Here is a 56,969-nt window from a genome sequence, read left to right as displayed (position 1 = left end):
TTGCCGCGCGTTTCCCAGCCTTCCGGAACATCCTTCGAGACGCCGCTGCGCGGCTCCTCAGGATGAGGGCTGAGCCGAGATCCAATCCCCTTCTTCCTGTTTGACTGGATACGCCCATGTTCACGACCCGCCCCGAAATCCTCGGCACCTTCGGTGTCGTGACCTCGACCCACTGGCTCGCCACCGCCTCGGGCATGGCGATGCTGGAAAAGGGCGGCAACGCCTTCGACGCCTGCGCCGCCGCCGCCTTCGTGCTGCAGGTGGTGGAGCCGCATCTCGTCGGCCCGGCCGGCGACATGCCAGCCGTGTTCTATTCGGCCGAGACCGGGAAGGTCGAGACGCTCTGCGCGCAGGGGCCCGCCCCGCAGGCCGCGACCATCGCCGCCTACAAGGCGCTCGGCCTCGACCTGATCCCCGGCTCCGGCCTGCTCGCGACCGTCATCCCCGGCGCCTTCGGCGGCTGGATGACGCTGCTGCGCGACCATGGCCGGCTCAAGCTGCGCGACGTTCTCGAACCCGCGATCGGCTATTTCGAGAACGGCCACCCGATGCTGCCGCGCGTCTCGGATTCGATCCGGGAGCTGACCGACCTCTTCAGCAACGAGTGGTCGACCTCCGGCGCCGTCTACCTGCCCGGCGGCAACGTGCCGGAGGCGCGCAAGCTCTTCGCCAACAAGGCCGCGGCCGAGACCTACAAGCGCATCCTCGCCGAGGCTGAAGCCAAGGGCAGCGACCGGCAGGAGCAGATCCAGGGCGCCTATGACGCCTGGTACAAGGGCTTCGTCGCCGAGGCGATGGACCGCTTCTGCCGCACGCAGGAGGTGATGGATTCCTCCGGCCGCCGCAACAAGGGCCTGCTGACCGCGCAGGACATGGCGAATTACAAGCCGACCTATGAGACGCCGACCTCCGTGACCTATCACGACTGGGAGGTCTTCAAGATCGGCCCGTGGGGCCAGGGTCCGGCCTTCCTGCAGACGCTTAAGATCCTCGAAGGCGTCGATCTCGCCGGGATGGGCCCGGCCAGTCCCGAATTCGTCCACCATGTCGTCGAGGCGATGAAGCTCGCCTTCGCCGATCGCGAGGCCTATTACGGCGACCCGGATTTCGTGAAGGTGCCGCTGGCGACGCTGCTCTCCGAGGATTATGCAGCCGGACGGCGCGGCCTGATCGGTGAGCGCGCCTCGCTGGAGCTGCGGCCGGGCGTCGTCTCGGGCTACGAGGCGCAGGTCGCGCATGCGATGAAGGCGCTCGGCGCCATCGCCCAGCCGACCCAGGGCGGCGCCAGCGTCGGCGAGCCGACCATGGCCTCGATGGTCGCGGCCGGCCGCAAGGGCGACACCGTCCATATCGACGTCATCGACAAATGGGGCAACATGATCGCGGCGACGCCCTCGGGCGGCTGGCTGCAATCCTCGCCGGTCATCCCGGAGCTCGGCTTCCCGCTGAATTCCCGCGCCCAGATGTTCTGGCTGGAAGAAGGCCTGCCCTCCTCGCTCGCGCCCGGCAAGCGCCCGCGCACGACGCTGACGCCCTCGATCGCCTTCGAGCACGGCAAGCCCCGCCTCGCCTTCGGCACGCCGGGCGGCGACCAGCAGGAGCAGTGGCAGCTCGGCCTGTTCCTGCGCCGCGTCCATCACGGCCTCAACCTGCAGGAGGCGATCGACCTGCCGCTGTTCCACACGCAGCACTTCCCGTCCTCGTTCTATCCGCGCTCGTCGCGGCCGGGCCACATGATGATCGAGGAGAGCATCGGCGCCGCCGCACTCGCCGAGCTGGAGCGCCGCGGGCATGCCGTCGAGAAGGCCCCGGCCTGGACGGTCGGGCGCCTGACTGCGGCAGAACGCGGCGATGACGGCCTCTTGCGCGCCGCCGCGACGCCGCGTCTGATGCAGGCCTATGCCGCCGGCCGTTGAGGAACTGACCGCATGACCTGGTCCATCGTCGCCCGCGACGCCGCGACCGGCGCCTATGGCGTCGCCGTCTCGACCTGCGCCTTCGCCGTCGGCGCCCGCGTGCCCTATGGCGGCGGGCGGATCGGCGCGATCGCGACGCAGGCCTTCGTCAATCCGCTCTACGGGATCGACGGCCTCAGGCTACTGCAGGAGGGCCGCTCGGCGGTTGAGATCATCGCGACGCTGACAGCAGCCGACGAGGGCCGCGCCCATCGCCAGCTCCATGTCATCGACCGCGACGGCAAGACCGCCTCGCATACGGGCGCGGCCTGCATCGACTGGTGTGGCGCCGTCGATGGGCCGCAAGTCTCGGTCGCCGGCAACATGCTCGCCGGGCCCGAGGTCGTGCAGCAGACCCTGAAGGCCTACATCGCCGCCTCGGCGCTGGATTTCGACGAGCGCCTGCTGGTCGCTCTGGAGGCCGGCGAGAAGGCCGGCGGCGACAAGCGCGGCAAGCAATCCGCTGCGATCCGCGTCTGGGCCGGCGAGCCGGTGCCCAGCCTCGACATCCGCGTCGACGACCACGCCGACCCGCTGGCGGAGCTGCGCCGGCTCTGGCGCGTCGCGCATCAGCGCTCGGTGCCGTTCCAGCAGGCCTCGCCCTCGCGCGGGCGCCCGGCCGGCGTCACCGACCGCGCCGAGCTCGACCGGCTCTGCACGGAATACGCCGCCGCCTGGAACGCCCGGCACCCGGAGAGCTGACCGGCCAAATGCATTCTCGCCACCTCAGGCGCATGATAGGCTGACGCTTCGTCACCCCATCATGCCGACGAGAAGGGGAATGCGATGGCCGACCCGAGCACCGAAGCCCTCCAGAAGCGTATCGCCACGCTGGAAGCGCAGGTCGCAGCCCTGCTTCAGGCGATCTCAGCGGATCGCGGCGGCAATGTCGTGATCAACGCGCCGGGCTCGCTGACGATCACTTGCGGGATGGGCATCGCGCTGACGGCCGGCAGCGCAATGACGCTAACCTCGGGCGGCAACCTCGCCGTGACCGCGGGCGCCAATGCAACGATGGTGATCGGCAACCGGCTGCGCGTCAGCAGCGGCCATGAAGCCTCGTTCGAAACGCGCAGCTTCAACGTCAGCGCAGCGGTGGGCTGCGATATCGACAGCGGGCAGAACTTCGCCATCACGGCCGGCAAGGAGATGGCGATGAGCGTCGGAGCGGGCATGGCCGTCAGCGTCGGCAAGACGCTTTCGATCGAAAGCGCCGACGCAGCCTCACTGAAGAGCGGCGATGCCAGGCTGAACATGAAGAAGGACGGCAGCGTCCAGCTGCAAGGGCGCGATATCACGCTCAGCGCCTCCGGACGCCTCGAAGCCAAGGCGTCCGGCAATGTCACGATCAAGGGATCGAAGATCCTGCAGAACTAGCTCAGGTCAGGCGGCCGCGCGCCGCGACCGGCAATTCCCCGATCAGCTTGTCGCCGCGCACGGTGATCAGGCGATCGACCATGTTGACGACGACGCAGACATGGTTCGGCACCACGCGTACGACCTCGCCGACGAGCGGGCGCTTGTTCGAGGCGGAGAGGTCGAGGAAGCCATGCTCCTCGGCGAATTGCGCGATCCGCGCTGCCGGATACTCGAGAATGTAGCCGTGGCCGTCGAGATTGCCCTTGTCGCTGGTCAGCGTCTTCGAGCCTGAATCGAGGATGCCGCGCTCCGGTCCGGCCCGGCTCACCACCGTCGCGTAGACGGTCAGCGCGCAATCCTCGAGCGTCGCGACGCCGGCCGCGATCTGCATGCGATCGTTGAAGATCGAGGTGCCCGAGCGATGCTCCGTCGCGCCCTTGAGCTTGCCCATGTTGGGGATGTTGGGCGAGCCGCCGGTCGAGATGATGTCGGCCTTGAGGCCGGCATCGCGCAGGCCGGCATTGGCCGTGTCGAGGAAGACCTGCGTGCGCTCCCAGCCATCCTCCGGCGGGTACATCAGGAAGCCGGCGAAGCGCAGCCCCGGCGATGCCGCGACCATCTTGGCCAGCTCGACCGCTTCACCGGGTGTCTCGACGCCGGCGCGCTTGCGGCCGGTATCGCATTCGATGACGACTTCGAGATCGCGGCCGGCGATCTCGCCCGCACGCGGCAGGCCGGAGATGGTGACCGGGTTGTCGGCGGCGACGATCATCCGGACGCGGCGCTGGAGGGCGCCGAGGCGGCCGAGCTTCTCCTCGCCGAGGATGTTGTAGCTGATCATGATGTCGTCGATGCCGCCATCCGCCATGACCTCGGCCTCGCCGAGCTTCTGGCAGGTGATGCCGCGCGCGCCGGCCTCGACCTGGAGCCGTGCCAGAACCGGCGATTTATGCGTCTTGATATGCGGGCGGTTGGCGACGCCGGCCGCATCGCAGACGGCCTGGAGGCGCGCGATATTGGCATCGACCTTGTCGAGATCGATCACCACGGCGGGCGTGCCGTAGACGCGGGCGATCTCGGCGGCGAGCGGGGTCGCGGCCGGCTGATCGACGGATTTGGAGGTGGTCGCGGTCACGCTCATGGATGCACCTTGATGATGACTTCGATCTCGACGGTCATGCGGTTGGGAAGCGAGCCCATGCCGACGGCCGAGCGGGCGTGGCGGCCACGGTCGCCGAGCACGGCGACGAACAGGTCCGAGCAGCCGTTGATGACCTTGGGATGATCGGAGAAATCGGGGGCGGCGTTGACCATGCCGAGCAGCTTGACGACCTCGACCTTGTCGAGCGAGCCGACCGCTTTCTTCATCGCGGCAAGCAAGCCGAGACCGGTCTGCCTGGCGTGCTCATAGGCCTGCTCGATCGTGACATCGGCGCCGACCTTGCCGGTCGGATAGGTGCCGTCGGCTCGCTTCGGGCCCTGGCCCGAGAGATAGACCATGTCGCCGACCTGCTTGAAGCTGACATAGGTCGCGACCGGCGTCGGCACGTCCGGCAGGGTCAGCCCCAGTTCCTTCAGCTTGTCTTCGGCGCTCATGGCGTTCCTCTCCTCAAATCCCGCCGGCATCTCTGGTGCCGGCCTATCCTGTCAGTCGTTCAGTTCGCGGCGCATATAACGGGCCGCATCGTCATAGCTCGCAAGCTTGCGATCAAGCGCAGGGTCATGCACCTCGCGAAAACCCTGCCGCCGCCAGAAGCCGGTCGAATCGTTGACCGCGACCAGCGCCAGGCTCGTATAGCCGCTTTCGGCGGCCTGACGGGCGATATCGGCGACGATCGCCCCGGCCGCACCGCTGCCACGGCCGGAGGGCAGCAGGGCGAGGTCGTGCAGATACCAGTTCGCGGAGCCGCTTGGGATATCGCCGAGCAGGGAGTTCAGGGCGGGGACCGTGCCCGCCGGCCAGGGATGGCTGACGAGATAGCCCTGGAGCGCCCCGTCTCCCGCCGCCAGCACATGGCAACCCTCGGGCGCCAGACGCAGACGCTCGGCGAAGACCGCCTCGTCCTCGGGGTAGTCCGGGTGCACGACGGCCGCGATTTCCATCGCGGCCGGCAGGTCGACCGGCGCCATGCGGCGCCAGAACGCGCTTCGCAACTGGCTCTTCCTTTGTCATTCCGGGGCGAGCCGAAGGCTCGAACCCGGAACCCACGACCGGGCACCACGCTTCGAGGCGCCCCAGTCCATCGGGCTCACCCAGTCGTGGGTTCCGGGTTCTTCGCTGCGCGAAGCCCCGGAATGACAGGGTTGAGCCCTCGATTCAGGCCGCGACCTTCGGGAACTTGCTGGTCCGCTTCGGGTGCCACCACTTGCCCTTGAGCACGACACCCTCGGAGACGATCTTGCGGTCGCCGGTCAGGATCTCGCCGACCACGTCCTCGTAGGCGAACTTGCCTTCCTTGACGGTGAGGATCGTCGCGTCGCCGAGCGAGCCGACCTTGAGCGAGCCGTATTCCGGGCGCTTCAGCGCCATGGCGGCGTTCACGGTCGAGGCGGCGATGACGTTGTTCAGGCTCATGCCCATGCAGAGGAACTTCGACATGGTTGTGACCTGGTCATAGGCCGGACCGTCGATGCAGAGCTTGTGCACGTCCGACGAGATCACGTCCGGCTCGAAGCCGTTGGCGAGCATGGCGCGCGTGGTCTTGAAGGAGAACGAGCCCTTGCCGTGGCCGATATCGAAGATGACGCCGCGCTTGCGGGCAGCGAGCACTTCCGGCTTCACCGTGCCCTGCGCGGTCGCCGGCGCATTCGGGAAGGGGCGGAAAGCGTGGGTCAGCACGTCGCCCGGCCGCAGCATGCCGATGACCTCTTCGTAGGACGGCGGCGGATGGTCGATATGGCACATCAGGGGCATGCCGACCTCGTTGGCGACCTGCAGCGCGATATTGAGCGGCGCGGTGCCCTGCTCGCCCGAGGCATGCAGGCCGACGCGGACCTTGATGCCGACGATGTAATCGCGGTTCTTGTCGGCAACCTCGGCGCAGTCGATCGGGTTCATCAGGCGCAGGTCGCCGCTCTCGCCGACCATGACGCGATGGTCGAAGCCGTAGATGCCGGCATGCGAGACGTGGAGATAGGCAAGGATGCGCGCCTGGCTCTGCTCGATGACGTGCTTGCGGAAGCCCGGCCAGTTGCCGGGGCCGGCCGAGCCGGTATCGACCGAGGTGGTGACGCCTGAGACGCGGCAGAATTCGTCGGCATCGATGCCGAGCGAGGTGCCGCCCCAGTAGACATGGGTGTGCAGGTCGATCAGGCCGGGCGAGACGATGTAGCCGGAAACGTCGCGGATCTCCTTGGCACCCTTCAGGTCCTTGCCGAAGCCGGAGACCTTGCCGTCCGTGAAGGCGACATCGAGGATGCCGTCATGCTTCTGGGAGGGGTCGATGACGCGGCCACCCTTCAGGATGAGATCGTGGGTCACTTTTTTGTCCTTTGGAGGCTGATCAAACCGGGGAGACGGCGCCCTTGCGCTCGACGATCAGGCCGTAGGCCTGAGGCTCGCGATGCCTGGCGAAGTTGAAGGTGGAGGCCTTATAGCTCTTTCCGAGGTCCATGTCGCAACGGGCGACGACGAGTTCGTCGCCCTCCGTCACGGCCTGCGCCACGACCTCGCCGGTGGGGGCGATGATGCAGGAGCCGCCGATCTGGTCGACACCGGCCTCGAGCCCCGCCTTGGCGACGCCGACGACCCAGGTGGCGTTCTGATAGGCACCGGCCTGCATCACGAGCTGGTTGTGGAAATTGCCGAGCCGGTCATGGTCCGGGGCCGGCGGGTTGTGCTTGGGCGTGTTGTAGCCGAGCACGATCAACTCGACATCCTGCAGGCCCATGGAGCGATAGCTCTCGGGCCAACGGCGGTCGTTGCAGATCATCATGCCGATATTGGCATCCATCGTCCGCCAGACCGGCCAGCCGAGCTCACCGGTCTCGAAATAGCGCTTCTCTAGGTTCTGGAAAGGCGCGGCCGGGCGATGCTCGGGATGGCCCGGAAGATGGATCTTGCGGTACTTGCCGACGATCGCGCCCGACTTGTCGACGAGGATCGCGGTGTTGAAGCGGCGCTTGCGGCCCTGTTCGAAGGCGAGCTCGCAATAACCGAGATGGAAGCCGACGCCGAGGCGCTTGCTCTCCTCGAAGAGCGGCGCGGTCTCGTTCGAGGGCATCGCCGCCTCGAACCAGCTATCGATCTCGGCTTCGTCGTCGATCCACCAATGCGGGAAGAAGGCGGTGAGCGCGGCTTCCGGATAGACGACGAGATCGGCGCCGTGGCTCTTGGCCTGTCGCATCAATTCGACCATGCGGGCGACGGCGGAGGCCCGGCTCTCATCGCGCTGGATGGGGCCGAGCTGGGCAGCGGCGACGGTCAGGATGCGGGTCACGTCATAGGCTCCGGATGAGGATCACCCTGCTGGCAAGGCTTTCAAGCACTGAGCCGGCGCGTCAAGCGCCGGCAATGCGGGGCGTGGGTTGTCCCAGCTGCGGGGCAGGCTCTCAGAGGGTCTTGGCAAGGCGCGGATCGAGCGAGTCGCGCAGGCCGTCGCCGAGCAGGTTCACCGCGAGCACCGTGATCGAGAGGAACACGGCCGGGAACAGGATGATGTGCGGCCGGACCTGCCAGAGTGCCCTGCCCTCGGCCATGATGTTACCCCATGACGGCGTCGCCGGCGGCACGCCCGCGCCGATGAAGGACAGGATCGCCTCGACGATCATGGCGCTGGCGCAGATATAGGTCGCCTGCACGCTCATCGGCGCGAAGGTGTTGGGCAGGATATGGCGCCAGATAATGCGCGGCACACGCGCGCCATTGGCCACCGCCGCCTCGACATAGGGCTGCTCGCGCAGGGAGAGCACGACGCCGCGCACGAGGCGCGCCACGCGCGGGATCTCCGCGATGGTGATGGCGATGATGACGTTCTGGATCGAGCCACGGGTCAGCGCCATCAGGGCGATGGCGAGCAGGATCGGCGGAATCGACATCATGCCGTCGATGATGCGCATGATGATGCCGTCGGCCCAGCGCACGAAACCGGCGAAGAGGCCGATGGTGAGCCCGATGATCGAGGACAGGACCGCGACGCTGAAGCCGACGAGCAGCGAGACGCGGGCGCCGTAGACCACGCGCGAATAGACGTCGCGGCCGAGCATGTCAGTGCCGAACCAGTAGAGTTCGGAGGGCACGCGGGTGCGGCGGGCCGGCGAGATCGCCGTCGGGTCGGTGGTCCAGAGCAGCGGCGCGAAGATGCCGATCAGCGCCATCAGGACGAGGAGCCCGCCGCCAATCGCCACCGAAGGATGGCGGCGCAGGTAGCGGCGGAAGCGGGCAGCACGGCTCAATTCAGCCTTCACCGGTTCAGCGGCTGGTGCCGCAAGGGTCGATTGCGCGGTCAATAGCGGATCCTCGGGTCGACGAGGGTATAGGTCAGGTCGATCAGCAGGTTCACGAGCACGTAGACCAGGCTGAACATCAGCACGACGCCCTGGATGACGGGATAGTCGCGACGCAGGATGGCATCGACGGTAAGCCGGCCGAGGCCGGGAATGGCGAAGACGCTCTCGGTGACGACGGCGCCGCCGATCAGGAGCGCGATGCCGATGCCGATGATGGTGACGATCGGCACGGCCGCGTTCTTGAGCGAATGCAGGAACAGCACGTCCTTCTGCGCCACGCCCTTGGCCTGGGCGGTGCGAACATAGTCCTGCTGCAGCACTTCGAGCATGGTGGCGCGGGTGATGCGGGCGATCAGCGCGATATAGACGAGGCCGAGCGTGACGGCCGGCAGGATGAGATTCCTGAGCCAGGGCCAGAAGCCCTGCGAGAACGGCGTGTAGCCCTGCACCGGCAGCCAATCGAGCTTGAGCGCGAAGAAATAGGCGAGCAGGTAGCCGACGACGAAGACCGGCACCGAGAAGCCGAGCACGGCGAAGCCCATCGCCGCCTTGTCGATCCAGCTGCCGGCCTTCCAGGCCGCGACAACGCCCATCGGCACGGCGACCACGACGGCGAAGATCAGCGTCAGCACCATCAGCGAGAGCGTGGGCTCGATGCGCTGCCCGATCAGCTGCGTCACCGGCAGGTTGGTGAAGATCGAGGTGCCGAGATCGCCCTGGATGACGCGGAAGGACCATTCGGCGAAGCGCACGAGATAGGGCCGGTCCAGGCCCAGGCTGGCGCGGATCCGCTCGACATCGGCCGGCGACGCCTGGTCACCGGCGATGATCGCGGCGGGATCGCCCGGCGCGATGTAGAGCAGCGAAAACACAAACAGCGCCACGAAGGCCATCACGGGGATGGTCGTAATGATGCGCCTGACGACGAAAGCGAGCATAAGGCAGTCGGACCTCGATCACGGCAAATCCGGGAGCCGCGGCCGGGAGTTCTTCCGGGTCGCAGCAAAGCGAGGCAGCAGAGCCGAGCGGGCTCCGCAAAGGCGGAGCGGCGTCGCCGCTCCGCGAGAGGGACTTCAGCCCTTCTTGACGTCCCAGAAGAACGGCAGCGGCCCGCTGACCACGCCGGTGACGTTCTTCCGCCAGGCCTGATAGCTGAGATAGAAGCCGGTCGGCGCGAAGACGACGTTCTCGACCGCCGCCTTGTTGAGCCGCCCCATCGCCGCCTTCTCCTCGGTCAGGTCCTTGGCGTTGAACCAGTTGGTGACCTCGGTCTCGACCGCGGGCACGTCGGGCCAGCCGAACCAGGCCTTCTCGCCATTGGCGCGGATCGCGGTATAGGCGGCCGGATTGATGCAGTCGGCGCCGGCATGCCAGGTGTGGAACATGCTCCAGCCGCCCTGGCCCGGAGGCGTCTTCTGGGCGCGGCGGGAGCCGACCGTGCCCCAGTCGGTGGCGACGAAGTCGACGTTCATGCCGATGCTCTTGAGCAGCGAGGCGGTGACGTCGCCCATCGACTTGGTCGCGGCCATGTCCTGCGCGACGACGCAGACCACCGGCTCGCCCTTGTAGCCGGCCTCGGCGAGGAGCTTCTTGGCCTCGGCGACATTGCGCTTCTTGAGGATGTCGCCGCCTTCCTCGGTGTAGAGCGGGGTACCCGGCGTGAAGAAGCCCGGCAGCGGCTTCCAGAGCTTCTCATCGTCGCCGACGACGGCGCGCATGTAGTCTTCCTGGTTCAGCGCCGTGAGCACGGCCTGGCGCACCTTCACGTTGTTGAAGGGCGGGAACAGGTGGTTCATGCGGAAGGCGCCGACATTGCCCAGGGGATCGCCGATATCGACGTTGATATCCTTGTGGCCCTTCAGCACCGGCACGAGATCGGCGAGCGGGGTTTCCCACCAGTCGACCTCACCGTTCTGGAGCGCGGCGGCGGCGGTCGCCGGATCGGGCATGATCACCCATTCGATCCGGTCGACGAGGATGTTCTTGCCGCCGGCGAGCCAGTCCGCCTTCTCGGAGCGGGGCTTGTAGTCGGCGAATTTCTCGAACACCGCCTTGGCGCCCGGCACCCAGTCGCTGCGCAGGAATTTCATCGGACCCGAGCCGACGAACTCGGTGATCTGCGTGAACGGGTCTGTCTTGGCGATGCGCTCCGGCATCACGAAGGAACAGGGCGCATTGTTCTTGGCGAGCGCCAGCAGCATCTTCGGGAAGGGCTGTTTCAGCGACCATTTCCAGGTCAACTCATCGACGGGAGCGAGCTCGACCTGGATGGCGCGCAGCATCAGGCCCATCGGATCGCGCGCCGACCAGCGAATGAGGCTCGCGACCACGTCCTTGGAGGTGACCGGCGTGCCATCATGGAATTTCAGGCCGGAGCGCAGCTTGAAGGTCCAGGTCAGGCCGTCTGAGGAAACCTCCTCCGCCTCGACCATCTGGCGTTGCGGCTGGAACTTCGAATCGATGCCGTAGAGCGTGTCCCAGACCAGCGCCGCAGCGTTGCGGACGACGTATTGCGTTCCCCAGATCGGGTCGAAATTCGCGAGATTGGCCTGCGGTACGAAGCGTAGCGTCTTGGCTGGACTTTGCGCGAGGGCCGGCATCGCCAGCCCACCGGTCGCAGCGGCCATGCCGGCGCCCGTCGCGGATTTCAGAAACGTCCTGCGATCCATCATGCTCTCCCCTGAAGCGGCGCCTCTGAACGGGCTGCCTTGCCGCAAGTTTGGGCAGAAAAAATCCGCCTGACAACACGCAGCAGCACCCGACCGAGGCCGGATCTTCGCCTGCACGGTTCGTGCCAGACGGAACTTTCGGGGGCGAACCCGGTGTTTCGGCTCCCGGACGGGCTTTTTTAGCCCGTTCCGGGAAAGCGAAAAATATTCGCGGGCTAAATCGGTTTGACCGGTTCATTGACGCGGGCGAAGGGCCGCGCCTGCTCGAAGGCCGCCGCGGCCCGCAGCACGAGCGCATCCTTGCCGAAAGCGCCGACAATCTGGAGCCCGGCGGGCAGGCCCGCCTTGGTCAAGCCGCAAGGCACCGAGACCGCCGGCTGCTCGGTGATGTTGAACGGGTAAGTGAAGGGCGTCCAGCGCGTCCAGTCCTCGCCATAGGCGCCGTGCTCGGGCGTATCGCGCCCGACCGCGAAGGCCGGCAGCGGCAGGGTCGGCGTCAGCAGCAGATCGTATTGCTGGTGGAACTGCGCCATGCGGTAGGCCAGCGCGTTGCGCTGGTTCAGGAGCGCATCGACATAGGCCGAGGCCGGGATGCGTTCACCCTGCTCCGCCACCGCGACGAGGCCCGGGTCCATCTGCCTGCGCCCGGCCGCATCGATGCTCTTCAAGGCCAGCGCCGCCCCAGAAGACCAGAGCGTCATCAGGATCTCGATCGGATCGTCGAAACCGGGATCGACCTCCTCCACCGTCGCGCCAAGCTCGGTGAAGGCCTGCGCGGCCGCCGCCGTCAGGGCGGCGATCTCGGGATCGACGGTCACATTCTGGCCGAGGCGCGGCGACCAGGCGACGCGCAAGCCCCTCATGCTGCCCTTGAGCCCGTCGACATAATCCGGCGGGCGATCGAGCAGCGCCGTCATGTCGCGCGCATCGGGCTGGCCGATCGCCTTCATCGCTAGCGCCGTATCCATGACGGTGCGGGTCAGCGGCCCGAGATGGGCGAGGAAGCCCATGACCGAGATCGGCCAGGCCGGGACGCGGCCATAGCTCGGCTTCAGGCCGACGACGCCGGTGAAGGCCGCGGGAATGCGCACGGAGCCCGCCCCGTCGGTGCCGATATGAATGCAGCCGAGATTGAGCGCCGCGCAGACCGCCGCGCCCGAGGAGGAACCGCCCGGCCCCGTGCCGGTGTTCCAGGGATTGCGGGTGATGCCGGTCGCGGGCGAATCGCCGACGCCCTTCCAGCCATATTCCGGCATGGTGGTCTTGCCGAGGAAGACCGTGCCGGCCTCGCGCAGCCGCGCCGTGACCGGGGAATCCTCGGGAAAGGGCGCATTGGAGGCGATGGCGGAGCCACGCTGCATCGACCAGCCGGCGACGCCGAGATTGTCCTTGATGGTGACCGGCACGCCGTCGAGCGGGCCGATCGCCTCGCCCTTCAGCCAGCGCGCCTGCGAGGCCTCGGCCATGGCCAGCGTCACCGCCTCGTCGCGGACGGCGAAGGCGTTGACCTCAGGCTCGAAGCGCTCGATGCGAGCGAGCGTGTCTTTCGCGACCTCGACGGGAGAGAGCTGCTTGCTGGCGTAGAGTGGGCCGAGTTCGGCGGCCGACAGCGTGGCGATCGTCGTCATGCGGAGACCTCTCAGGCGTTGGCGACGCGCCAGGCGGTGGTGAGCAGGATATTGGCGCCGGCGACCATGTCGTCATCGGTGCTGAACTCGGCCGGGTTGTGCGAGAGCCCGCCGATGGAGGGAATGAACACCATCGCCGTCGGGCAGAGACGCGCCATCATCTGGGCATCGTGGCCGGCGCCGGAGATCATGCGGCGGATCGGCAGGCCGAACTGGCCGGCGCTGCGCTCGACCTCGGCGATGAGTTCCTCGGCGAAGGGCGTCGCCGGGAAGCGCGCGAGGTCGCGGAAGGAAATCTCGATGCCGTCGCGCTCGGCGAGTTCGGCGCAGAAGGCGCGGACCGCAGCCTCGGCCTGGGCCAGCGGCGTGTCGAGCGGATTGCGCAGGTCGAGCGTCATCACCACGGTTTCGGGCACGACATTGACGTTGCCGGGCTGGACGCGGATGACGCCGCTATTGGCGAGCTGGTGCGGGATGGTCTTGGTCAATTCGTTGGCGAAGATGTTGATGCGCGCGGCCGCCAGCCCCGGGTCCTTGCGATAGGCCATCGGCGTCGTGCCGGCATGGCTCGGGCGGCCCTTCAGGGTGAGTTCGAGCCAGCAGATCGCCTGGATGCCGGTGACGGCGCCAAGCCCGCCGCCCTCGTTCTCGAGGACCGGACCCTGCTCGATATGCATCTCGATATAGGCATGGGCCGGCAGGAAGCCCGGCTTCTCGGCGCCCTCATAGCCGATGCGCTTCAGTTCGGCGCCGAGGCCGACGCCCTCGGAATCGACCTCCCGATGTGCCGCCTCGACGCTCATGCCGCCGGCCCAGACATAGGAGCCGAGCATGTCGGGGTGGAAGCGCGCGCCCTCCTCGTTGGTGAAGGCGATCACCGCCATGTCGCGCTTCGGCGTCAGGCCGGCATCGCGCAGGGCCGCGAGAACCTCGACGCCCGCGACGACGCCGAGCGCGCCGTCGAAGCGTCCACCCGTGCCGACTGTGTCGATATGCGAGCCCATGATGACGGCCGGGCCGCTCTCCTGCCCTTTCAGGATGCCGACGATATTGCCGATCGCATCGACGCGGGTATCGAGGCCGAGCGCCTTCATCTGACTGAGGAGCCAGTCGCGGCCCTGCTTGTCCTCATCGGTCAGGGCGAGGCGGCGGCAGCCGCCTTCCGGCGTCGCACCGATCTTCGAGAGTTCGGCCAGGCGCGAGGTCAGCCTCGCGCCATCGATCCTCAAATTGGTGCTCATCGCCTCAGGCCCTCCAGCAGTCTGCGAGGCAAGATGCAGACCACGGCGGGACTTGTCGACCCGCGTGCAGCGCATCGGCTCAGGGCGGTGAACAGCGTGGCGCCGGCTATTTCGACTTTGCAATCGGCGGTAGAAGCGGCGCCCATGTCTGCAATCGCCGCATCCCGTTCCGATCATCCCTGGCTGACTGAGTCGCGCGCCATGCTCGCCCTGTGCTGGCCGATGGTGCTGACCAATATCGCGCAGACGGCGATGATGGCGACCGACGTCATCATGATGGGCCAGCTCGGCCCCGAGGCGCTGGCGGCGGGCGCGCTCGGCACCAATCTCTACAGCGCCGCCCTGATCTTCGGCATCGGCGCGATGGGGGCGGTCGCCCCAATGATCGCGATCGAGCTCGGTCGCAACCGGCATGCGGTGCGCGATCTGCGCCGAACGGTCCGGCAAGGTTTCTGGGCGGCTGCGACCATGGTCGGGCCGATGTGGCTCTTCCTCTGGCAGGCCGAGTTCATCCTGAGGGCAATGGGCCAGGACCCCGTCCTCTCGAAGGCGGCTGCCTCCTATATCCACACGCTGCAATGGGGCCTGCTGCCCTTCTTTCTCTATCTGTGCCTGCGCGGTTTCGTCGCCGCGCTGCAGAGGCCGCGCTGGGCCTTCATCGTCGTGCTTTTCGCAGTGGCGTTCAACGCCTTCGCCAACTGGTGCCTAATGTTCGGGCGGCTCGGCTTCCCGGCGCTCGGCCTGCCGGGCTCAGGGCTGGCGACGGCGATATCCTCGGCCCTGATGTTCCTCGGCCTCGCGCTCGTCGTCTCGCTCGACCGACGCTTCCGGCGCTATCAGGTCTTCGGCCGCTTCTGGGTGCCGGACTGGCCCCGCTACCGCGCCTTCTGGCGCATGGGCCTGCCGATCTCGCTGACGCTGTCCTTCGAGTCTCTGATCTTCTACGGCGCGGCCTTCATGATGGGGCTGATCGGCTCGACGGCGCTCGCGGCCCATGCCATCGCGATCCAGATCGCCTCGCTCGCCTTCATGGTGCCGCTCGGCATCGGACAGGCCGGGACCGTGCGGGTCGGGCGTGCCTTCGGCTCCGGCGACAAGGAGGGCATCCGGCGCGCCGGGATGATGGCGCTGATCCTGGCACTGAGCTTCATGTGCTTCACGGCCGTCTTGATGGCGATCGTGCCGCATTGGCTGATCGCGCCCTTCCTCGACCGTTCGAAGCCCGGTGCGGAAGCGGTCGCCCAGATCGCCACGGTCTTCCTGTTCTATGCAGCCGTCTTCCAGATCGCCGACGGGGCGCAGGTCATCGGCTCGTCGATCCTGCGTGGCCTCGGCGACACCCGCCGGCCGATGATCCTCGCCGGCATCGGCTACTGGGGCATCGGCCTGCCGCTCTCGGCCGTGCTCGGCTTCATGACGCCGCTCGCCGGCAGCGGCATCTGGATCGGGCTGGTGACCGGGCTCACCGTCGTCGCCGTGATGATGCTCTGGCGCTGGTGGGATCGCGAAAGGCTGGGTCTGCTGAAGAACCTGCGCGTCGTCAGGTTCTGATCAGAACTCTTCCCATCCGGAATCGCTGGCCCGGCCGCCGCCGCCATTGGCGACCTTGCGCGGTGCGGGCGCGCGCGACTGGACGAAGGCGGCCTCGGCCAGCTGGCGCAGGCGCTCCGGCTCGCCGGACGAGGCTGCGGAAGCAGGCGCAGGCCGCCCGGCCGCGCGCACCGGCGCCTTCGCACGCGGCGCCGAGGCCGGCTGGGCGTAAGCCCCCTGGCCGGCCGCCTCGCGGCCGGTCTTGAACGCCGCGACCAACGCGTTGAGCTGCTCGATCCGGCCGGACAGCGAGCCGGCCGAGGCCGCGCTCTGCTCGGAGAGCGCCGCGTTCTGCTGGGTCATCTCGTCGAGATGCGCCACGGCCTGGCTCATCTCGTCGATGCCGTTGGCCTGCTCGCCGGATGCCGCCGAGATGTCGGCGATCGTCGCCGCGACCTTCTGCGAGGCCGCGAGGATGCGCGCCAGCTGGTCGCCGGCCTGACGCACCAGCTTGACGCCCTCGCCGACCTCGACATTGGACGAGGAGATCAGCCCGGAGATGTCCTTGGCCGCGGAGCTCGAGCGCTGCGCCAGGGTCCGGACCTCGGAGGCCACCACCGCGAAGCCCTTGCCGGCGTCGCCGGCGCGGGCCGCCTCGACCGCCGCGTTGAGCGCGAGCAGGTTGGTCTGGAAGGCGATGTCGTCGATGACGCGGATGATGTCGGAGATCTTCTGCGAGGCGGTCTCGATGCGGGCCATGGCATCGACCGCCTGGCCGGCGATCGTGCCGCCGGACTGCGCCGCCTGCATCGCCTCGTCGGCGATCCGCGCTGCATCCTTCGAGGCCTGGGCCGAGGCCTTGACGGAAGCCGCGAGCTCCTCGGTCGTGGCGGCCGTCTCCTCCAGCGAGGAGGCCTGCTCTTCGGTGCGCTTCGACAAATCGTCGGCACCCATGTTGATCTCGCGCGCGGCGAGGCCGACATCGGCCGAGGTCGTCTGGATCGTCGCCACCGTGTCCGAGAGGCGGTCCACCGTCTCGTTGAAATCGTCGCGCAGCTTCACATAGGCGGCCGGCATCTCGGCCTCGATGCGATGGCGCAGATCGCCTTGCGAGAGAGCCGAAAGCCCCTCGGCCAGCGCGGCGACAACGTCCTCCAACTCCCGAGCCTGCTCGATCTGCTGTTGTGCCGCGGCCTGTCGCTGGGCCTCCGTCTGACGGCGGGTTTGGCCCATCAATTCGGCCTGCGCCGTGGCGTCCTGCTCCAGTCTGACCTTCTCGATCGAGGCCTGACGCAACACCTCGACGGCGCCGGCCATGGCGCCGAACTCGCTGCCGCCACCGAAAGCGGGAACCGGCGTGTCGAGATCGCCCTCGGCGAGACGCCTCAGGGCTGCGCTCAGGCTGCCAAGCGGTCTCATCATGCGGCGGACCAGCCAGAACAGCAGGCAGCCAGCGACGGCCGCGATCGCCAGACCGGCGATGATGTTGGCGCGGATCATTTCGCCGATGACGGTCAGGAACTCTTCCTGCTTGATGCCGACATAGAGAATGCCGATCACGTTGCCGTCCGACTTCTGGACGATCGGCTCATAGATCGTGAAATAGGGCACGCCGAGAATGTCGGCGGCGCCGGAATAGGTCCGCTTCTCCTTGAAGACGGCATCGTAGGCCGGGCCCTGCGCCAGCTTGGTGCCGACCGCCCGCGTGCCATCCGGCTTGGTGACGTTCGTCGTCACCCGGGTGTCGCCCATGAAGACGGTGGCCGTTCCGCCCGAAAGCGCCTTGACCTTGTCGACTGCCGCGAAGTTGTCGTTGATGGTTTCGTTGCCGAAGATGAGCTTGCTGCCCTCAAGCCTCGGCTCGCCCTTGGTCAGCAGGATGTCCCGCAGCAGGTTGATGTTGATGGCCAGGCTCGACTGGGCGCGTTCGCGCATCGCGCTGTCGGCTGCGCGCAGCGACACCGCGACCGAAGCCGCGACGGCGACGCCGACGATCAGCACGGCCAGTATCGCCAGACGCGTCGCGATCGGCAGACGCAGCGAAGGCAGTTTCAGCATGGAGGCCCATCTCCCGGGAAGAGCGACATGATGCAGCGCTCTCCGGAGTGGCGCGCCGCCAGCAACACGTAGGCATAGGCGGCAGGCAATCGTCTAAACTCGCATGGCTTCGCCGGTGATCAGAAGACTGATGTAAAGCGGCAGCGGCTATCGACGAAACAGGGTCACTATTGAGCCTCATCGTCAAAAAATATTTAACTGATCGAACATGCCCGAGCGACAACACGGCAGCCATCGCGGCCCGATCTGGAGCGAGCTGCCGATGCCCGGCATGTGCCTGTCCGGCAACTCACCTGTTGCCCGATCGCAACAGGCGCCGCCAACCACATTTTTGCCACATCACGTTCACCCCACGGCCATCTCGGCCACCTTGAACGGAGGTCAACAGCGGCGCATGGAACCAACGCACCGTTCTGCCGTTCATTTTTGCCCGTAACGCCGAGTTTTCCGTCGATGTCCCCCGACCGTCCGTCCGCCTCCCCCCTCGCCCGGCCGACCCGCCGCGTCTTTGCGGCCCTGAGCCCGCTCTTCCTGGCGGCTTGCGTCGCCAATCGGCCGCCGGAGCCGTTCGAGGTTGCGCATCAGGGGCCGCATATCAGCGCCGAGTACCTGGCGATGTATGGCGAGCGGCCGGATGAGCAGCACCCGTTGCCGGCGACGGATCTCTCGGAAGTCGAGCCGCAGTTCCTGCGCCGCATCGTCTCCTACCCGACCCGCGAGCAGCCCGGCACGATCGTCGTCGATACCGACAACCGCTATCTCTATCTCGTGATGGAAGGCGGAAAAGCTGTCCGCTACGGCATCGGCGTCGGCAAGCAGGGCATGTCCTGGCGCGGCCGCGCCACGGTCGCCCGCAAGGCGCAGTGGCCGCGCTGGACCCCGACGGCGGCGATGATCGCCCGCGAGCCGGAGCGGAACCGCCCCTGGGCGGCCGGCATGGCCGGCGGGCTCGAAAACCCGCTCGGCGCCCGCGCGCTCTATCTCTACCAGGGCAACCGCGACACGCTCTACCGCATCCACGGCACCTCCGAGCCGTGGTCGATCGGCAAGTCGGTCTCGTCCGGCTGCATCCGCCTGTTCAATCAGGACATCATCGACCTCTACAGCCGCGTTCCGTCCGGCACGACGGTGGTGGTGCTAAACCGCGGCTCGCTGCAGGCCCCCTCCGATGTCGACGAGATGCCGCCGCCGGACGACGATCTCGGCAGCATCTGAGGCCGATTGGGCCTCTTCGTCGCATCGGATTCGGGAAAGGCGCAATGCGTTTCCCGGCCCGATGCGCGCCCGTCACGGCGACGCCTTGATACCGTCACAGGCCGATCCCACCTCTTGAGCACGGCGCAACCGCGCCGCGCAACGAGAGGAGATGACGATGACGCCGCAAGAACGCGACGTGATCGCCGGGATTTTCGACCGCCTTCGGCAGGCAGCCAACCAGCCCCGCGACCCCGAGGCTGAGAATTTCATCGCGGAACGCCTGCGCGAGCAGCCCTATGCGCCCTATGCCATGGCTCAGGCGGTCTATGTGCAGGAGCAGGCGCTCGCCAACCTGAACCAGCAGGTCGAGAGCCTGCAGGCGCAATTGCGCGAGGCGCAGACGCGCGCGAGCGAGGCGGCGCAGCCGCAGGCCGGCGGCTTCCTGTCCGGCATCTTCGGCGGCGGATCGGTGCCGCGCACTGGCTCGGTTCCGCCCGTGCCGCCGCGCACTGATGTGGCAGCCCCATCCGGCGCCTGGAACACGCAGCCGCAGGCCGCTGCCCCGGCTCAGGCCATGCCGATGCAGGCGCAGGGCCAGCCCGGCCCGTGGAGCAACCAGCCGCAGCAGGCGCCCGGACGCGGCGGCGGCTTCATGGCCAGCGCGCTGACCACGGCGGCCGGCGTCGCCGGCGGCATGATGCTCGGCAATGTGCTGACCAACGCCTTCGGCGGCGGCAGCAAGCCTGCGGCGCAGACCGCGAGCGACACCGGCGCGAACTCCAGCTCAAGCCCGGCTGCGCCCCAGCAGGCGGCCGCCGACCAGAGCGCCAGCGCCCAGCCGGCGTCCGACCAGACCGCGCAGGATAACGGCTACGGCCAGGGCTATGACGGCGAGGCCAATTACCAGAACGCGAGTCACGATGATGCCGATCCCGGCTTCGACGATGGCAACGCGGATGATGACAGCTGGGTCTGACGGCGCCTTTCGCCCCTGACCGGCTAAGATACGAAAAACGGCGGCCCGCGATGCGGAGCCGCCGTTTTTCATGGTTCGTCGATGAGGACTTGCCTCAGATCACCAGCACCTTGGCGCCGACGCGGACGCGTTCGTAGAGGTCGGTGACGTCGTCATTGGTCATGCGGATGCAGCCCGAGGACACCGCCTGCCCGATCGTGTTCGGCTCGTTGGTGCCGTGGATGCGATAGAGCGACGAGCCCAGATACATGGCGCGCGCGCCCATCGGGTTGTCGGGACCGCCGGTCATGAAGCGGGGCAGGTCGGGCCGGCGCTTCAGCATCTCGGCCGGCGGCGTCCAGCTCGGCCATTCCGCCTTGCGGCTGACGGTCTTCATGCCGGCCCAGGAGAAGCCCGGCCGGCCGACGCCGATGCCGTAGCGCAACGCCCGGCCGCCCGGCTGCACCAGGAACAGGAAGCGCTGCGGCGTGTCGATGATGATCGTGCCCGGCTTGTGGGGACCGTCATAGGCGACTTCCTGCTTGCGGAAGCGCGGGTCGACGATGTGCTGGATGCCCTGCTGCGGCTCGACAGGCTCGCCGAGCGCCGCCATGCGGCGGCCGGCGCGCGGCTGACGCGCCGCCTCGAACGGGTCTTCATAGCCGCCCTGCGGCTGCACCCGCTGGCCATAGGCATAGCCGCCGGGGCGGTTATAGACCGCGCCGCCACGCCCAGCGGGCGTCGGGTCGCGGCCGGTCATCAGCATCTCGATGAAGCCGCCGCCATAGTTGCCGCGCCCGCCGCCTGAAGCCATCGGGTCGTTCGGCGCGGCGTAGCCGTGATTCTGGCGATAGCCCTGCGCGAGGGCCGGCCCGGCCACGGCCAGGGCTCCGGCAGCAGCGAGGAGCGGAAGGATAATCTTTCGACGCATGACGCGGGTACTCTCGACATCGACTGCCTGAAAGCCTGCGGCGTGCCCAGAAAGGAATGGTGAATCGTTGACTCTTCAGCGCGAAAACCGGCCTTAACCGGCGCAATTCGCGGAATTAACCTTAGCGACCAGTCAAGCGACAGGGTGAAGGAAACCTTGCTGCCTCACCGGCGCGCGGAGCGCCGGGCGAGCCAGCGCAGCTTCAGGCCGGTGCGCCAGCGGCCCACATCGCAGGCCAGGATCACTCCCGCGTAGCCCAGCCCGCCGAGCCCGATCTGCAGCGGCAGTTCGAGGGCAGCCGGAAGCGTGCCGCGCAACGGCCAGATCGCAAGGCCCATCGCGACACCGGCGGCGAGAACGCAAGCGATCTCCCGCAGCGGCGGCAGGGCCGGAAGCGCGCGCAGGGCGACCACGGCCATGACCAGGAGCGCCGTCAGATAGGCGGCGCTTTGCGCGATCGAAACCGTTGCGGGTGCCAGCGTTCCCGGCAGCGCGAAGATGATGGCGAGATTGACGGCGAGCCCGATCAGGGAGGCGAGGATCGCGACGAGCGTGCGCTTCGCCAGCAGGAAGACAGGCGCGAGACCGGCCTGAAACAGTGCGATCGCCGCGAAGCCCGGCAGCAGAAGCACCATATGGCCGGCGAAATGGCCACGGAAGCTCGCCGGCACGAAAAGCCGCTCGAAGGCCGGCAGGATCAGCCAGAAGCCGAGCGCCGCCGGCAGCACGCAGGCGATCACGGGGACCATGTTGCGGGCGATGCGCTTCTGCGCGGCGATCGGCCCCCGCGTCTCGTCGAGGCGGATGACCTGGCGCAGCAGCACGATCTCCAGCATCGAGGCCAGCACCGGGAAGAGCCTGAGGCCGATATCGGAGGCCAGCGAGAAATAACCTGCCTCGGCGAAGCCAAGCCTGTCGGCGAGGATCGCACGGTTGAAGAGCGGGATCGCGGCATAGACCGCGTTGCCCGCGACCAGCGGCAGGGCATAGCGCGCGAAACCGCGCATCAGGTCGGTCCGGAGTGCGCCCGGCGCGGGTTTCATATCGGCGAGCCGGTTGCGATTGGCGATAACGGCGGCAACTGCGCTGAGCACGCCGCCCAGCAGCACGACGGCCGGATCGCGCGTCCACCAGGCGCCGCCGACCATCAGCAGCAGGGCCGCGACGCTGCGGACGAGGACGAGCCGGGCATAGGCCGCATCGAGGAAGCGGGCCCGCGCGATGGCCGCGTGATAATCGAACCAGCCCGCCGCGATGCCGCCCGCGACCGAGACCATCAGCAGCGCCGCCGGGAGCCCGGCATCGACGCCCGCCAGCAGCGCAGCGGCGAGGAGCGCGCAAAGCGACAGGCTGACGCCGGCAAAGAGCAGATCGAGTGTCGCCCGGATGCCGGGATCGCTCTCGCGGGTTTCGACAGAGTAGAACCGGACGATGGAGAGCTTCAGCCAGTCGAGCAGCGCCGTGTTGACGAGCACGATTGTGGCGGCGCCGATCGCATAGAGCCCGAACGCCTCCGGGCCAAGGAACAGGGCAACGAGCAGCCCGAGGACGAAGTTCAGCCCGGCATTGACGATGAAGGGCAGAAGAACGGTCATCGGGCCTTCGTCACTCCCTTCCGATCCTGCGGCTGCCACGCCGAAGCGCACGACTCATCGGCGCTGACGCCGTCTAAACCGGGGGTAGCCGGACGAAACCGGTTTTCCAAGAGGCGTTGCGAAGCATCACCCTCTTCGCCCTGCCGCCACGGCATTGGGTGACGCCATTCCCGCATCTTCACGACGACAGGATTTGACCGTAAGGCCAACATCATGACGACGCCCATCCGGCCTGCCCGCGACAACGATTCCGGCCCGCTCTCCGCCCTCATCGCGGCGAGCTTCGCGGAATATCCGGGTTGCATCTTCGTCGAGGACGAGCTGCCGGAACTGCGCCGGCCGGCCTCCTATTTCGCAGCCAAGGGCGGCGAACTCTGGATCGTGGACGGACCGGACGGGCGCATCGCCGGCTCGCTCGGCATCGTGCCGGTGCCAGAACAGAATGCGGTCGAACTCGCCAAGGTCTATGTCGACGGCGCCCTCCGGGGCACCGGGCTGGCGCAGGCGCTGTTCGCCAGGGCGATGGATTTCGCCGGACAGGGCGGCTTCACCGAGATGACGCTGTGGTCGGATACGCGCTTCACACGCGGCCATCGCTTCTACGAGAAGCTCGGCTTTACCCGCTGGCCGGGCGAGCGCTATCTCGGCGACGTCTCGGCAAGCTGGGAATACCATTTCCGCAAGCCGCTGCACGTCAGCCCATGACGCTCTCCGTTGCCTTCCGGGCCGCGCTCGGCATCGCCCTGCTCACCGCCATGGACGGGGTGATCAAGGGCCAGATGCAGGAGCACCCGTTCATCGTGGCGCTGTTCATGCGCTTCCTGATGGGCGGCATCTGCGCGCTCATCGTGCTCGCCATCGCCCCGCCCGCCCCGGCCGACGCAGGCCAGCCTGATCGGCAATCTCGCGCGCATCCCGCTGGTGGTGCTGACCGCCGGCAGCTTCTTCTATTCGGTCTCGGTGCTGCCCCTGGCGGAGGCGTTGACGCTCTCCTTCCTCGCGCCGGTCTTCGTCGCCCTGTTCGGCGGGCTCCTGCTCAAGGAGAAGATCGACAAGCGCATCCTGCAGGCGCTCGGCTTCGGGATCGCCGGCATGCTCGTGATGGTCTGGCCCCGCCTGCAGGGCCATGTCAGCGGCGCCGGTCTCGGCGTCGCCGCGGCACTATTCTCGGCAGTCAGTTATGCCTTCAACCTGATCCTGCTCAGGCGCATCGCGGTCAGGGAACGTCCGACCGTCATCGTCGCCTTCCAGAATGTCGGGCCGGCGGTCTGCCTCGCCATTCCGGCTGCGCTGGCCTTCGTGCCGATGACCTGGACGGATCTCGGCGCCTATCTCTTCGCGGGCGCACTCGGCGTCGCCGGACACCTGACGCTGACCTCGGCCTATGCGCGGGCCGCTGCCTCGCGCCTCGCGCCGATCGAGTACACGGCGCTGATCTGGGCGAGCCTGCTCGGCTTCTTCGTGTTCGGCGAGGTGCCGCTCTACACGACCTATCTCGGCGCATTGCTGATCGTCGCGGGTGCCATCGCCGTCAGCCGGCGCTAGGCTTCGCCGGAAAGACCAGACAGGTCTCGGTGCCATGCGCGAGCAATTTGCCGCGCGCATCGACCAGCTTGCCCTCCGTCGTGATCACCGAGCTGCCGCGATGGATCAGCTTGCCTTCGCAGCGCACCGGGCCGCTATCCGGCATGACCGGGCGGACATAGTTCAGCTTCATCTCCAGCGTGGTGTAGCCCTCGCCCGGCTTCAGCGTCGCATGGGCAGCGCAGGCCATGGCGGAATCGAGGATCGTCGCGGTCCAGCCGCCATGGATCGTGCCGAGCGGATTGAAGAAACGCGCCGAGGGCTGGCCGACGAAGACCACCCTGCCCTCACCGGCCTCTGCCAGCTCGAAATCCATGGCGTCGGCGAAGGGCGGCGCCGGATTGGTGCCGGCGATGATCCCGCGCAGGAAACTCAAGCCATCGCCCGCGACCAGTTCCTCGCGAGACACCACCCCAACCGCGCGCTTCATGCCGATCTCCATTCGTGTATCTGCACGATAGAGATGTGACCGGGCACTGGTCAACCGGTGAGCGCGGCTTCAGCGCTCACCGCGCGCGGCCCGGCGCAGCGCCTTGAGGCCGTCCCGGGTCTCGCGCCAGCGGTCCTCGCCGAAGCCGCCTTCGATCTTGTCCTGCGCCTCCCGCCAGTACGGGATCGCGGCCTCGATCGCGGCCCTGCCCTTCTCGGTCACCGCATAGACCGAGGCCCGGCCACGGCACTCCACGGGCTCGACCATGCCCTCGGCCGCCAATAGCTGGAGATTGCGCGTCAGCGAGGTCCGCTCCAGCGCGAAGCGTTCGGCCAGCTCCGTGACCGATTTCCATTGCCCGGTTGAGAGCGCCGAAAGCAGCACGAACTGGGTGATCTTGAGGCCACTCGGGCGCATTGCCTCGTCATAGGCCCGCGTTACGGCGCGTGCGGTCATGCGGACATGCAGCGCGACGCAGGAGCGGGCGATGGCGTCGAGGCGCGGGTCGGGCGAGGGTGTCGTCATTCCGCCATGTTAGCGTGTTCAAGCGCTGCTGCCAGCAGGTCCGAGGCCGCCTGCGACACCGCATCCGCCGCGTTCACTTTATCGCCCGGTGCTTCCTTGACTCTCCGGACCCCCGCGCCTATCTCCGCTGGCATCTGTTAGCACTCTCACTTGGTGACTGCTAACAGCCTCCCCCGGGAGCCCTTCAGAGGCACCCGAAACGAATAAGACCGAGAGGAAGACAGAACCATGAAGTTCCGTCCGTTGCATGACCGCGTCGTGGTCCGCCGCCTTGACAGCGAAGAGAAGACCAAGGGCGGCATCATCATCCCCGAGACCGCCAAGGAAAAGCCCCAGGAGGGCGAGGTCATCGCCGTCGGTTCCGGCGCGCGTGACGAGGCCGGCAAGCTCGTTGCCCTCGACGTCAAGAAGGGCGACCGCGTCCTCTTCGGCAAGTGGTCGGGCACCGAGGTCAAGATCGACGGTCAGGACCTCCTGATCATGAAGGAATCCGACATCATGGGCGTCGTCGGCTGATCGCCGCCTGACCGCTCTCTTCCGTTTCAAGTTCTAAGGAGTAGCTCTCATGGCTGCCAAAGACGTCAAATTCGGCACTGAAGCCCGCGACAAGATGCTGCGCGGCGTGGATGTCCTCGCCAATGCCGTGAAGGTCACGCTCGGTCCGAAGGGCCGCAACGTCGTGATCGAGAAGTCGTTCGGCGCTCCGCGCATCACCAAGGACGGCGTCACCGTCGCCAAGGAGATCGAGCTCGCCGACAAGTTCGAGAACATGGGCGCCCAGATGGTCCGCGAAGTCGCTTCGCGCCAGAACGACCATGCCGGCGACGGCACCACCACCGCCACCGTTCTCGCCCAGGCGATCGTCCGTGAAGGCGCCAAGTCGGTTGCGGCCGGCATGAACCCGATGGACCTGAAGCGCGGCATCGACCTGGCCGTCGAGGCCATCGTCGCCGACCTCAAGAAGAACTCGAAGAAGGTCACCTCGAACGCGGAAGTCGCGCAGGTCGGCACCATCTCGGCCAACGGCGACTCGTCGGTCGGCGAGATGATCTCGAAGGCCATGCAGAAGGTCGGCAACGAGGGTGTCATCACCGTCGAGGAAGCCAAGACCGCCGACACCGAACTCGACGTCGTCGAGGGCATGCAGTTCGACCGCGGCTACCTCTCGCCGTACTTCATCACCAACTCCGAGAAGATGGTCGCCGAGCTCGACGACCCCTACATCCTCGTCTTCGAGAAGAAGCTGTCCTCGCTCCAGGCGATGCTGCCGATCCTCGAGGCCGTCGTGCAGACCGGCAAGCCGCTCCTCATCATCGCCGAGGACGTCGAGGGCGAGGCCCTGGCCACGCTCGTCGTCAACAAGCTCCGTGGCGGCCTGAAGGTCGCGGCCGTCAAGGCTCCGGGCTTCGGCGATCGCCGCAAGGCCATGCTCGAGGACATCTCGATCCTGACCGCCGGCCAGATGATCTCGGAAGACCTCGGCATCAAGCTCGAGACCGTGACGCTCAACATGCTCGGCCGCGCCAAGCGCGTGCGCATCGAGAAGGAGAACACCACGATCATCGACGGCGCCGGCAAGAAGAAGGACATCGAGGCTCGCGTCGGGCAGATCAAGGCCCAGATCGAGGAGACCTCCTCGGACTACGACCGTGAGAAGCTCCAGGAGCGTCTGGCCAAGCTCGCCGGCGGCGTCGCGGTCATCCGCGTCGGCGGCGCGACCGAGGTCGAGGTCAAGGAGAAGAAGGACCGCGTCGACGATGCCCTGAACGCGACCCGCGCTGCGGTCGAAGAAGGCATCCTCCCCGGCGGCGGCGTTGCGCTCCTGCGCGCGCTGTCCTCGGTCAAGGGCATCAAGACCCAGAACGACGACCAGAAGACCGGCGTCGAGATCGTCCGCAAGGCGATCGCCGCTCCGGCGCGCCAGATCGTCGACAACGCCGGCGATGACGGCGCGGTCGTGATCGGCAAGCTGCTGGAGTCGAAGGACTACACCTACGGCTACAACGCCCAGACCGGCGAGTACGGCGATCTGGTCAAGGCCGGCATCATCGACCCGACCAAGGTCGTGCGCACGGCGATCCAGGACGCGGCTTCGATCGCCGGCCTGCTGATCACCACCGAGGCGATGGTCGCTGACCTGCCGAAGAAGGACGCCCCGATGCCCCCGATGGGCGGCGGCGGCATGGGCGGCATGGACTTCTGATCCATCCCCCTATCAAGCCTACGGAAGGCCCGGCGCAAGCCGGGCCTTTTTCGTTTCACGGCACTGTCATCCGCCCGCCATCCAGCCGTCGTGGCGTGCGCGCATCGAGGCGCGATCAGATCATCGCGCCAGAGACCATCATGCCGACACGCCGCTTCGTCCTCGCCGGCCTTGCCGCCGGCAGCATCGCCCCCGCCTTCGCGCAGGCACCGGACTGGCGGCAGAGCATCAAGGAAATTCGCTTCGGCGTTTCCTCCGCCGAGAACGAGGTCGGCGCCATCGCCCGCACCCAGCCGATGGTCGACTACCTGTCGCAGCGCCTCGGCGTGCCCGTGCGTTTCTTCCGGGTCTCGGACTATGCCGGCCTCGTCGAGGCGATGCGGGCCGATCAGGTCGATTTCGCGCGCTTCGGGCCTGCGGTCTACGCGCTCGGGCGCCGCGTGCTCGGCGACAAGCTGCAGCCGCTGATCCGCGGCGTCGATAACCAGGGTCAGGAAGGCTATTACTCGGTGCTGCTGGTGCGCGCCGAGAGCGCCTATCAGAGCGTTGCCGATCTCAAGGGCAAGGTCATGGCCTTCGCCGACCCGAACTCGACCTCCGGCTACGCCTTCCCGTCCTATTTCCTGCGCAAGCAGGGCATCGACCCGAAGGCGCATTTCAGCGGCACGGTCTTTTCCGGCGGCCATGACAATTCGGTGCTGGCGCTGGTCCGCGGCCAGTTCGACGTCGTCGCGACCTATCAGGTCAATGCGGAGCATGGCGTCGCGCAAAGGCTCGCCCAGCGCGGCATGATCCCGGCCGGCTCGACCCGCGTGCTCTGGACCTCGCCCTTGATCCCGGCGAGCCCGTTCTCGACCCGCGCCAACCTGCCGCAGGGGCTGAAGGACGATTTCGTCGCCGCCATGAACGCGATGAAGGACGCCGCTCCCGAGGCCTGGAAGAACTTCACCGACGGCCATGTCTCGCGCTATGCGCCGGCCCGCCACGAGGATTATCTCGACGTGATCGCGGTCACCGAGGAGCTCGAGGCCCAGCGCAAGGCCCACAAAGGCTGAATGCGGGCACCGCCTGCCGCACAGCCATGCATTTCCCGACAGGGCTGATGAAAGCTTGGGCAGTGCCCTCGGACGGCATCCTGGCCTATACAGGCGGCAAGCGATCCCGCGCGGGATCGCGCGCTAAAGTTGCATGTCGTAGGGAGATGCAAATGAAAAAGTCCCAACTCCTATCGGGCGCCGCGCTCGCCGCCGCCCTCTTCCTCTCTGCCCAGGCCGCACAGGCCGACATCACCATCGGCCTCGTCGCGCCGCTGACCGGCCCGGTCGCCGCCTATGGCGACCAGGTCAAGAACGGCGCCCAGACCGCCGTCGACGTGATCAACAAGAATGGCGGCGTGCTCGGCGAGAAGCTCGTGCTGAAACTCGCCGACGATGCCGGCGACCCGAAGCAGGGCGTTTCTTCCGCCAACCTGCTCGTCGGCGACAAGGTCAAGTTCGTGGTCGGGCCGGTGACCTCCGGCGTCGCCATGGCGGTCTCGGACGTGTTCGCCGAAAGCGGCGTACTGATGGTGACGCCGACCGCGACCTCGCCGGCGCTGACGACGCGTGGCCTGACCAATGTCTTCCGCACCTGCGGCCGCGACGACCAGCAGGCCGACATCGCCGCCTCCTATGTCCTGAAGAACCTCAAGGACAAGAAGATCGCGATCGTCCATGACAAGGGCACCTACGGCAAAGGCCTGGCCGATGCTTTCCAGAAGGGCATCAATGCCGGCGGGCTCAAGGAAGTGGCGGCGCTGACCGTCAATCCCGGCGACAAGGACCTCTCGGCCGTGGTGACGCGCCTCAAGGCCGCGAATGTCGAGGTGATCTATTTCGGCGGCTATCATCCGGAAGGCGGCCTGCTCGCGCGCCAGCTCGCCGATGCCGGCGTCAAGGCGGTGATCATCGGCGGCGAAGGCCTGTCCAACACCGAGTTCGCGGCGATCGGCGGCGATCATGCCACCGGCACGCTCTTCACCAACGCGACCGACGCGCTGAAGAACCCCGACTCGGCCCAGGCCGTCGCGGCGCTGAAGGAGAAGGGCATCCCGCCCGAGGCCTTCACGCTGAACGCCTATGCCGCGGTCGAGGTGCTCAAGGCCGCGATCGAGAAGGCCGGCAAGCCGGGCGACGCGAACGGCGCCGCCAAGGCCCTGCAGTCGGGCATGCCGGTCAAGACCGCGATCGGCACGCTGACCTATGGCAAGACCGGCGACCTGAGCTCGCCGAGCTTCTCGATGTACAAGTGGGACGCCGGCAAGATCGTCGCCGCCCCATGATCGGCTAGAGCCAAACCTTCCAGCTTCGCGCCCCGGACGAGCCCCGCTCGCCCGGGGCGCTGCGTTTCAGGCCCCTTGGCTCGCCGCCAGCTCTCCACGAGATGACAATTTGCTCATCCGGGCGCGCCGCCATTGAAAGGCCACTCCCGCTGCGACATGGTCCGAATCGTGGCTTTCACCGTTTCCCGCCAGGATTCCCATCTATGCGCTTGTTGAGCATTCTCGTCGCCGCGCTGGCGGCAGCCGCGCTGGTCGTCGGCCAGCAGGCCGGATCGGCCGGCGTGATCGGCATGGGCGTCATCGGCCTGCTGCTGGCGGTCGTCACCTTCCGCTCGCCGGCCCTGCCCTTCTTCCTGCGGATCTTCTCCAGCGTCTTCGCGATCGAGTATCTCGTGTTCGGCGCATCCGCGATTGCGGCGCAGTTCGGCTGGTGGCCGGCGGCTCTCGGCATCCCGCCGATCCCGACGAGCCTGCCGACAACGGTCGGCGTCTTCGCGATCCTGATCTACGCGATCTCCTTCGTGCCGGTGATCGCGCGGATCGCCCGCATCGCCTCGCCTTATTTCGAATCCGACCAGATCACGACCGCCAATCTCTGGCCGATCGGGCCGTTCAGCATCCGGCTCGGCACGCTTGCGGTCTCTCTCTTCGTCTTCCTGATCGTGCTGAATCAGGTGCAGGTCGGCATCACGCTGCGCCTCTCATTCTTCAACCGCGACATGTACGACGCGCTGCAGAACAAGGACGCCGCGGCGTTCTGGTACCAGCTCTTCTACGTCTTCTGCGTCTGGGCCGCGCTGTGGGTGGCCTCGAACCTGATCGAGCTGTTCGCCAACTATACGATCCTGATCCGCTGGCGCCAGTTCATGGCGAACGAGTACACGAAAGCGTGGCTCGACCATGCGACGCATTACCGGATCGCGCTCGCCGGTACAGTCGACAACCCCGACCAGCGTATCGCCGAAGACACGCGCTCCTTCGTTAACTCGACCTATGGCTTCGCGCTGCCCCTGCTCTCGCAGGTTTCCACGCTGGTCTCGTTCTCGATCATCCTCTGGAACATCCCCGTCGCCTTCACCCTGCCGGGCACGTCCTTCGCCGTTCCCGGCTACATCTTCTGGGTGGCGTTCTTCTATGCGGCAGCTGCGACCTGGCTGACCCATATCATCGGCCGCCCGCTCATCCGCCTCGAATTCGAGCAGGAGAAGCGCGAGGCGAATTTCCGCTTCTCGCTGGCGCGCTTGCGAGAATATTCCGAGCAGATCGCGCTGATGGTCGGCGAACCGACAGAGCGCGGCCAGCTCGCGCAGCGCTTCCGCGACATCGTCGAGAACTTCTACCGGCTGGTCTGGCGCCGGCTGAAGCTGACCAGCTTCACGCTGTCCTACAACCAGCTCAGCGTCGTCCTGCCCTACATCATTCTGGCGCCGTACTATTTCGCCGGCACGATCACGCTCGGCGTCATGATGCAGGTCGCCGGCGCCTTCGACCGGGTCCAGACGGCCCTGTCCTTCATCATCAACAGCTACTCCTCGATTGCTTCCTATCTCGCCTCGATCAACCGCCTGACCTCCTTCGAGACCGCGATCACTGATGCGCAGCACGGTTCGATCAGCGAGGAGGCGCTCGGCCGCGAGACCTCGCGCGACGAGAGCCTGCATATCCGGGACGCGACCCTGCTCCTGCCGAACGGCAAGCCGATCGTGAAGCTCGGCGCGCTCGATCTCGGCACCGCGCGCTCGACGCTGCTGATCGGCCCTTCCGGCTCGGGCAAGTCGACGCTGTTCCGCGCCATTGCCGGCATCTGGCCCTTCGGCGACGGCAAGGTCGGCATCCCCGCCAACGCCGAGGTCATGCTGTTGCCGCAGCGGCCCTATCTGCCGCAGGGCTCGCTCCGGGCGGCGCTCGCCTATCCGGCCGAGGAAGGCGACTATGACGATGCCGCGATCCGCGCCGCGATGGAGAAGGTCAAGCTCGGCCATCTCACTGACAAGCTCGACGAGGTCGATCTGTGGGGGCAGCGGCTCTCGGGCGGCGAGCAGCAGCGGCTGGCCGTCGCGCGTGCGCTGCTGAGCAAGCCGGACTGGCTCTTCCTCGACGAAGCGACAGCCTCGCTCGACGAGAAGCTGGAGGGCGAAATCTACGCGACGATCGACCGCGAACTGCCGCAGACCCGCATCGTCTCGATCGGCCACCGCACGACGCTGCGCAACATGCACGACGCCCTCGTCACCATGGAGCCGAATGCGGACGGCACCTTCACGCCGACACCGACTGCGAAAGCCCCGGCCGCCTGAGGGCAGGCGAGGCGCAACGCAACAAAAAGGGTCGCTCACGCGACCCTTTTTGTTGTCCGTCGATGGTGTCGAAAGCCTCTCACGAGGAGAGGAACAGCCTCATAGCGAGCGGCTGAGGGTCAGCTCGCCGGCCCCGCCCTTCAGGACGAGGCGGCCGCTGACCAGATCCCATTTCTGGGTCGCGCGCAGCGCCATCAGGAAGGCTCGTTCGAAATCGAGCATGCCCTTGTCGCAGCTGCGGCGGGTCACGGCGATCGGACCGACCGCGAAGCCCTGCTGGCGCAGCGGATAGGCCGCGGCCGAGAAGGTGTTGCAGCCGCCGAAACCGGTGCCGCGCAGGTTCTGGTCGACGAGCAGGGTCGCGCGACGGTCCTGGACCGGCTTGCCGTTCAGCGCGACCACGCTCCAGCTCGCACCGAGCGGGAAGGTCTTCTCCTGCTGCGGCATCGGGATCGGCGTATTCCCGCCGCCAAGCTCCGTGCGCGACGGCATCTTCTGGCGGCTCTGCGCCATCGCCTCACCGGACATCAGCATCGGCGCGGCAAACACCGCAAGGACGGCCGCAAGGCCAAGGCGTCGGATCATGATCGTCTTACCTGCATTCACTCGCACGGCCGCGCCGCGTGCCGCCAAACCGGTTAACACGCCTAGAGGCCAATTCGTTCGGGATCAAGGCTGAACAGCGGGCGATCCCGTCATTCCGATGCTGCCGCGCAGCATCAGATGCGGGCGTTCAAGCGCTCCAGCAGGCGGTTCGCGCGGCGGAAGACATAAGCCGGGGCGCTGACAGTGATATCGTCGGCGCCGAGGCCGTCGAGATGCTCGACGAGCGCGAAGACGGCCTTGTCCGGGCAATGCAGCGTCAGGGGCGTGCCGCTGGCCGGCGCTCCGAACGGCAAACGGGCGCCGAAGCGTTCTTCCAGTGCGGCCAGCGCATCCGTCGCGAGATCGAGCCGCGCCCGGACCTCGCGGAGCGTGCGCCCCTCTTCCTCGGCCGCAATGCGCGACAGGATGGTCTTTGCCGCCGCCTTCGCCCGCGCGCCCCACGGAGCCTGCATCGAGGCGACGAGATTGGCCTCAGACGCCAGCATCACACCGTCATCGAGAACTTTCAGCGCATTCGCCGAGAGCGTCGCGCCGGTCGTGGTGATGTCGACGACGATCTCGGCCGTGCCGGCAGCCGGCGCGCCTTCGGTCGCGCCGAGGCTTTCGACGATGCGGTAATCGGCGAGACCATGCTGAGCGAAGAAGCGCCGCGTCAGGTTCACGTATTTCGTGGCGACACGGAGCTTCTTGCCATGGCGCGCCCGCATGGCGGAGGCGACGTCGTCGAGATCGGCCATGGTACGCACGTCGATCCAGGCCTGTGGCACGGCGACGACGACATTGGCATGGCCGAAGCCGAGCGGGGTCAGCATCTCGACGGCCGCATCGGCATCCGAGAGCTGCTCGCGGACGAGATCCTCGCCGGTGATGCCGATATGGGCGGCGCCGGACGACAGCTGCGCGACGATTTCGGAGGCCGAGAGGAAGGCGACTTCCGCCCCGTCGACGCCAGCAATCGCGCCGCGATAGTCGCGTTCGCCGCGCGACTTGACGAATTTCAGCCCGGCCCGGCCGAAGAAGGCGGTGGCATTCTCCTGCAGGCGGCCCTTGGAGGGCACGGCGAGGACGAGCGGGGCGTCGTTATCCGGCGTCTGGCTCATGCGGCGTCTCCCGTCAGGCGGTCGAGCCAGAGCGAGGCGCCGACAGCCGGGATCGGCCGGCTCGCGCCGAGGCGTCCGAGGACGTTGTCGTAGCGGCCGCCGCCGGCCACGGGCTTGCCGTCGCCGCGGGCCGTGTCGTGAAGCTCGAAGATGAAGCCGGTATAATAGTCGAGATTACGGGCGAAGCCGGACGAGAAGCGGATCGCACCGATATCGACGCCGCGTGCGGCGAGGAAGCCGGTGCGCTCGTCGAAGGCATCGAGCTGCCGGCCGATATCGAGCGAGGCCTGATCGGCCAGTGCGCGCAGCGAGGCCGAAGCCGCATCGGGATCGCCGGAGACGGCGAGCACCTGAGCCAGCAGCGCCTTGACGTCGCCATTGACCGGATTCTCGCGCTCGGCGGCACGGGCCAGAAAGCGCTCGGCGATATCGGCAGCGGAGCGTCCGCCTACAGTCGAGATGCCGGCGATCGAGAGCACATCCTCGACGAAGGCGCGGGCGGCCTTGGGGTCCTGCCCCTCGAGCGCCTTGAGCAGCCCGGCATGAGCGGCATCGCCCTCGGCAGCCGGGGGATCGAGCGCATCGACGGCGTCCGTGCCCTTGCCCTGCACGACGGCGCGGACCAGCCGGCGACGCGCGGCCTGCGGCACGTTCAAGCCGTCGAGCAGCGCGCCGAGCACGGCGACATCGCCCATGACGATATGCGGCTCGGCGAGGCCGAGCATGGCCGTCGCGTCGATGGTCAGCGCCATGATCTCGGCGTCAGTGGCGGTGAAATCGTTGCGACCGAAGGATTCAAGCCCTGCCTGAAGGAACTCGCCCGGTTCGCCGGAGCGCATGCGGAAGACCGGGCCGGCATAGGCATAGGCCGCAGGCTCGGTCGAGCCCGAGGCGATGTGATCGAGGGCTACCGGGATGGTGTATTCCGGGCGCAGGCACCAGTCGCGGCCATCGGCATCCTGCGTCATGAAGATGCGGCGGCGGATATCCTCGCCGGAGAGATCGAGGAAGACATCGGCCGGCTGCAGGATCGCCGGCTCGGCATGGGCGTAACCCTCGCCGGCGAAGAGCGCGATCACGGTCTCGATGCTGGCGCGGCTTGCGGGCACGGCTCGTCCTGTCCTGTTGCGAGCGCCGTCCTAGCAGTCGCGTCGCCGGTTTTCGAGGGATTTGAATGAAATGGGTGAACGGGAATCGATAGCTCGTGAAATCTGCGGCTGGCTCTTTCCTTCTCTCCTCGGGGGAGAAGGTGGCAGCGCAAAGCGCTGACGGATGAGGGAAACACAGCGCTGACGGCCCTCATCCGTCTGCTTCGCAGACACCTTCTCCCCCGAGGGAGAAGGGTTCAGGCGTGTCGCGCCAGCACCCGCTTCACGCCTTCGACCAGCTCCGCGACCGGCACGGCGAACTGGGCTTCGGCCTGCTTGGCCTTGTGCTCGGCGGAATCCTTGACGTCGCGGCTGGCGGCGGCGAGTTCGGCGCCGAGGATCAGGTCCTTGATGACGACCGTGCCGGCCTCGCGCTCCGACGAGCCCTGGATGATCGCGCAGATGGCACCGCGGCGGTCGGCATATTTCATCTGGGCGTTGAAGCCGGAGGCGCCGAGATAGAGATCGGCGCGCAGCAACGGCTTGCCGTCCGCGTCCTTGGCCTGACGCAGCGCCGAGACCATCGCCTGATAGCCCGGCATGAACTCCGGCGACTTGTTGTCCATCGCGGTGACGACGACGAGCGGAAGCTCGTTGCGGCTGTCGACGATCGGCGACTTCACCGCCTTCAGCGCCGAGAAGAGCCGCGAAACGCCGATGGAGAAGCCGGTCGCCGGCACGGGCTCGGGCCGGAAGCGGCCGACAAGGCCGTCATAGCGTCCGCCGCCTGCGACCGAGCCGAAGCGCACGACCTGTCCGTCTTCGTTGGTGACAGGGAAGGTCAGCTCCACCTCGTAGACCGGGCCGGTGTAATATTCGAGACCGCGGACGACCGAGGGGTCGATGATGACCCGCCCGAGATAGCCAGCCGCCGTGATCAATTCGCGGATCTGCTCCAGTTCCGCGATGCCGGCCTGACCGTTCTCGGCGCCCTCGACGAGAGCGCGCAAGTCGGTGAGGGCTGCGGCGGAGAGCTTGGCGGAACCTTCGCTATCCTCGGCATTGGCCTTGCCCAGCTCAGCGAGCTTCTGACCGAGTTCGAGATAGCGCAGGATGCGGTCGGACTGGGCATCGGACAGCCCGGCGCCCTTGGTGAAGTCGCCGCTCTCGTCCTTGCGGCCCTCGCCGAGGAGCTTGCGGACTTCTTCCAGCGGGAACTTGTCGGCCTTGTCGATCGCCCGGAGCACAGTGAGGCGCGCGGCAGGGTCGATCCCAGCAGCATCCATCACACCATCGAGCACCTTGCGGTTGTTGACCTTCACGACATAGTCGCCGCGCTTGATGCCGAGCTTCTCCATCGTGTCGGCGGCGAGCATGCAGATCTCGGCATCGCCCGCGACGGTGCCCGAACCGACGATATCGGCGTCGAACTGCATGAACTGGCGGAAGCGGCCCGGCCCCGGCTTCTCGTTGCGGAAGACATAGCCAACGCGATAGCTGCGATAAGGCTTGGGCAGCGCGTCGAAATTCTCGGCGACATAGCGGGCGAGCGGTGCGGTCAGATCGTAGCGCAGCGAAAGCCACTGCTCGTCATCGTCCTGGAAGGAGAAGACGCCCTCGTTCGGCCGGTCCTGATCCGGCAGGAACTTGCCGAGCGCGTCGGTGTACTCGACGAAGGGCGTCTCCACGGGATCGAAGCCATAGACCGAGAAGCTCTCGCGGATGACGGAAAGCATGCGCTCGGTGGCGGCGACATCGGCCGGGCCACGATCGACGAAGCCGCGCGGCTGGCGGGCCTTCAGCTTGGCAGGGGCGGTCTTGTCGGCGGACATGGCGTGCGGAACTCAATCGGAGTGGAGAGCGTGCATCAAAAAGTATGCACGCGGGTTAGACCGCCGCGACGCAGGGGGCAAGTCACAGGGCGTCATTCTCGGGCGAAGCGCAGCGCAGACCCGAGAATCTCAGGACACGAAGGTACTGACGCCCTCTTCGGCAAGAGATGCTCGGGTCAAGCCCGAGCATGACGCGCTGCTTGGCTATTCCGCCGCCGCCAGCGCCTTTTCCCGCAACGGCCGATCCTCGATCCCGGCCCGCGCCAGCTTCTCCGGCAACGGCCCGCCGGTCGCCCAGTCCAGCAGCTCAGCCGTATGCACGACCGGGGTCGTCGCGCCCTTGTCCGCAAAGCCCTTCGCGAGCTGGGTCATGCAGCCGATATTGCCGGTCGCGACCAGCATCGGCTTGGTGCGCTCGATATTGCCGACCTTGCGCTCGCGCAGCTTCCCCGCGATCTCGGGCTGGAGGATGTTGTAGACGCCGGCAGAGCCGCAGCAGATGTGGCCCTCCGGCACCTCCTTGACCTTGAAGCCGGCGCCCGAGAGCAGGCGCTTCGGCCCGTCCTTGAGCTGCTGGCCGTGCTGCATCGAGCAGGCGGAGTGATAGGCGATCGGCATCGCGACATCGCGGACGGGAGCGAGCTCCAGCGTCTCCAGGAACTCGGTGACGTCCTTCGCCAGGGCGGAGACCTTCGCCGCCTTCTCGGCGTAAGCCGGCTCGCCACGGAACATGAAGCCGTAGTCCTTGATCGTCGTGCCGCAGCCGGAGGCCGTGATCAGGATCGCGTCGAGTCCCTCGCCGTCGACCTCCGCCATCCAGGCGTCGATATTGGCGCGGGCGAAGGACAAGGCGTCGTGCTCCTGGCCCATGTGGTGGACGAGCGCGCCGCAGCAGCCCTCCCCCTTCGGCAGGACGACCTCGACGCCATGGCGGTTGAGCAGGCGGATCGTCGCCTCGTTGATGGCCGGGTCCAGCACCGGCTGGGCGCAGCCGGAGAGCAAGGCGACGCGGCGCTTGCGCTCGGCCGGCGGCGGGAAGGTCTGCGGGCCTTCCATAGCGGAACGCGTCGGCAGGCGGGCGGGTGCCAGCGCCAGCATCGCCTTCAAGCGCGGACCGATAACCGGGATGACACCGAGCACCGGCGCGAGAGGCTTGCCGATCAGCGCCATCAGCATCGCGGCGCGGAAGCGGCCAGGATAGGGCAGGATCGCCGCCAGCACCTTGCGCAGCAAACGGTCATGCCAGGAGCGGGTGTAGGTTTCCTCGATATGGGCGCGGGCGTGGTCCACGAGGTGCATGTAGTGCACGCCTGACGGGCAGGTCGACATGCAGGAGAGGCAGGAGAGGCAGCGGTCGACATGCTTGACCACCTCAGGGGTGGCGGGCTTGCCGTTCTCCAGCATGTCCTTGATCAGGTAGATGCGCCCGCGCGGGGAATCGAGTTCGTCGCCGAGCAGAAGATAGGTCGGGCAGGTCGCGGTGCAGAAGCCGCAATGCACGCAGGTCCGCAGGATCTTCTCCGAGGCCGGCATGCGCGGATCGGAAGCAAGGCGCTCGGGGGTGAAGTTCGTCTGCATCGCTCAGGCTCCACCCTGCCAGGCTTTGATCCAGTCCATCGGCCAGAGCAGCATGATGACGTTGAGGGTGAGGTTGTCGCGGATCAGCCAGCCGACGATCAGCTCCATCGCCAGCGCACTCGTCACCGTCAGCCAGACCGGCGCGAAACGGGCAAAGAAGAAGCCCAGCACCATCGAGAGGATGTCGCTGACCGAGTTCAGGACGCTGTCGCCGTAATAATCGAGCGAGATCGTCGCCGAGCGGTAGTGGTTGATCACGGCATTGGTGTTCTCGGCGATTTCCCAGGCGCCTTCGAGCAGGATCGAGAGCAGGAGCGCGAGGCCGAAGGAGATCGGCAGGCCGGTGATGCGGCGGATCAGCCAGAACAGGCCGTAGAACAGGAAGCCGTGGATGATGTGCGAGAAGGTGTACCAGTCGGCGATGTGCTGGGAATTCTCGGAGGACATCACCGTGCCCTGCCAGAACTTGATCGTCCCGCATTTGCAGATCGGCTCGCGGCCCATCCAGAGCAGGATCGCGGCGACGCCGGCGATCAGCAGCGCGGCGGCCAGGGCGAGCGCGACGGGGCTGAGCCGGTTGGGGGCCCAGCTGGCGCGGGTTTCAGTAGGAAGGCTATCGGCGAGCGTCATCAGATCCCCGCATAGATCCGGCCGGGCTCGAAGATGCCGGCGGGATCGAAGCTCTTCTTGATGCCGGCCGTTACCCGCATCAGCGGCTCGGCCAAGGGCTGGAACACGTCCACGGCAGCGCGGATCGAATCGGGCGCGCGGACCAGCGTGGCATGGCCGCCGAGCGGCTTCAGCGCGGCGCGGATCGCGGCGGCGCCGGCATCGCCATAGGCGGGAACCGCGAGCCAGACCAGTCCGCCGCCCCAGTCGAAAAACCAGCGTGCGGCCGGTATCATCCGCGCGATCGCAGCCGCGGCCTTCGGGCCGTTGGTCGGGGCCAGAGAGAGCCGCCAGACCGCGTCATCGCTACCGGCGAAGAAGGCCGCATCGCGGATGTCGACCCAGAGCTCGGTCGGGGCTGCTCCTTCCAGCCGATCGGGCGTGCCATAGTCGTCGAGCAGCAGCGCAAGTTCATCGGCACGGTAATCGATCGAGTCCGAAAAATTCTCCAGACGCAGCAGGGTCAGCGCCTCCTCGCCAGCGATCCGGGCGGGGAGATGCGCCGCCGCCATCGGCTCGAAGGGCGAGCCCAGCGCTTTCGCCAGCAGCGCAACTCCCACTTTGTCGGAGAGGCCGCGCCATTGTAGCGTCGCGACACGCTCCGGCCGCGGCAGCACGCGGAAGGTGACTTCGGTGAGGAAGCCGAGCGTGCCGTGGCTGCCACTCAGCAGCTTCACGAGGTCCAGCCCAGTGACGTTCTTCATCACGCGCCCGCCGGACTTGATCATCTCGCCGCGGCCATTGACCAGCCGGACGCCGATCAGGGAGTCGCGGGCGGCGCCGGCATTGATCCGGCGCGGGCCGGAGATGTTGCAGGCGGCGACCGCGCCGATCGTCGGCTCGCCCTCGCTGCCATAGAGGGCGCGATGGTCCATCGGCTCGAAGGGCAGCATCTGGCCGCGCTCGGCGAGGGTTTCCTGCACGAGCGCGAGCGGTGTACCGGCGCGGGCGGCGATGACCATCTCGGCCGGCTCGTAGAGCGTGATGCCGGTAAGACCCGCGCTGGAGAGCGTGCTCGCGGCCTGGGCCGGGCGGCCAAGGCCAGAGCGCGTGCCGCCGCCGCGCAAGGTGAGCGGCACGGCGCTGTCGATGACCGATTTCACGACGGCGCAGGCCTGTGCCTCGGTGGTGGGAGTGTGGACGATCATGCTCCGCCCTTTGTCATTCCGGGGCTTCGCGGAGCGAAGAACCCGGAACCCACGACTGGGCGAACCCGTTCAAGCCAGCCCTTCATAGAGATCCGCCCATTCGGGATTGATGTCCTCGATCAATGTGATCTTCCAGGCGCGACGCCATTTCTTCAGTGCCTTCTCCCGATCGATGGCTTCATGGACCCATTCGAACTCTTCGTACCAAACCAGTCGATCGACATCGTATCGAGAGGTGAAACCGATATTCTGCTTCGACTTGTGTTCAAGAACACGTCTCGCGAGATCATTGGTGATGCCCAGATAGAGCGTACCGTCCTTCTTTCGGGCGAGGAGATAGACGAAGTACGGCATCCCTCTCACCCGGTCGTGGGTTCCGGGTTCTCGCTGCGCGAGCCCCGGAATGACAAAGCTTAGGCAGCCACCCTGCCTTCCAGCGGGAACACTTTCGCCGGGTTGAGCAGCCAGCGCTCGTCGAACACCGCCCTCACCCGCATCTGCTGGGCGAGGTCCTCCGGATTGAACTGGAAGGTCATCAGGTCGCGCTTCTCGATGCCAACGCCGTGCTCGCCGGTGAGGCAGCCGCCGACCTCGACACAGAGCTTGAGGATGTCCATGCCGGCATCCTCGGCCTTCTGCGCCTCCACGGGATCGTTGCAGTTGTAGAGGATCAGCGGGTGCAGGTTACCGTCGCCGGCGTGGAAGACATTGGCGACGCGCAGGCCATAGCCCTTCACGATCTCGTCCATGCGCCGGAGCACATAAGGCAGTTGCCCGGTCGGGATCGTGCCGTCCATACAGATATAGTCGGCGATGCGGCCGGTGGCGCCGAAGGCGGATTTGCGGCCCTTCCAGATCGCAGCCGCCTCCATCGCCGATTTCGATTCCTTGACGGTCTTGACGCCGTGCTCCCTGGCGATCGTGACGATGCGGGCGAGCTGGGCGTCCATCTCGTCATCCGAACCCTCGACCTCGATGATCAGCAGCGCCTCGACATCCATCGGGTAGCCGGCCTTGGCGAAGGCCTCGCAGATCTCGATCGCCGGCTTGTCCATGAATTCCATCGCGACCGGGATGATGCCGGCACCGATGATGGCGGCGACAGCCGCCCCCGCCTGCTCGCTGGTCGGGAAGCCGAAGAGCACCGGTCGCGCGCCCTCGGCCGCGCGCAGGATGCGCACCGTCGCTTCCGTGATGATCCCGAGCTGGCCTTCCGAGCCGTTGATCAGGCCGAGCAGGTCGTAGCCGGGGGAGTCGAGGTGGGAGCCGCCGATTTCAACAATGCTGCCGTCGAGCATGACCATGGTCACGCCGAGCACGTTGTTCGTAGTGACGCCATATTTCAGGCAGTGCGCCCCGCCCGAGTTCATGCCGATATTGCCGCCGATCGAGCAGGCGAGCTGCGAGGACGGATCGGGCGCATAGAAAAAGCCCTCGGCCGAGACCGCGCCGGTGACGGCGAGATTGGTCACGCCGGCCTCGACCCGCGCGACGCGGTTGGCATAGTCGATCGCGAGGATGCGGTTCATCTTGGAGACGCCGACGACGACCGCGTCCTCCTGCGGGATCGCGCCGCCCGCGAGCGAGGTGCCCGAGCCGCGCGGCACAACCGGCACGCCCTGCTCCCGGCAATAGCGCAGGACGGCTGCGACCTCCTGCGTGGTCGAGGGCAGGACGACGGCGAGCGGCATGCGGCGATAGGCGGTCAGCGCATCGGTCTCATAGGGGCGGCGCTCATCGTCGCTGGTGATCAGCGCCTGCGGCGGGACAAGGCGCGCGAGGCCAGCGATGATCGATTCGCGGCGGGCGAGAATGCCGGCATCCGGCACCGGAAAGGCTATCGCGCTCATCTCTCCCCTCCACTCTCGACGACTCATCCACACCACTGAAGGGCATTTGTCTGCGCGGCAGATTAGATCAATTCAATGGCACTTGCAGCGCGGCCAAAGCCAGCCATTATTTCCAGATTGGAAAAGGTGGCGTAGCGATGGACCGGTTTGGCGACCTCGACGTGTTTGCACATGTGGTAACGACCAAGAGCATGTCGGCGGCCGGCCGGCAGCTCAACCTGTCGCCGGCGGTGATTTCGAAGCGTATCCGCCGACTGGAGGAGCGGCTGGGCGTGCGCCTGCTCCAGCGCACGACGCGGCAGCTTGCCCTCACCGAGGCCGGACAGGGCTTCTACGAGCGCGTCGTCTCGATCCTGTCCTCGATCGAAGAAGCCGAGTCCTGGGTGTCGAGCGGCGCCGGACAGGTGCGTGGGACGCTGCGCGTATCGGCGCCGACCTCGTTCGGCCGGATGCATGTCGCGCCGCATCTCAAGCGCTTCCTCGATGCCAATCCGCTGGTCACGGTCGAGCTCGTGCTCAGCGATGCCTTCGTCGATGTCGTGGGCGAAGGCTTCGACCTCGCGATCCGCATTGCCGACCTGCAGGATTCGAGCCTCGTCGCCAAGCGCCTCGCCCGGAACCACCGGGTGCTCTGCGCGACGCCGGGCTATCTTGCCGAGCACGGCATGCCGGCCGATATCGCCGAGCTGTCGCGCCATACGCTGATCGCGCACAATGCCGACCACTGGCGGCTCGACGGGCCGGAAGGTCCGGTCTCGGTGCGGGTCAACGGCCCGTTGCGCACGAATTCGAGCGAGGTCGTGCGCGAGGCCTTGCTGGGCGGCGTCGGCATCGCCTTGCGCTCGACCTGGGATGTCGGACCGGAGCTGAAGTCGGGGGCGTTGCAGCGCGTCCTGCCGGCCTATGCGGTCGGCTCGCGCGTCGCAGTCTACGCGGTCTATCCGAGCCGCCGGCACATGGAGCAGAAAGTACGCGCCTTCGTCGATTATCTCGGCAAGCTCTATGGCGCCACGCCCTATTGGGATGCGGGGCTTGCGCTGTGATCAATACCGATGACTTCATCGCTTTTTGGCGCCGTGCGGATGGCGCATATCGACATCCTGACGATGACGGCGCGCTTCTTAGTCAGTTTCCCGATCTCAGAATCCAATTGCATCCGGTACCTTGGGTTGGGTCCATTAAAACCGCGAAGGTTTTTCTTCTGTACCTCAACCCCGGATTTAGCGAAATTGATGAGCGATATGAAATCAAAAATCCCGAATTTGTAGCTTCTTTAAAAATAAATCTCAAAAGAGACACACCATATCTGTTTTTCGATAAGAAGTTTATCGATCATCCAGGACACATTTGGGCCAATAAAACATTCAGATCAGATATTTATAAATTTGATACATTGCGCATATGCGTCATACAACTAGTCCCATATCACTCAAAGTGGGGAAATCCGGCCCGTTTGATCGCCGATAAACTCCCATCGTCAAAATTCGCTCAGAAATTCGTCATTCATAATTTGCTGCCTCGCGCACAACGCAGAGAGATCGGCCTGATCGTTGCTCGCGCTTCTCGCTTGTGGGGCATTCGAGAGACTGACTCTCACGGTAACGTGGTCGTTTATAAGGGTTGGCAACCACGGCGAGCACTGCAGACCAAGAACACCGAAGGCGGCGCCCACCTACGTCGCTGGCTAACGGAGAAGGAACGGTAGATGTTCGGCCAGCTCGAAGGCACGGGGGTTACGGTCCTCGATCCACGCTTCCATCGCGTCGTTCCAGGCTCCGCCCGGGTCGAGCGGCTCTGGACCGGCGCGCGCTGGTCGGAGGGGCCGGCCTGGTTCCCGGCCCATAATACGCTCATCTGGTCGGATATCCCGAATGACCGCATGCTGCGCTACGACGCGCTGAGCGGCCAGGTCGGCACGTTCCGGCAGCCGGCGCGCAATTCCAACGGCAACACAGTCGATGCGCAGGGCCGGCTCATCACCTGCGAGCATGGCGGGCGGCAGGTGACGCGCACCGAGCATGACGGCTCGATCACCGTGCTCGCCAGCCATTTCGGCGGCAAGCGACTGAACTCGCCGAACGACGCCGTGGTGAAGTCGGACGGTTCGATCTGGTTCACCGATCCCGATTACGGCATCCTCAGCGACTACGAGGGCGACAAGTCTCCCGGCGAGATCGGCGCCTGCAACGTCTATCGCATCGATGGACAAACCGGCGAGATCGCCATCGTCGCCGATGATTTCGTCAAGCCCAATGGCCTCGCCTTCTCGCCGAACGAGAGCATCCTCTACATCGCCGATACCGGCGCAAGCCATGATCCCGAGAACGGGCCGCGGCATATCCGCAGCTTCCGGATGGGGAGGGACGGCATCACGCTCGGTGCTTCAAAAGTGTTCGCGACCTGCACGGCCGGGCTGTTCGACGGCTTCCGCCTCGATATCGAGGGGCGCATCTGGACCAGCGCGGCCGACGGCGTCCATATCTACCACCCGGACGGCACGCTGATCGGCAAGGTCCATATTCCCGAGATCGTCGCGAACGTCTGCTGGGGCGGACCGAAGCTCAACCGCCTGTTCATCTGCGGCACGACCTCGCTCTATTCCGTGATGACGCACACGAACGGGGCGGTCCGGCCGGCCTGAGGCCCCTCGCTCATGCAGTCAGCCCGGCGGCGCGTTCTTCACGCGGCTGAGCACGAGCGGCATCGCCAGCCCGATCGCGACGAAGCGCACGAGATGGTGCGCGCCGACATAGAGCGTATCGAGCCCCATCGCGAAGGCGAGCATCGCCATCGCTTCCAGGCCGCCGGGCGCGAAGGCCGCCATGCCGCTGGCATAGGACACGCCGGCGAGCCAAGCGGCCGGCCAGGCGAACAGGAAGGCGACGCCGATCGAGACCGCGAAGCCACCGATGGCGAGCGGAAACAGGCCCTTCAGCTCGTCGCGCGGGATATGGGCAATGCGCCCGCCCATGGTGGTGCCGAGCAGGACCTGCACGACGATCTGGATCGGCATGGGCAACGAGCCCTCGACGAGCCCGCTGCCATGCAGGGCCGCGCTGGCGAAGGTCGCGCCGAACATCAGCGGAGCGGAGAGGCCGAGCCGCTCGAAGACGAGCCCCAGCGCCAGCCCCGCCATGGCGACGCCGAACATGGTGCCGGCATCGACCGACTTGATATCGGGCACCGGCATGCCGGCAGCCGCCCCGCTCAATTGCATGACGCTCGGCAGCAGCGCGACCAGCACGAGCAGGCGAAACAATTGGACGACGGAGATACGGCCGATATTGGCGCCCTTTTCCTGGGCCACCGCGAGCACGGTCGACAGGGCGCCGGGTGCGGAAGCCAGCAGGGCATCGATCCAGGGCCAGCGCGCGACGTGGCGCAGATAAGCGCCGGTCGCGAGCATGATCGCCGTGGCGCCGACGAGGAGCAGAACGAGAGAGGCGGGATAGCGGGCGGCAGCCGCGAGCGCCTCCGGCGTCACCGCGGAGCCGAGGATCGCGCCGGAGAGCACCATGGTCGCGTCGAACCAGGGCCGGCGCAGGTTCGGCAGCGGGCGCACCAGCGCGACTGCCGCGCTGATCAGCATCGAGCCGGAGAGCCAGGCGGCGGGCATGCCGAGCAGGGCGAAGGCCCCGCCCCCGACGGTCGCCAGCGCGATGACCAGAATTTCCCGCCAGAGGATGACCAGCCGGTTCGTGGGATAGCCGAACGGTTTCATCGCGTTCCCGCCGCGCCAAAAACAGGCGGCACTGGGCGTTCATGGCGATGGTCCGGCAGCGGGTCAACCGACCCGCTCCCCACCAGATGCAAGGCGGCGTTGCGCCGCCCGCCTTGGCCTCAGGCCGCGGCCAGGGCCTTCTGCAGGCGCGCGACGGCCTCGACCAAGTCAGAGGACTTGCGGGCGAAGCAGAGACGAAGGCCAGTCTCGCCGCCGGGGCCGAAGGCCGTACCGGGTGCAAGGCCGACATTGGCGCTGTCGACCAGATCGAGCGCGAGCTTGCGCGAATCCTCGCGGCCATCGACCGAGAAGAACTGGTAGAATGCCCCGACCGGCGCCGAGAGCGTGACGCGGTTCGTTGCCTTCAGCCCCTCGAACACGATGCGGCGCCCTTCGGCCGCACGCGCGATCTGCTCGGCGACGAAGCCCTCACCCTCGTCGAGGGCGGCGATGGCGCCGCGCTGGACGAAGACCGGGGAGCCCGAGGTCGAGTACTGGATCAGGTTCTCGACGACCTGCCCGAAGGCGAGAGGCACCTCGATCCAGCCGATACGCCAGCCGGTCATCGCCCAGTTCTTCGAGAAGGTCTGGACGAAGATGACGCGGTCCTCCGCCTCCATGATGTCGTGGAAGGAGGGCGCGCGCTCCGAGCCGTCATAGATGAAGCGGCCATAGATCTCGTCGGCGACGATCCAGATGCCGTGCTTGCGGGAGAGCGCGAGCAGCGCCTCCTGCTCGGCCTTGGTCGCAGTCCAGCCCGTGGGATTCGACGGCGAGTTCACGAGAATGCCGCGGGTGCGCGGCGTGATCGCGGCGGCGAGCCGGTCGAGATCGAGGGTGAAGCTGCCCTGCGCGTAGGTCATCGGGACGCAGACGGTGCTCGCACCGCTGATTGAGACCGCCGCGCCGAAATTCGGCCAGGCCGGAGTCGGGATCAGGATTTCGTCGCCGGGGCCGGCGATCATCCGCACAGCGATCTGGACCGACTGCATGCCCGAGCCGGTGACGTAGAAGCTCTCCGCCGAGAACGGGCGGCCATAGAGGCGCTGGTGATAACGGGCGAGCGCCTCGCGCAATTCGGGAATGCCGCGCTGCCAGGTGTAGAAGGTCTCGCCTGCCGCGAGCGAGCGCGCCGCGGCGTCAGCGATGAAGGCTGGCGTCGAGAGATCGCCCTCGCCGACCCAGAGCGGGATCAGGCCCTGCTTGAGCCGGCCGTGATTGACCACCTCGACGATCCCGCTTTCCGGCGCGTTCCGGGCTTCCGGACGAAGCTCGGCAAGCAGGGTGCTGCCCGGCAGGATGGCGCTGTTCATGGGGTTCGGCCTCGCGAAATTCAGTGCCCCACCTTTAGCCGATCACGGCGCGGCGAGGCATGAAATCGCGAGATCGGGTCGATCGGCGGCCGTGATGATTCACGGCCGCGCGGGGGCAGGATCAGGCCTGCTTCTGCTTGAGCAGGTCGCGGATCTCGCCGAGCAGGACGACATCCTCGGCCTTGGCCGCGGGAGCCTCTTCCTTCGGCGGCTGCTTCTTCTGCAGCTTGTTGATGCCCTTGACCACGAGGAACAGGACGAAAGCGATGATTATGAAGTTGATCGCCACCGTGACGAAGTTGCCATAGGCGAGGACCGCGCCCTGCTTCCTGGCTTCCGAGAGGATCGGCGAGGTGACGGCGCTGTTCAGGCCGAAGAAATAGTTCGAATAATCGACGCCACCGAGCGCGCCGATGAACGGCATGATGATATCGGAGACGAGCGAGTCGACGATCCGGCTGAACGCGGCGCCGATGATGACACCGATGGCGAGATCGACGACATTGCCCTTCAGGGCGAATTTCTTGAATTCTTCCAACATGAAACACCCCTTGAGAATCGGCAAGGCTACCCCGACAGCCTGTCCCGGACGCTAGACCAGCGGCGCAGAACAGGGAAAGCCCGAAAACGCAGCAATGCCGGCGCTGATCGGCCTGAAACGCAAAGACTTGGGGATGAATCCGGCCTGAGCACTTGCGCCAATGGCCTATGGCGAGCCGACAAGCCGTCCGATACTCTGCGGCGAACCAAGAAGCGGAATTCCATGGCGCCTGCATCCCGGCCTCGTTCGCATACCGCACCCGCGAGGGCGGCATGATCCCCGCATGGTCCGTGGTGCTGGTCGCGCTGGCCTATCTGTGCGGGCTCTTCGCCGTCGCGCATATGGCCGACACCTCCGGGCGCAAGCTGATGGCCGGCCGGGCGCGCACGACGGTCTATGCGCTGGCGCTTGGCGTCTATTGCACCTCCTGGACCTTCTACGGCTCGGTCGGCTTCGCCAATCGCGCGGGCTTCGACTTCCTCGGCATCTATGTCGGGCCGATCCTCGTGATCGGGCTGGGCCACCGCTTCGTCGGCCGCATCGTCACCATCGCCAAATCGCAGAACATCACCTCGATCGCCGATTTCGTCGGCGCGCGCTATGGCAAGAGCGAGCGCGTCGCGGCGCTGGTCTGCCTCGTCGCGGTGATCGGCGCCCTGCCCTATATCTCGCTGCAACTGAAGGCCGTCGCCAACTCGCTCTCGGTCTTCCTGGCTGCGACCGGCGGCCATCCGCCGACACCGGACGTGCCGGTATTGAGCGACCTGCCCTTCCTCGTCGCGGTCGTGCTTGCCGGCTTCGCCTGCGCCTTCGGCACCCGCCATATCGACGCGACCGAGCATCAGGACGGGCTGGTGCTGGCGATTGCCGTCGAGTCGCTGATCAAGCTCGTCGCCTTCCTCGTGCTTGGCTTCTTCATCGTCTACGGGCTGTTCGGCGGTGCCGGCGACCTGCTGGCGCAGGCGGCCCATCCGGCCAACGGCGCCCTGCCGATCTGGGAGCGCACCTCGAGCTGGCCGAATTTCCTGACGCTGACCTTCCTGTCGAGCTGCGCGTCGCTGCTGCTGGCCCGGCAGTTCCACATGACGATCGTCGAGAACCGCGACGTCCGCGACGTGCGCCGCGCGGCCTGGATGTTCCCGCTCTATCTCGTGCTGATCAACCTGTTCGTTCTGCCGCTGGCGGCGGCCGGCGAGATCCTCATCCCCGGCAGCGGCATCGACCGCGACATGACGGTGCTGCTGCTGCCCTTGCAGCGCGAGGCCGGGATGATCGCGCTGCTCGTCTTCGTCGGCGGACTTTCGGCGGCGACCGCGATGGTGATCGTCGCCTCGGTCGCGCTCGCCATCATGATCTCCAACCATCTCGTGATGCCGCTGCTGCTGCGCGGCAGGCGCGGCCTGAGCGATCCCGGGCGCGCCGTGCGGCTGTTCGGCCGGCGCGGCGACGGCAACAGCAATCTCGGTGGCGATCTCGGCTCGCAGGTGGTGGTCATCCGGCGGATCAGCATCTTCGTCGTGATCCTGCTCGGCTATCTCTATTACCGCGCCTCCGGCGAGGCGGCGCTGGTCTCGATCGGCCTGCTCTCCTTCGCGGCGACGGCGCAGATCGCGCCGGCTTTCTTCGGCGGCCTGTTCTGGCGGCGCGGCACGGCGCTGGGCGCTGCGGCCGGGCTGACGGTGGGAACGCTGGTCTGGGCCTATACGCTGCTAATGCCGAGCCTCGCCCTGCCCGGCGGCTGGTGGAGCGAGATCGTCGCCCATGGCCCGTTCGGCGCCGGCATCTTCCGGCCGGAGGGGTTGTTCGGGCTTGAATGGCCGGCACTGCCGCACGGCGTGTTCTGGAGCCTGAGCTTCAACGTCCTCGCCTATATCGGCTTCTCGCTGCTGCGGCCCGCCAACGCGATGGAAAGGCTGCAGGCCAACGCCTTCGTCGAATCCCAGCCGACGACGATGGCGCAGTCCTTCTCGCTCTGGCGCACCACCATCACCGAGGGCGAGCTGCAATCGACGATCGCGCGCTATCTCGGGGCGGAGCGCACCCAGCGCGCCTTCGAGGGCTTCAACAGCGGCCGCGGCGAGGCCTCGGAAAGTGGCCGACAGGCCGATATCCACCTGCTGCGTTTCGGCGAGCACCTGCTCTCCTCGGCGATCGGCGCGGCCTCCTCGCGCCTCGTGCTCTCGCTGCTCTTGAAGCGGCGCAACCTCTCAACCGAGGCCGCCTTCAAGCTGCTCGACGATGCCTCGGCCGCGCTCCAGTACAATCGCGACATCCTCCAGCACGGGCTCGACCATGCCGGCCAGGGCATCACCGTGCTCGACCGGGACCTGCGCCTGCTCGCCTGGAACCAGGCCTTCATCCAGCTCTACGACCTGCCGGCCTCGCTGGTCCGATTCGGCACGGGGCTCGACGAGATCGTCCGCTTCAACGCAGCGCGGGGCGCCTATGGCACGGGCGCGCGCGACGAATTGATGGCGGCGCGGCTGGAAAGCTTCATCAACGACCGCGAGCCGGTGCGCCTCAAGCTCTACCCGTCGAAGAAGGTCATCGAGGTCCGCACCAACGCCCTGCCGGATGGCGGCTTCGTCACGACCTATACCGACATCACCGACACCGTCGCCGGCGAGGAGGAACTCGAACGCGCCAACGAAGGCCTCGAACGCCGCGTCGCCGAACGCACAGAGGAATTGCTCCACGTCAATGCCGAGCTCCAGCGCGCCAAAGCGGAAGCCGAGGCGGCCAATGCCTCGAAGACGCGTTTCCTTGCCGCCGCCAGCCACGACATCCTGCAGCCGCTCAACGCCGCGCGGCTCTACGCGACCTCGCTGGTCGAGCGTGATCGCAGCGGCGGGCAGCCCGAGCTGGCCGAGAATATCGACGCCTCACTCGACGCCGTCGAGGAGATCCTGACGGCGCTGCTGGAGATATCACGGCTCGATGGCGGCGCGCTCAAGCCGGAGCTGTCCTCCTTCCGGCTCGACGAGCTGATGCGCCAGCTCCAGCGCGAATTCGAGCCGAGCGCCCAGGAAAAGGGCCTGAAGCTGATCTTCATGCCGACCAGCCTGACCTTGCGCTCGGACCGGCGCCTGCTGCGCCGTCTGCTGCAGAACCTGATCTCCAACGCGATCAAGTACACGCCGAACGGCAAGGTGCTGATCGGCTGCCGCCGCCGGGGCAGCCAGGTCGCGGTCGAGGTGATCGATACGGGTCTGGGCATCCCCCAGAGCAAGCAGAAGACCGTGTTCCGCGAGTTCCAGCGGCTCGATCAGGGCGCGAAGGTGGCGCGGGGCTTGGGCCTCGGGCTCTCGATCGTGCAGCGCATCGCGCGCGCGCTCGACCACGGGCTGACACTCGATTCGGCACCGGGACGCGGCACGCGCTTCTCGATCTCGGTCCCGCGCGCCGCGCCGCTGCCGGCGATGACGACGGCAGCCGCACCGCGCAACGCGCCTGCGGGCCAGCTCGCGGGCATGCGGCTGCTCGTGCTCGACAACGAACCCGCCATCCTCGACGGCATGAAGCGCCTGCTCGAAGGCTGGGGCTGCCGGGTCACCATCGCCGCCAGCCTCGAAGAGGCGCTGCCCCATGTCGGCAGCAAGGGCGAGGCCGATGTCCTGATCGCCGATTACCATCTCGACCATGGCAACGGACTGACCGCGATCAGCGCGCTCCGGGCCCGCGCCCGCACGCCGATGCCGGCGATCCTGCTCACCGCCGACCGGACGCCGCATGTGCGCGAGGCCGCGAACGCGCTCGACGTCCACCTGCTCAACAAGCCATTGAAGCCCGCCGCCCTGCGGGCGCTTCTGGCCCAGTGGCGGGCGACGCGGCTGGCGGCAGAGTAACGCCTCCGCCGCATTTCACACTCGGAACCAAGACCGTCATCCCGGGCTTGCCCCGGGATCCATCGTAAAGCGCTGAGCCTTACGATGGATCCCGGAGTTCCGCTTCGCTCCATCCGGGATGACGGTAGAGGTTCGTGCGCTCTCTCAGGCCGCCGAGGCGGCGTTGCGCATGGCGTCTTCCGAGGCGAGGAAGGCCGCGACTTCCGGGCTCGGCTCCGGGCTCTCCGCGGTGACGCCGATCTCGCCGAGCAAACGCGCGACCGGGACATAGGCCCGCGCCTTCTTGTCGTAGAGGGCGGCCCGGACCAGCGCGACCGCAGCGACGATCTCGGTACCGTCGCGGCCAGCCATCAGCATGCGGTGCTGCATCACCAGCCAGCTCTCGCTCCAGCAGATGATCTTCGTCTCGACCCGGAACGGGCGGAACAGGCGCATCTCGCGGCGGAAGCGGATCGTGCCGGCATTGACCACCGGCAGCCAGCGATGGCGCAGCACCGCGCGCCACAGGCCGCTGCGCAGCATCAGGTCGAGCCGGCCGAGGTCCATCAGCGTCCAGTAGCGGCCGTTGTTCATGTGCAGGCTTGTGTCGAGATCGTGGAACCAGACCCGGAAGGGCAGGACGGACGCGTCTGCCGGCAGGTCGAGCCGCGGGCGGAAGCGCGTCGTCAGCAGGAGCCAGATCAGGCGGAACCAGAGATTCATGGGGAGCTTTTCGGCGCTGGATCGATCGGAGCTGTGCCTCCATGTCATGGAGATGCCGGCACTGTCGATCATGCTATCGTCTGCCACTGCTCCGGAGCCCGTCCTTGCCCACCCTCCACGTTTCCCCGCTGTCGCGGCTCGACGAGACGGTCGCAGCCGTCCGCGCCCGACATCTCGTCACGCTGATCAATGTCGGCACGACCGTCGCGCGGCCGGCGGGAATCGCGCCCGAGCGGCACCTTTTCCTGGGGATGTCCGACATCAGCCAAGCGCTCGACGGCCATGTCCTCGCAGGGCAGGAGCATATGGCGCGGCTCCTCGCCTTCCTGCGCGACTGGGATCGCGCGGAGCCGATGGTGATCCATTGCTGGGCCGGGATCAGCCGTTCGACGGCTGCCGCCTATATCGCCGCCTGCGCGCTTGGCCCCGACCGAGACGAGGACGAGGTGGCCGACGCCCTGCGCGCTGCTGCCCCTTCAGCGACACCGAATGCCCGGCTTGTCGCGCTGGCCGATACGGCGCTCGGCCGGCGCGGCCGGATGATCCGCGCGATCGAGCGAATCGGGCGCGGCGCCGATGCTTTCGAAGGCACGCCGTTCGCCATGCCGCTCGCCTGAAGTACCGCTTCAGGCCACGCAGCTTCCTGCAGGCTTTCTCTACCGACGCTGTGAATGCTACGGCACTTTTGCCCAATCGCTGCAGAAGATTGCTTGCATCACGTGAATTTTGCGACGATGCATCGCGCGGGAGGCCTTCATTGTGACCACGACGATCGAGCTCGATTCGCGCGACCGCTCCATCCTGCGGATTCTCCAGCAGGACGGGCGCATCACCAATTCAGACCTTGCCGAGAAGGTGCATCTCTCGCCTTCGGCCTGCCTGCGCCGCGTGCGCCAGCTCGAGGAAAGCGGCCTGATCCGCGGCTATGCGATGATGCTCGACGACAAGATCGCGGGCTTCCCCGGCACGGCCTTCGTCTTCGTCACGCTGGACCAGCAGGGCCGCGCCTCGCTGGAGAGCTTCGAGCAGGCAGTACAGAGCCTGCCCGAAATCCTCGAATGCCATCTGCTGGCCGGCGCGCATGACTATCTGATGCGTGTGATCTATCGCGACAGCGCCGATTTCGAGCGCATCCACACCGATATCATCACGCAATTGCCGGGCGTCACCCGCGTGCAGTCGACGCTGACCTTGCGCACGATCAAGAAGACCTCGGCCCTGCCGGTCTGAGTCAGCAGTGCCCCGAGACGGGTTGCGGCCGGACGCGCTCCAGCCGATAAGCTCACCCGCAAAGAGGAATCAGGCCGTGAGCGAAGAGAAGACCAACGCCGATGTCGCCGCCCTGCCCTTCGAGGCGGCGATGAAGGAACTCGAAGCCATCGTCGCGCGGCTGGAGCGCGGCGACGTACCGCTCGAGGAATCGATCGCCATCTACACGCGCGGCGAGGCGCTGAAAGCGCGCTGCGACGCGCTGCTGAAGCAGGCGGAGGCCCGCATCGAGCGCATCACGCTCGGTGCCGACGGCAGGCCGACGGGCGCTGCCCCGCTCGACGTCGAGAACTGAGCCGGCCGAGCGCCAAAGCGCTCAAAGCTGAGATTACCACGCAATGCCGCGGCACCCCGGGTGTCGCGGCATTGCATTTCTGCCAGCAGCCGGTTGCGGCCGGGCGCTTGCCTGCGCGCCTCTCCGGAGCGAGATTCGGTCTCAACCAAGGAGGCCCTCATGTCGCAACTTCCCGCCGACGACCCGATCCTGGGCGATGCCCGCTCCTGCGAGGCGATCGAGAAGGTGATCGTGCCCCGCTCCCATGACCTCGGCGGCTTCCAGGTCCGCCGGGCGCTGCCGGCGATCGGCCAGCGCATGGTCGGCCCCTTCATCTTCTTCGACCAGATGGGCCCGGCCGAATTCCATCTCGGCGAGGGGCTGGACGTGCGCCCACACCCGCATATCGGGCTCTCGACCTTGACCTATCTCTTCGACGGCGAGATCATGCATCGCGACTCGCTCGGCACGGCGCTGGCGATCAAGCCGGGCGCGGTCAACCTGATGACGGCCGGGCGCGGCATCGTCCATTCCGAGCGCACCGGCATGGAGGCCCGCGCCAGCGGGCCGAAGCTCTACGGCATCCAGGCCTGGCTCGCCTTGCCGAAGACACATGAGGAGGTCGCGCCCGAGTTCAAGCATCATGGCGCAGGCGATCTTCCGCGCATCGTCGAAGGCGGCAAGCGCATCAGCCTGATCATGGGCTCGGCCTATGGCCAGACCTCGCCGGTGAAGTTCCCGTGGGATGCGCTCTATGCCGAGGCCGTGCTCTCGCCCGGCGCGATCCTGCCGCTCGATCCCGACTATGACGAGCGCGCGATCTATATCGTCTCGGGCAAGGTCGACATCGCCGGCGACGAGTTCGGCGCAGGCCAGCTCCTCGTCTTCAAGCCGGGCGACCGCATCTCGATCCTCGCCATCGACCAGGCCCGCGTGATGATCGTCGGCGGCGAGCCGATGGACGGCCCGCGCAACATCTGGTGGAACTTCGTCTCGTCCTCGAAGGAGCGGATCGAGCAGGCCAAGCACGAGTGGAAGACCGGCCGCTTCGACACCGTGCCCGGCGACGAGAGCGAGTTCATCCCGCTCCCGGAGGGTTGAGGCCGTCTCAAACCGCCTCGGAAATATCCCGCAGACGCGGCACTCGCGAGAAGCCGATCAGGAGCAATTGGACTAGGAAGCCAGCGGTCGCCAGAGCCAGACAGGCGGCGATGCCGAGGTTTGCCGCGACGGAGGCGCCGATCGCGGCGCCGATCGGCCGCGCGCCGAAGGTCGCCGTCATGATCAGGGCCGAGACGCGGCCCAGCATCGCGTTGGGCGTCACCGCCTGACGCAATGTCATGGTCGAGATCGTCCAGATGATCGGCCCGACGCCGAACAGGAAGAAGCTCGCGGCGACCAGATAGACCGAGGGCATCCAGAGCGTCGCGAACATCACGCCGGCCGCGCATAGCCCGGCGAAAGGCCCGAGCAGGATCAGCGTTCCGAAGGTGACTTGCCTCGCGATGGCCGGTGCGAGGATGGCGCCGACGATCATGCCAGCGCCGTAGATGCCGAGCGAGATGCCGACCTGCGTGGCGCTCAGGCCCAGATTCTGGACGGCATAGGCGACATAGACCGCCTGGAAGATGAACCAGGAGACATTGAAGAACACGGCGGTCATCAGGATCGGCCGGAGCAGATCATGGCCGGCGACGAAGCGGGCGCCCTCCTTCAGGTCATGCAGCAGGTCGCGGCGCGGGCCTGACGGCGCCTCGTCCCTGGGCAGGCGGGCCAGCAGCATCGCAGCGAGGATCGAGAGCCCAGCCGCCAATCCATAGGCGGTGGAAACGCCGATCCAGCCGACGAGCGCCCCACCGAGTGCCGGGCCGCCGGCATAGGCGGCGCTGCGCGCCAGCTCCAGCCAGCGATTGGCATCGGCCAGCCGCTCGCGCGGCACGACGGAGGGAACGAAAGCCGGCGCGGCGACGCTGTAGCAGACCGTGCCGATGGCACCGAGCGCGCCGAGCAGTGCGAGCCAAGACAAGTTCAGGCTTCCGGCTGCGAGCAAGAGCGGGATCGCCAGCAGGGACACTGCGCGCAGCATTTCGGTGCCGACCATCAGCCGACGCCGCGAGGCGCGGTCGACCATCAAGCCGGCGGGAATCGACAGCAGGAGGAAGGGTAAGGTCTGCGCCGTCTGCAGCCAGCCGGTCTCGGCCGGCCCGGCCGCGAGCAGGAGCACGGCCGCCAAAGGCGCGGCGGCAAGCGCGATCTGCTCCGAGAACTGGGCGAAGAGATTGGACCAGCCGATGCGGCGGAATGCCGTAGGCAAGGGCGTGGCATCGGTCGGTTGCATGGTGTGATATCCCCGGAAGCGGTCGTTTACGCACTGAAATCCGTTGCCGGCGCCGGAACCACCCGTTTCGTGGCAAGGTGGCGTGCGTCGTCGACTTGGTCGAAACCGCAACTGCGGTTTGCAAGCGCGGCGCGCAGGCTCTATTTCGAGGGCATCCCAGCGAAGGATCAGACAGCCTCGTGCCCCGTCCCGCCACGCCGCTCCTCGACACGATCCACGACACCGCCGATCTGCGGGCCCTCGACGACGCCAAGCTGCGTCAGGTCGCCGACGAGCTCCGGCTCGAAACGATCGACGCCGTCTCCGTCACGGGCGGGCATCTCGGCGCCGGGCTCGGCGTGGTCGAGCTTACCGTCGCGCTGCATCATGTCTTCGACACGCCGCGCGATCGTTTGATCTGGGATGTCGGCCACCAAGCCTATCCGCACAAGATCCTGACCGGGCGGCGCGAGCGCATCCGCACGCTGCGCCAGCCGGGCGGACTCTCCGGCTTCACCAAGCGAGCCGAGAGCGCCTACGACCCGTTCGGCGCGGCGCATTCCTCGACCTCGATCTCGGCCGGGCTCGGCATGGCGGTCGGGCGCGATCTCGCCGGCGAGCGCAACAACGTCATCGCCGTGATCGGCGACGGCGCCATGTCGGCCGGCATGGCCTATGAGGCCATGAACAATGCCGGCGCGCTCGGCTCGCGGCTCATCGTCATCCTCAACGACAACGACATGTCGATCGCTCCGCCGGTCGGCGCCATGTCGGCCTATCTGGCGCGGCTCGTCTCGGGGCGGACCTATCGCTCGATCCGCGAGGTCGCCAAGCAGCTCGCCGAAAAGCTGCCGCGCTTCTTCCACGACAAGGCCAAGCGCACCGAGGAATATGCGCGTGGCTTCTGGACCGGCGGGACAATGTTCGAGGAGCTCGGCTTCTACTATGTCGGGCCGATCGACGGGCATAATCTCGACCATCTGCTGCCGGTGCTGCGCAATGTCCGCGATGCCGAAAGTGGCCCGATCCTCGTCCATGTCGTTACGCAGAAGGGCAAGGGCTATGCCCCGGCCGAGGCCAGCGCCGACAAGTACCATGGCGTGGTCAAGTTCGACCCCGTCACCGGCCAGCAGGCCAAGGCGCCGGCGAATGCGCCAAGCTACACCAATGTCTTCGCCCAGGCCCTGATCA

At 67.0% G+C, this 56,969-nt stretch carries 51 protein-coding genes (1 of these 51 running past the window's edge); 22 read left to right on the top strand and 29 right to left on the bottom strand.

Features of this window, described 5'->3' with window-relative positions; all coding sequences use genetic code 11:
• The first annotated feature begins 116 nt into the window (after positions 1–116).
• From AC07NY_RS14945 to AC07NY_RS14935, 3 genes are all read left to right on the top strand, one after another.
• Positions 117–1,916, top strand: a complete 1,800-nt coding sequence (locus AC07NY_RS14945) for a gamma-glutamyltransferase family protein (RefSeq protein ID WP_494584479.1) — start codon at positions 117–119, stop codon at positions 1,914–1,916.
• Between the two features lie 12 nt (positions 1,917–1,928).
• On the top strand, positions 1,929–2,657 hold the full coding sequence (locus AC07NY_RS14940) for a DUF1028 domain-containing protein (protein WP_494584478.1): 729 nt from the start codon (positions 1,929–1,931) through the stop codon (positions 2,655–2,657).
• An 84-nt stretch (positions 2,658–2,741) separates the two neighbouring features.
• Positions 2,742–3,332, top strand: coding sequence for a hypothetical protein (locus AC07NY_RS14935; protein ID WP_494584477.1), 591 nt, complete (start codon positions 2,742–2,744; stop codon positions 3,330–3,332).
• A gap of 1 nt (position 3,333) precedes the next feature.
• Here the strand turns inward: AC07NY_RS14935 and AC07NY_RS14930 are convergent, their stop codons facing one another.
• From AC07NY_RS14930 to AC07NY_RS14885, 10 genes are all read right to left on the bottom strand, one after another.
• On the bottom strand, positions 3,334–4,455 hold the full coding sequence (locus AC07NY_RS14930) for an alanine racemase (RefSeq protein ID WP_494584476.1): 1,122 nt from the start codon (positions 4,453–4,455) through the stop codon (positions 3,334–3,336).
• Positions 4,452–4,910: a RidA family protein gene (locus tag AC07NY_RS14925; RefSeq protein ID WP_494584475.1), complete on the bottom strand. Its 459-nt coding sequence runs from the start codon at positions 4,908–4,910 to the stop codon at positions 4,452–4,454. Before AC07NY_RS14925 ends, AC07NY_RS14930 begins: the two co-directional genes overlap by 4 nt.
• A 51-nt stretch (positions 4,911–4,961) precedes the next feature.
• Positions 4,962–5,468, bottom strand: coding sequence for a GNAT family N-acetyltransferase (locus AC07NY_RS14920; protein ID WP_494584474.1), 507 nt, complete (start codon positions 5,466–5,468; stop codon positions 4,962–4,964).
• 163 nt (positions 5,469–5,631) lie between these two features.
• The gene (locus AC07NY_RS14915) at positions 5,632–6,795 is read right to left on the bottom strand and encodes an amidohydrolase/deacetylase family metallohydrolase (RefSeq protein ID WP_494584473.1); all 1,164 of its coding nucleotides are present in this window, start codon (positions 6,793–6,795) and stop codon (positions 5,632–5,634) included.
• A 22-nt stretch (positions 6,796–6,817) separates the two neighbouring features.
• Positions 6,818–7,753, bottom strand: a complete 936-nt coding sequence (locus AC07NY_RS14910; protein WP_494584472.1) for an N-carbamoyl-D-amino-acid hydrolase — start codon at positions 7,751–7,753, stop codon at positions 6,818–6,820.
• Positions 7,754–7,865: 112 nt separating this feature from the next.
• The gene (locus AC07NY_RS14905; protein WP_494584471.1) at positions 7,866–8,708 is read right to left on the bottom strand and encodes an ABC transporter permease; all 843 of its coding nucleotides are present in this window, start codon (positions 8,706–8,708) and stop codon (positions 7,866–7,868) included.
• Between the two features lie 50 nt (positions 8,709–8,758).
• Entirely contained in the window at positions 8,759–9,700 is a 942-nt protein-coding gene (locus AC07NY_RS14900; RefSeq protein WP_492284107.1) for an ABC transporter permease, read from the bottom strand.
• Between the two features lie 135 nt (positions 9,701–9,835).
• Complete coding sequence (locus tag AC07NY_RS14895) at positions 9,836–11,431, bottom strand: ABC transporter substrate-binding protein (RefSeq protein ID WP_494584470.1); 1,596 nt, start codon at positions 11,429–11,431, stop codon at positions 9,836–9,838.
• A gap of 215 nt (positions 11,432–11,646) precedes the next feature.
• A complete protein-coding gene (locus tag AC07NY_RS14890) occupies positions 11,647–13,059 on the bottom strand; it encodes an amidase (RefSeq protein ID WP_494584469.1) in 1,413 nt (470 codons plus the stop codon).
• Between the two features lie 11 nt (positions 13,060–13,070).
• Complete coding sequence (locus tag AC07NY_RS14885) at positions 13,071–14,300, bottom strand: M20 family metallo-hydrolase (RefSeq protein ID WP_494584468.1); 1,230 nt, start codon at positions 14,298–14,300, stop codon at positions 13,071–13,073.
• 144 nt (positions 14,301–14,444) lie between these two features.
• Between AC07NY_RS14885 and AC07NY_RS14880 the strand changes: the two genes are divergently transcribed.
• Positions 14,445–15,851: an MATE family efflux transporter gene (locus tag AC07NY_RS14880; protein ID WP_494584467.1), complete on the top strand. Its 1,407-nt coding sequence runs from the start codon at positions 14,445–14,447 to the stop codon at positions 15,849–15,851.
• Here AC07NY_RS14880 and AC07NY_RS14875 read toward each other — a convergent pair whose 3' ends face one another.
• A complete protein-coding gene (locus AC07NY_RS14875; RefSeq protein ID WP_494584466.1) occupies positions 15,852–17,888 on the bottom strand; it encodes a methyl-accepting chemotaxis protein in 2,037 nt (678 codons plus the stop codon).
• 453 nt (positions 17,889–18,341) lie between these two features.
• Between AC07NY_RS14875 and AC07NY_RS14870 the strand changes: the two genes are divergently transcribed.
• Both AC07NY_RS14870 and AC07NY_RS14865 read left to right on the top strand, forming a co-directional pair.
• Complete coding sequence (locus AC07NY_RS14870) at positions 18,342–19,103, top strand: L,D-transpeptidase (RefSeq protein WP_492284113.1); 762 nt, start codon at positions 18,342–18,344, stop codon at positions 19,101–19,103.
• A gap of 157 nt (positions 19,104–19,260) precedes the next feature.
• Positions 19,261–20,061: a DUF2076 domain-containing protein gene (locus AC07NY_RS14865; protein WP_494584465.1), complete on the top strand. Its 801-nt coding sequence runs from the start codon at positions 19,261–19,263 to the stop codon at positions 20,059–20,061.
• A 94-nt stretch (positions 20,062–20,155) separates the two neighbouring features.
• Here the strand turns inward: AC07NY_RS14865 and AC07NY_RS14860 are convergent, their stop codons facing one another.
• Together AC07NY_RS14860 and AC07NY_RS14855 are read right to left on the bottom strand one after the other, a co-directional pair.
• Positions 20,156–20,971 (bottom strand): L,D-transpeptidase, encoded by an 816-nt coding sequence (locus tag AC07NY_RS14860; protein ID WP_494584464.1) that lies wholly within the window; start codon positions 20,969–20,971, stop codon positions 20,156–20,158.
• A 164-nt stretch (positions 20,972–21,135) separates the two neighbouring features.
• Complete coding sequence (locus AC07NY_RS14855) at positions 21,136–22,566, bottom strand: lipopolysaccharide biosynthesis protein (protein WP_494584463.1); 1,431 nt, start codon at positions 22,564–22,566, stop codon at positions 21,136–21,138.
• A gap of 213 nt (positions 22,567–22,779) precedes the next feature.
• Here AC07NY_RS14855 and AC07NY_RS14850 point away from each other — a divergent pair, with 213 nt between their 5' ends.
• On the top strand, positions 22,780–23,271 hold the full coding sequence (locus tag AC07NY_RS14850; RefSeq protein ID WP_494584462.1) for a GNAT family N-acetyltransferase: 492 nt from the start codon (positions 22,780–22,782) through the stop codon (positions 23,269–23,271).
• 216 nt (positions 23,272–23,487) lie between these two features.
• Positions 23,488–24,111, top strand: a complete 624-nt coding sequence (locus tag AC07NY_RS14845) for a DMT family transporter (protein WP_494584461.1) — start codon at positions 23,488–23,490, stop codon at positions 24,109–24,111.
• Here the strand turns inward: AC07NY_RS14845 and AC07NY_RS14840 are convergent.
• Positions 24,098–24,580, bottom strand: coding sequence for a PaaI family thioesterase (locus AC07NY_RS14840; protein ID WP_494584460.1), 483 nt, complete (start codon positions 24,578–24,580; stop codon positions 24,098–24,100). The two genes, AC07NY_RS14845 and AC07NY_RS14840, sit on opposite strands and share 14 nt — an antisense overlap.
• 69 nt (positions 24,581–24,649) lie before the next feature.
• Complete coding sequence (locus AC07NY_RS14835; protein ID WP_492284120.1) at positions 24,650–25,105, bottom strand: MarR family winged helix-turn-helix transcriptional regulator; 456 nt, start codon at positions 25,103–25,105, stop codon at positions 24,650–24,652.
• A 228-nt stretch (positions 25,106–25,333) separates the two neighbouring features.
• On the opposite strand from AC07NY_RS14835, the gene groES reads away from it, so the two are divergent.
• The 5 genes from groES to AC07NY_RS14810 all read left to right on the top strand — a co-directional run bounded on the left by groES (position 25,334) and on the right by AC07NY_RS14810 (position 31,925).
• Positions 25,334–25,621, top strand: a complete 288-nt coding sequence (gene groES, locus AC07NY_RS14830) for a co-chaperone GroES (RefSeq protein WP_047576256.1) — start codon at positions 25,334–25,336, stop codon at positions 25,619–25,621.
• A gap of 49 nt (positions 25,622–25,670) precedes the next feature.
• Positions 25,671–27,308, top strand: coding sequence for a chaperonin GroEL (groL, locus tag AC07NY_RS14825; protein ID WP_492284121.1), 1,638 nt, complete (start codon positions 25,671–25,673; stop codon positions 27,306–27,308).
• A 140-nt stretch (positions 27,309–27,448) separates the two neighbouring features.
• Positions 27,449–28,363 carry a phosphate/phosphite/phosphonate ABC transporter substrate-binding protein gene (phnD, locus tag AC07NY_RS14820; protein WP_494584459.1) on the top strand — a complete coding sequence of 305 codons (915 nt, stop codon included), beginning with the start codon at positions 27,449–27,451 and terminating at the stop codon, positions 28,361–28,363.
• A 152-nt stretch (positions 28,364–28,515) separates the two neighbouring features.
• Positions 28,516–29,628, top strand: coding sequence for a branched-chain amino acid ABC transporter substrate-binding protein (locus AC07NY_RS14815; RefSeq protein ID WP_494584458.1), 1,113 nt, complete (start codon positions 28,516–28,518; stop codon positions 29,626–29,628).
• 203 nt (positions 29,629–29,831) lie between these two features.
• Positions 29,832–31,925: an ABC transporter ATP-binding protein/permease gene (locus tag AC07NY_RS14810; RefSeq protein WP_494584457.1), complete on the top strand. Its 2,094-nt coding sequence runs from the start codon at positions 29,832–29,834 to the stop codon at positions 31,923–31,925.
• A gap of 99 nt (positions 31,926–32,024) precedes the next feature.
• On the opposite strand, the gene AC07NY_RS14805 is transcribed toward AC07NY_RS14810, so the two are convergent.
• From AC07NY_RS14805 to AC07NY_RS14765, 9 genes are all read right to left on the bottom strand, one after another.
• A complete protein-coding gene (locus tag AC07NY_RS14805) occupies positions 32,025–32,510 on the bottom strand; it encodes an META domain-containing protein (protein ID WP_494584456.1) in 486 nt (161 codons plus the stop codon).
• 134 nt (positions 32,511–32,644) lie between these two features.
• Positions 32,645–33,631 (bottom strand): ATP phosphoribosyltransferase, encoded by a 987-nt coding sequence (gene hisG, locus AC07NY_RS14800; RefSeq protein WP_494584455.1) that lies wholly within the window; start codon positions 33,629–33,631, stop codon positions 32,645–32,647.
• Positions 33,628–34,740, bottom strand: coding sequence for an ATP phosphoribosyltransferase regulatory subunit (locus AC07NY_RS14795; protein WP_494584454.1), 1,113 nt, complete (start codon positions 34,738–34,740; stop codon positions 33,628–33,630). The genes hisG and AC07NY_RS14795 overlap by 4 nt, the downstream gene beginning before the upstream one ends.
• Before the next feature lie 236 nt (positions 34,741–34,976).
• Positions 34,977–36,551 (bottom strand): histidine--tRNA ligase, encoded by a 1,575-nt coding sequence (hisS, locus tag AC07NY_RS14790; protein ID WP_494584453.1) that lies wholly within the window; start codon positions 36,549–36,551, stop codon positions 34,977–34,979.
• Between the two features lie 204 nt (positions 36,552–36,755).
• Entirely contained in the window at positions 36,756–38,129 is a 1,374-nt protein-coding gene (glcF, locus tag AC07NY_RS14785; RefSeq protein WP_494584452.1) for a glycolate oxidase subunit GlcF, read from the bottom strand.
• Positions 38,130–38,132: 3 nt separating this feature from the next.
• A complete protein-coding gene (locus AC07NY_RS14780; protein WP_494584451.1) occupies positions 38,133–38,759 on the bottom strand; it encodes a DUF2585 domain-containing protein in 627 nt (208 codons plus the stop codon).
• Positions 38,759–39,946, bottom strand: a complete 1,188-nt coding sequence (locus tag AC07NY_RS14775; protein WP_494584450.1) for an FAD-binding protein — start codon at positions 39,944–39,946, stop codon at positions 38,759–38,761. Before AC07NY_RS14775 ends, AC07NY_RS14780 begins: the two co-directional genes overlap by 1 nt.
• A gap of 69 nt (positions 39,947–40,015) precedes the next feature.
• Complete coding sequence (locus AC07NY_RS14770) at positions 40,016–40,300, bottom strand: GIY-YIG nuclease family protein (protein WP_494584449.1); 285 nt, start codon at positions 40,298–40,300, stop codon at positions 40,016–40,018.
• Positions 40,301–40,359: 59 nt separating this feature from the next.
• On the bottom strand, positions 40,360–41,796 hold the full coding sequence (locus AC07NY_RS14765) for an FAD-binding oxidoreductase (protein WP_494584448.1): 1,437 nt from the start codon (positions 41,794–41,796) through the stop codon (positions 40,360–40,362).
• A 137-nt stretch (positions 41,797–41,933) separates the two neighbouring features.
• On the opposite strand from AC07NY_RS14765, the gene AC07NY_RS14760 reads away from it, so the two are divergent.
• From AC07NY_RS14760 to AC07NY_RS14750, 3 genes are read left to right on the top strand one after another with little or no spacing between them, the layout of a single operon-like run.
• On the top strand, positions 41,934–42,839 hold the full coding sequence (locus tag AC07NY_RS14760; protein WP_494584447.1) for a LysR family transcriptional regulator: 906 nt from the start codon (positions 41,934–41,936) through the stop codon (positions 42,837–42,839).
• Positions 42,836–43,501: a hypothetical protein gene (locus AC07NY_RS14755; protein WP_494584446.1), complete on the top strand. Its 666-nt coding sequence runs from the start codon at positions 42,836–42,838 to the stop codon at positions 43,499–43,501. The genes AC07NY_RS14760 and AC07NY_RS14755 overlap by 4 nt, the downstream gene beginning before the upstream one ends.
• The gene (locus tag AC07NY_RS14750) at positions 43,502–44,437 is read left to right on the top strand and encodes an SMP-30/gluconolactonase/LRE family protein (RefSeq protein ID WP_494584445.1); all 936 of its coding nucleotides are present in this window, start codon (positions 43,502–43,504) and stop codon (positions 44,435–44,437) included.
• An 18-nt stretch (positions 44,438–44,455) separates the two neighbouring features.
• Here the strand turns inward: AC07NY_RS14750 and AC07NY_RS14745 are convergent, their stop codons facing one another.
• The 3 genes from AC07NY_RS14745 to mscL form a co-directional block, all read right to left on the bottom strand.
• Complete coding sequence (locus tag AC07NY_RS14745; protein WP_494584444.1) at positions 44,456–45,517, bottom strand: AbrB family transcriptional regulator; 1,062 nt, start codon at positions 45,515–45,517, stop codon at positions 44,456–44,458.
• A gap of 119 nt (positions 45,518–45,636) precedes the next feature.
• Positions 45,637–46,830 (bottom strand): pyridoxal phosphate-dependent aminotransferase, encoded by a 1,194-nt coding sequence (locus AC07NY_RS14740; protein WP_494584443.1) that lies wholly within the window; start codon positions 46,828–46,830, stop codon positions 45,637–45,639.
• A gap of 121 nt (positions 46,831–46,951) precedes the next feature.
• Entirely contained in the window at positions 46,952–47,371 is a 420-nt protein-coding gene (mscL, locus tag AC07NY_RS14735) for a large conductance mechanosensitive channel protein MscL (protein ID WP_494584442.1), read from the bottom strand.
• A gap of 272 nt (positions 47,372–47,643) precedes the next feature.
• Between mscL and AC07NY_RS14730 the strand changes: the two genes are divergently transcribed.
• Positions 47,644–51,216, top strand: coding sequence for a hybrid sensor histidine kinase/response regulator (locus tag AC07NY_RS14730; RefSeq protein WP_494584441.1), 3,573 nt, complete (start codon positions 47,644–47,646; stop codon positions 51,214–51,216).
• Between the two features lie 144 nt (positions 51,217–51,360).
• On the opposite strand, the gene AC07NY_RS14725 is transcribed toward AC07NY_RS14730, so the two are convergent.
• On the bottom strand, positions 51,361–51,918 hold the full coding sequence (locus tag AC07NY_RS14725) for a thioesterase family protein (protein ID WP_492284138.1): 558 nt from the start codon (positions 51,916–51,918) through the stop codon (positions 51,361–51,363).
• Between the two features lie 104 nt (positions 51,919–52,022).
• On the opposite strand from AC07NY_RS14725, the gene AC07NY_RS14720 reads away from it, so the two are divergent.
• From AC07NY_RS14720 to AC07NY_RS14705, 4 genes are all read left to right on the top strand, one after another.
• On the top strand, positions 52,023–52,535 hold the full coding sequence (locus tag AC07NY_RS14720; RefSeq protein ID WP_494584440.1) for a tyrosine phosphatase family protein: 513 nt from the start codon (positions 52,023–52,025) through the stop codon (positions 52,533–52,535).
• A gap of 142 nt (positions 52,536–52,677) precedes the next feature.
• On the top strand, positions 52,678–53,148 hold the full coding sequence (locus AC07NY_RS14715) for an Lrp/AsnC family transcriptional regulator (RefSeq protein WP_265058406.1): 471 nt from the start codon (positions 52,678–52,680) through the stop codon (positions 53,146–53,148).
• Between the two features lie 76 nt (positions 53,149–53,224).
• Complete coding sequence (locus tag AC07NY_RS14710) at positions 53,225–53,482, top strand: exodeoxyribonuclease VII small subunit (RefSeq protein WP_494584439.1); 258 nt, start codon at positions 53,225–53,227, stop codon at positions 53,480–53,482.
• Positions 53,483–53,641: 159 nt separating this feature from the next.
• Entirely contained in the window at positions 53,642–54,562 is a 921-nt protein-coding gene (locus tag AC07NY_RS14705) for a pirin family protein (RefSeq protein ID WP_494584438.1), read from the top strand.
• A gap of 7 nt (positions 54,563–54,569) precedes the next feature.
• On the opposite strand, the gene AC07NY_RS14700 is transcribed toward AC07NY_RS14705, so the two are convergent.
• The gene (locus AC07NY_RS14700) at positions 54,570–55,799 is read right to left on the bottom strand and encodes an MFS transporter (protein ID WP_494584437.1); all 1,230 of its coding nucleotides are present in this window, start codon (positions 55,797–55,799) and stop codon (positions 54,570–54,572) included.
• A gap of 179 nt (positions 55,800–55,978) precedes the next feature.
• On the opposite strand from AC07NY_RS14700, the gene dxs reads away from it, so the two are divergent.
• A protein-coding gene (gene dxs / locus AC07NY_RS14695) for a 1-deoxy-D-xylulose-5-phosphate synthase (protein WP_494584436.1) crosses the window boundary here: on the top strand, positions 55,979–56,969 show its 5' portion. It continues 920 nt past the right edge of the window; only the first 991 of its 1,911 coding nucleotides appear in the window; its start codon is at positions 55,979–55,981; its stop codon lies beyond the right edge, outside the window.

The sequence above is a fragment of the Allobosea sp. GW821-FHT09G06 genome, from assembly GCF_059416005.1.
This window is presented reverse-complemented; position numbering and strand designations above follow the sequence as displayed.

What these genes read in the sequence shown, in the direction of transcription:
- AC07NY_RS14945 (WP_494584479.1), top strand. Translation starts at nt 117, where the DNA reads ATGTTCACGACCCGCCCCGAAATCCTCGGCACCTTCGGTGTCGTGACC.
- AC07NY_RS14940 (WP_494584478.1), top strand. Translation starts at nt 1,929, where the DNA reads ATGACCTGGTCCATCGTCGCCCGCGACGCCGCGACCGGCGCCTATGGC.
- AC07NY_RS14935 (WP_494584477.1), top strand. Translation starts at nt 2,742, where the DNA reads ATGGCCGACCCGAGCACCGAAGCCCTCCAGAAGCGTATCGCCACGCTG.
- AC07NY_RS14930 (WP_494584476.1), bottom strand. Translation starts at nt 4,455, where the DNA reads ATGAGCGTGACCGCGACCACCTCCAAATCCGTCGATCAGCCGGCCGCG.
- AC07NY_RS14925 (WP_494584475.1), bottom strand. Translation starts at nt 4,910, where the DNA reads ATGAGCGCCGAAGACAAGCTGAAGGAACTGGGGCTGACCCTGCCGGAC.
- AC07NY_RS14900 (WP_492284107.1), bottom strand. Translation starts at nt 9,700, where the DNA reads ATGCTCGCTTTCGTCGTCAGGCGCATCATTACGACCATCCCCGTGATG.
- AC07NY_RS14895 (WP_494584470.1), bottom strand. Translation starts at nt 11,431, where the DNA reads ATGGATCGCAGGACGTTTCTGAAATCCGCGACGGGCGCCGGCATGGCC.
- AC07NY_RS14890 (WP_494584469.1), bottom strand. Translation starts at nt 13,059, where the DNA reads ATGACGACGATCGCCACGCTGTCGGCCGCCGAACTCGGCCCACTCTAC.
- AC07NY_RS14885 (WP_494584468.1), bottom strand. Translation starts at nt 14,300, where the DNA reads ATGAGCACCAATTTGAGGATCGATGGCGCGAGGCTGACCTCGCGCCTG.
- AC07NY_RS14880 (WP_494584467.1), top strand. Translation starts at nt 14,445, where the DNA reads ATGTCTGCAATCGCCGCATCCCGTTCCGATCATCCCTGGCTGACTGAG.
- AC07NY_RS14875 (WP_494584466.1), bottom strand. Translation starts at nt 17,888, where the DNA reads ATGCTGAAACTGCCTTCGCTGCGTCTGCCGATCGCGACGCGTCTGGCG.
- AC07NY_RS14870 (WP_492284113.1), top strand. Translation starts at nt 18,342, where the DNA reads ATGTCCCCCGACCGTCCGTCCGCCTCCCCCCTCGCCCGGCCGACCCGC.
- AC07NY_RS14865 (WP_494584465.1), top strand. Translation starts at nt 19,261, where the DNA reads ATGACGCCGCAAGAACGCGACGTGATCGCCGGGATTTTCGACCGCCTT.
- AC07NY_RS14860 (WP_494584464.1), bottom strand. Translation starts at nt 20,971, where the DNA reads ATGCGTCGAAAGATTATCCTTCCGCTCCTCGCTGCTGCCGGAGCCCTG.
- AC07NY_RS14855 (WP_494584463.1), bottom strand. Translation starts at nt 22,566, where the DNA reads ATGACCGTTCTTCTGCCCTTCATCGTCAATGCCGGGCTGAACTTCGTC.
- AC07NY_RS14850 (WP_494584462.1), top strand. Translation starts at nt 22,780, where the DNA reads ATGACGACGCCCATCCGGCCTGCCCGCGACAACGATTCCGGCCCGCTC.
- AC07NY_RS14840 (WP_494584460.1), bottom strand. Translation starts at nt 24,580, where the DNA reads ATGAAGCGCGCGGTTGGGGTGGTGTCTCGCGAGGAACTGGTCGCGGGC.
- AC07NY_RS14835 (WP_492284120.1), bottom strand. Translation starts at nt 25,105, where the DNA reads ATGACGACACCCTCGCCCGACCCGCGCCTCGACGCCATCGCCCGCTCC.
- groES (WP_047576256.1), top strand. Translation starts at nt 25,334, where the DNA reads ATGAAGTTCCGTCCGTTGCATGACCGCGTCGTGGTCCGCCGCCTTGAC.
- groL (WP_492284121.1), top strand. Translation starts at nt 25,671, where the DNA reads ATGGCTGCCAAAGACGTCAAATTCGGCACTGAAGCCCGCGACAAGATG.
- phnD (WP_494584459.1), top strand. Translation starts at nt 27,449, where the DNA reads ATGCCGACACGCCGCTTCGTCCTCGCCGGCCTTGCCGCCGGCAGCATC.
- AC07NY_RS14815 (WP_494584458.1), top strand. Translation starts at nt 28,516, where the DNA reads ATGAAAAAGTCCCAACTCCTATCGGGCGCCGCGCTCGCCGCCGCCCTC.
- AC07NY_RS14810 (WP_494584457.1), top strand. Translation starts at nt 29,832, where the DNA reads ATGCGCTTGTTGAGCATTCTCGTCGCCGCGCTGGCGGCAGCCGCGCTG.
- AC07NY_RS14805 (WP_494584456.1), bottom strand. Translation starts at nt 32,510, where the DNA reads ATGATCCGACGCCTTGGCCTTGCGGCCGTCCTTGCGGTGTTTGCCGCG.
- hisG (WP_494584455.1), bottom strand. Translation starts at nt 33,631, where the DNA reads ATGAGCCAGACGCCGGATAACGACGCCCCGCTCGTCCTCGCCGTGCCC.
- hisS (WP_494584453.1), bottom strand. Translation starts at nt 36,551, where the DNA reads ATGTCCGCCGACAAGACCGCCCCTGCCAAGCTGAAGGCCCGCCAGCCG.
- glcF (WP_494584452.1), bottom strand. Translation starts at nt 38,129, where the DNA reads ATGCAGACGAACTTCACCCCCGAGCGCCTTGCTTCCGATCCGCGCATG.
- AC07NY_RS14780 (WP_494584451.1), bottom strand. Translation starts at nt 38,759, where the DNA reads ATGACGCTCGCCGATAGCCTTCCTACTGAAACCCGCGCCAGCTGGGCC.
- AC07NY_RS14775 (WP_494584450.1), bottom strand. Translation starts at nt 39,946, where the DNA reads ATGATCGTCCACACTCCCACCACCGAGGCACAGGCCTGCGCCGTCGTG.
- AC07NY_RS14770 (WP_494584449.1), bottom strand. Translation starts at nt 40,300, where the DNA reads ATGCCGTACTTCGTCTATCTCCTCGCCCGAAAGAAGGACGGTACGCTC.
- AC07NY_RS14765 (WP_494584448.1), bottom strand. Translation starts at nt 41,796, where the DNA reads ATGAGCGCGATAGCCTTTCCGGTGCCGGATGCCGGCATTCTCGCCCGC.
- AC07NY_RS14760 (WP_494584447.1), top strand. Translation starts at nt 41,934, where the DNA reads ATGGACCGGTTTGGCGACCTCGACGTGTTTGCACATGTGGTAACGACC.
- AC07NY_RS14750 (WP_494584445.1), top strand. Translation starts at nt 43,502, where the DNA reads ATGTTCGGCCAGCTCGAAGGCACGGGGGTTACGGTCCTCGATCCACGC.
- AC07NY_RS14745 (WP_494584444.1), bottom strand. Translation starts at nt 45,517, where the DNA reads ATGAAACCGTTCGGCTATCCCACGAACCGGCTGGTCATCCTCTGGCGG.
- AC07NY_RS14740 (WP_494584443.1), bottom strand. Translation starts at nt 46,830, where the DNA reads ATGAACAGCGCCATCCTGCCGGGCAGCACCCTGCTTGCCGAGCTTCGT.
- mscL (WP_494584442.1), bottom strand. Translation starts at nt 47,371, where the DNA reads ATGTTGGAAGAATTCAAGAAATTCGCCCTGAAGGGCAATGTCGTCGAT.
- AC07NY_RS14730 (WP_494584441.1), top strand. Translation starts at nt 47,644, where the DNA reads ATGATCCCCGCATGGTCCGTGGTGCTGGTCGCGCTGGCCTATCTGTGC.
- AC07NY_RS14725 (WP_492284138.1), bottom strand. Translation starts at nt 51,918, where the DNA reads ATGAATCTCTGGTTCCGCCTGATCTGGCTCCTGCTGACGACGCGCTTC.
- AC07NY_RS14705 (WP_494584438.1), top strand. Translation starts at nt 53,642, where the DNA reads ATGTCGCAACTTCCCGCCGACGACCCGATCCTGGGCGATGCCCGCTCC.
- AC07NY_RS14700 (WP_494584437.1), bottom strand. Translation starts at nt 55,799, where the DNA reads ATGCAACCGACCGATGCCACGCCCTTGCCTACGGCATTCCGCCGCATC.